The sequence below is a fragment of the Chloroflexota bacterium genome, assembly GCA_026710945.1.
In the GTDB taxonomy this organism is placed as follows: Bacteria; Chloroflexota; UBA11872; order VXOZ01; family VXOZ01; genus VXOZ01.
In genome coordinates this window covers 1-57,671 of the sequence record JAPOQA010000050.1, presented here as the reverse complement: position 1 = coordinate 57,671, position 57,671 = coordinate 1, and the positions used below count along the sequence as shown (strand labels likewise).

Sequence of the window (57,671 nt, the reverse complement as noted above, 5' to 3'; positions counted from 1 at the left end):
AGACATAACCACGGTAGATGCTCCCTGAGCGGCGAGCCGGCGAATTTCGTCGATGCACTCTTCGAGTTGAAACTTTGTGTCCGTTTGTTCCATACGGGAGTAAGCGTCTTCCAAACCCATCATTAGGACTAACATGCTTATCCGAAACTGTTCGGTGACGACTTTCTTGTTTAGTTCGTCGCGTTCACTGTCAAGGAATCGGTGGAAATGGGCATTGTCATAGTTGATGAGATAGGTTCTCTGATCCTCGCCCAAGTCCTCAACTTTGCCGCCGTCCTGATCAGTGAAGTCATCGGGCCAACGTTCAGTCTCATCCCCGCCGATTGAGCGCCCGTCTTTAGTAAGCCACCTCATCGGCGGCAATGTCCGTCCTTCCGTGGACTCTTCCTCGTCCCCCGGTTCCCAAGGGCCATCTCGTTTCCGGTTACTGGGTTTCCCTGGTGGATCGACTCGACGGGATTCAACCACTATCAGCTTCAGTTCCTCGGTAACTGACTGCGGCATAGCATCATCGAGAAGCTCTACCGAGAACTCAAATTCATCACCGGGATCAACTTTGTCCGATAAAGATTGAAACGTGATAGTAAGTTGACCATTGCGAAGGGCGGTAGAGTAAGAAAACTTGTCATCTACGCCCGCAGTAACAGACACTCTCCCCCTATTGTCGGGCCGGGTTAGGTAGTCGTTGTCCACGTCTGTCTTGAATGTCAATCTTCGCAAGCCGTCAAAGGCAATTTCTGCACCTTCTTGCCTTACTGATCTACCTATCAACTCCAGGAACGTCGGGCTGTATTTGCCTTCCCATTCCTCATCCTCTTTCCTGGCCCTGCCAACATCCCCCTGCAACTTTACCAATTCACCACCAGGCAACAATTGCGCGATGCTTGGATCAGTATCCACTAAGTCCTGAAAAAGCGCTACTTGTCCTTCCTGGGCTACCTTTTCCGTCTCTTCCCGCGCAATTCGGCGCTGAAGCTCCTTCAAGTAATCCGATTTCCTTATCAACTCAGTGACTCTGTCTCTATAGCTCTGACCAATTTCGGTCACCCGGATGTTTTCCCGGTCACTCTTCCACACATCGTTGTGCGCGGCCTCAGACAAGTTGCTGGCATCCACGATAACGACAATCCGGTCCTTGAGCCCCGGTAACCTGCAAGTCTGTGACAGATAGCCGCGACTATCCTTGAACTGTACTTGCCCATTAACCGCGTGAAACACCCTGGAATTATTGCGTGGGGCCTTCAGCCAACCCGGTAGATCCCGCTCTAGCACGATCGCGCTAACGGATATGTGTCCCAGATCCGGGTGAGTATCGTCTCCAATGTGCTGAGCGTGTCTAGGTTCATACACTTGGCCTTGTGATTCAAACTCGGCCACATCTTCAGGTTCTTTGCGCAATAACAGAAATTCCATTCCATAGAATGGCCGCTCGTCAACACCTTCTTTTCTTCGTCCTGTTCGCTGCGGAGCCCATCGGTAATCCATCAATCGAAATGGCAAAATTGTCGAGACTAAGTTCTCGTTAATCGACTCTCTGATGTTTCTAAAGCTCGCCGCAGACTCCATGTAGTAATCGAACAGCTTAATGATGGTTCCAGAAGAAAGATGAACCTTATAATCAGGCTCACCACTTTGAAGCTTTAGGGGGTGCAGCACCGAGCCTAGAAAAGACGGTATGCCCTCAACAGGCCTAAAGTACTCGGCTATAGGCGTGCTTGCTTCAGAACGACGGCGTACCAAAGTCCATCCCCAATTACCACTCTCATCATAGCGGCGCGAAATTATCAACTTGTACCATCGCCTTCCGCAGTAGTTCAGAACTCCAGAAGACCCCATGTTGTATTTACCCTGCACAAAGGGAATGTCTGATTTATTGCCCTTACTGAGGGACAAGAATGTATCTTCGAAGTCCTTAGCGTGCTGCCCTTCGCCATTGTCAACGAACGTAAAGCAAAGCGAATCTTCGCGACGAGTGCCGCCGGTCACACCGATAACTAGGTTTCTCTCCGCAAAATCTCTCAGATAGCTTTCGTCATCAACTTCGGCCAGAATGCCGCTATGAGCCCCTTTGAGTCGAACGAGATCCCGAACCCCGTCTATCACGGTTTTCGGTGCATCGGGGCCAGTGAGGTCAATACCTTTCTTATAGGCATATTTCATAAGAACGGCATCCACCATGTTTGTGCATAACTCAGTAAGAGCTTTGCTGCCGGTAGAAGCCTGGTTTGTAACTACATTGAAGTTTGTTTCCCTGCCATCTATCGGATGCCAGTTACTGGCATCCGATAGGATCGGTTCTGATTCAATGATGGCTGAGACTTCCTTCTCGGACTCGGCTCGAAGAATACGAAAGCATAGGTCTTTACTGTTGATCGCTATCCTCCTAAACTAAGCTTCAGGTCGCTCGCTGTGTCATTCCATAGCCCAAAAACCCACCCTGCCATAAAGGCGGATAGCTTTGGCGGAACAGCATTTCCGATCATCTTCGCGATGATATCCATGCCACTCCCAAAGAATTCATAATCATCGCTAAATGACTGCAGCGCAGCACCCTCACGAAGCGAAAGGGCTCGAACTTGGCTTACATCGTAGTGCCCAAAGCGCCCATTGGACACACTGTGGAATCTGGTGGTGATTGTTGGAGCGGGACGATCTGGATGCATTCGAGTATATACGTCTCCAAAGCCTGTCTTTCCTTCATCTCTTAGCCGACGGTGACATTCCAGCGATAGGTCCCCGAATTCGCTCTTCGCAAAGCCAAAATTTGGTTCCCCTGGTTTGACCGACATCAAGCGCCAACGGTTTATCTCCGTCAAGTTCCTACATACGTGGTTGGGTATTCCATCACGGCTTTCCCCAGCTTGAAGAGAAGGTAAGTGTCCTATGGCATCATGCGTGGAGATTTGCGACGCTTCCGGGTCACGATAGGGTATGGGCGGATTGAAAATGGGATTCAGTCCATGTTGACTCCTGTAGGCCAGTAGAATTGAACGACGACGGCGCTGCGCGACTCCGAATCGTGACGCGCAAACGGTGTCCTCTCCGACAACGTATCCCAAGCCACGCAGCGCAAGTTGAAAAGACTCCCAGACTCTCCGGTATCTGCCACGCCTGATGGTCGCCACATTCTCGGACACAATCATCTCTGGCTGAAAACGTTCGATGAACCCAAGAGTTTGCGCAAGCAGGTCTTGCTCACGGTCACGGCCACTGATTCTGCCCTCGGTTAGTCGCCGCTGAACGAACTTGTTAAAGGACTGACATGGAGCACAAATGGCGAACATTAAGGGTACGTTCTTTGCCGCTTCGCGATAGCGTGGGATCAGTTCTCCCAGCTTAGCCATCACCTCATGCTGTTGCCCCTGAGGATACTCAACAGACGAGGGAAACATGTCGTTGGCTAGGAAGGCGGGGACAGCAGCATCCAATGTCGAATTGATGTTATTGTGCTGATAGGTCTCTTGACAGTCGACATCGTTGTCGATTCCGGCAATAACATAGCCGTCGGCATTGAGTAAGCCACGGGTGGTTCCGCCAGCGCCGCAATAGAAGTCAACAGCGAGAAACTTGGGCATAACAGAAAGACTACTCATGGCCGCTATTTTACACTAGTCTAAGGAGCTTAAACACCTACGACGAGTTTCCAGGTGTAGGTGTTCGCGCCGTTGGCGTTTTGCACGCGGCAGGTGACGTATTGTGTCCCTGGAATCTGCGGGCGGTATTGAAGAGTAGCCGTCCGATGTGAGACAAACGACTTGCCGTCAACCGACCATTCGAATCGGAGCGTGGGATCGGTGTGCTCAGCAACGTCGAGCGTCGCGTAGCCGATGTGGCGGTAGGCGAAACCCCGGCCGGGGCCTGGGGTGCCGTCGGCCTGCACCCAGCCCTCCAGCATGTCGCGGGCGGAGTAGTAGAGCACGTAGCGGCCGGGCAGTTTGAGCACGTGGGGCGTCGAGGTATAGCGGGCGTCGAATGCATGCTTGTCCGCGCTAGGTGGGAACACGGGATACCCGGGGCGATCCGTCCACTCCCTGCCGTCCGCCGAACGGGCAATGGTGAGGTCGAACCAGTCACCATAGGCGTCGTCGAGTTTACCCCGCGCAAACGCTACGTCATCCCGCAGACTCTCGCGGTGGCCGCCATGCCACATGACGAATCCCGGACCGTCGCGTATGACGTGCGGATAGACGCACGACTTGTAGATGCCTTCCGGTTGAATGACGTCGGCAATCTCCTCCCAGTGAATGCCGTCGGATGAGCGCAAGAGCATGATGTGACCGTAGATCGAACTGGGATCGGGATCGCCCAGCGGCCGGGCGTTCGCCCACATGGTGAAGGTGCCGTCGGCTTCCTGGATAACGGAGGCGCAGCGTCCGCTGCGCGTGACCGGCTCCGGGTGGATGTCCCACGCAATGCCGTCGGGGCTCTCGGCATAGCCCACCTGCTGCGTCATCTCGACGAGCTCGCCGTCGTCGGTCTGCTCCCAGTGGGTGAGCGCGGAGAACCACATGCGGTACTTCCGCTCTTCCAGGTCGTAGAGCACAAAGGGACTCTGAAAGCACCAGCCCCAGCCGCCGGCCTTCTGCAAGTCTTCATCGGTTACGATGGGGTTGCCGGGATACTCTTCCCAATGGATGCCGTCAAGCGAGGTGGCGTAGCCTAAACTGCAGTTGGCGGGCCGCGGCGGGCCGGACGTGGCAACGTACCACATCTTGTAAAGGCCGTCGGCGCGAATGACCCGCGGCATGTAGAGCATCACCCGTGACCAGTCCTGCCTGGTGTTCGTGGTGGAAAGCACCGGCTGCCCCCGCCGCTGCCACGCCTGCTCCGCAGGCACCGTCTGCCAAGGCTCGATCTCCACACTCAACTCGACCGTTTCGCCCACCGCCAACGCAATCTCCGGGCCGGTGGGGTTTATCGCACTAATGCGGGGTACGTACCACTCTGGAGGGGAACTTGAAGGCATGTCTTGAAGTAGAGTACTCCCGCAATAGTCCCAGACTGATTATAACCAAGTTTTCTCAACCGTCATCGGACTGCAATATCGTGGCTAATAGCGCTATAGACTTCCGCTGAGGAATTCCGCGACGCATACGCCAATAATAGCTATCAATCGGAATTCGACGAGAAGAACTCCATAGCCATCTTCTCTGCCTCATCGGCGCTTCTTGTAATTGCAAGCCTATTTGCCAATTCACGGCCAGGATGAAGCGTGTCCCACCAACTCCTTTGGCTGCCACGTCTACCCTTACCCGGATCGTGAACGCCAAATCCTTCTATGCACAAATTCCAAACTGGCGTGTAATACTGAATCAAGAACCGTTCTGCCAAAGTTATCCAAACCGGAACAACTGCCAAGTAGCGGCACTTGAATTCAGAGGCGTCAAGGTTTTCTGCCTCATCAATGGACTTTGCGTGCTGTCTGATCCTGCTACGCAGCGCGGGACTATTCACGTCAACACTAATCCCTTTCCGTGATCCTGGAGGAACGGCTTTGCCAACATAAATGGGATTCATGGACCCTGATATCGACCTATAGATTGACAGCTGCCCGGAGTAAAACAGCGAGTAAATCCCTGGCCCGTTGGCGTCTCCTATGGCATCCATGTCCACCATTGTCTGCTTCTCAAAGTGCGAAACCATCCCGATCATTAGATTGTCAAAGGTAAGTGGGTCGTAGAGTTGTACCGTCATAACCGGCGCATCTCAACAACTGCTTCGTAGAGTCCGTGGCCATTGCTCGATCCTGCACGTACGCTGGAATCAATGATACTGTTACCCACCCTTGTTTCTCGCGGAATGTGGATAGCGACGATTCTGAATCCGCTAGTTTCGGCGATGCTTGCTAGGAATCGGTCCGTCGGAATGGGAACGCCCTGCAAAATGCTGTTCCCGATGACTACCAAAGCAGTTGCACCAGACCGGAGGCACCACCTTGCGCCGTTCACGAAACGTAGACAGTCGTTGAAATAGCGCGCTGCATAGTTGGCCCAACCACTCCCGCCATAGATGCCTTTCTCCGGATTCTTCTGGCGAACCAAATCGAGCGTTTGGCGAATTTCTGGGTCCTCAATCAATGGATCGAGATCAATATGTGCTTGGTCTCGGGCATTCTGCCAGTAGGTGCCGAAGTTCATTTTCTCCAAGCGCTTAAAGTCCTGCGGAGAGCTACAGTACCCCAACCAATAAAGATGGGGGCGTGTGTTTCGGTTGTAATGATAGTTGTTGAGATAGGGAGGCGAAGTGATCAGCAAGTCCACGCTTTGCTCTTCAATCTGCTGGTACCCATCAAAGAAAGACTGTTCGAAAACGCGACCATCTCGTCGCCTTCCCGGTACCCTTGCGTGACGATACCAAGCAACATCATTTGCCATCAGTGTAACTTTCTTGGCGAGTACTTCCGAAACTGGAAAGTCTTCTACTTCGGGACGACCAACGGTCACCTTGCGGCCCAGACTCGGTTCGTAAGAATAGTTGGAAAAGTCAACCATTGAAGCAGCAAACGCAAGCCGGTAAACGTCGGCAACTGGCCTATCTTGCTCGCTAATGAAGTCCAGTGCCAACAGCACTTTGTGCTGAACTTTAGGACTATAGAACGGGGAGCGCGTACGAAAACCTTGAGGGGGTCTCGTGCGTGGCGCAGTTCCCTCCGAGAGCGCACTGCCCATGAACACACTGAACTCTTGTACAGCTCTACGTAGGCGTTCTGGGCTTACGCGATGCGCATTCAGCTTGGTCTGTGAAGCGAAAGCGGCATAGGGGTTTATCTCAAATCCAACGGCTTCATGCCCAGCGAGATCCGCTTCCACGAGCGTTGTCCCAACTCCCGCAAATGGATCGAGGACGATACCATGCCCATTTGCATAGCGAGCGATTGCGTCTGCAACGAAGTGCTTTGAGTATCCTGCGATCCAGGGAACCCATCGGTGGACCGGCGCATCACGATTTGACGTGAATGCAGGATCGCGAAAGGACCTTTCATTAAACTCCAAGGTGCCCTGGACACTCATTTGACCAAGTCCCATTCAGAGAGAAGCTTCCCAAAGGGAGGCAAGCTAGATATCTACCGCGAGTAGTTGGGCGCTTCCTTGGTCAGGATCACGTCGTGGGGGTGGGCTTCGCGGAGGCCGGAGGAGGTCATGCGGACGAAGCGCGCGTGCTCCTTCATTTCCCGGATGCTCGCGTTGCCGCAGTAGCCCATCGCTTGGCGGAGGCCGCCGACCAGTTGGATCACCAGCGCCGAAAGCGGGCCTTTGTATTGCACGCGGCCCTCGATGCCTTCCGGTACGAGCTTCGCTTCCTCGCCAATGTAATCCTGGAAGTAGCGGTCGCGGCTGGCGGTGCGGGCCTTCATAGCGCCCAGCGAACCCATGCCGCGATACTCTTTGAATTGCTCGCCCTGGTAGAGCACCACCTCGCCGGGACTCTCCTCCACACCGGCGAAGAGCGAGCCGATCATCACGGTGTCGGCTCCGGCGGCGATGGCTTTGGCCACGTCACCGGCATACTGGATGCCGCCGTCGGCGATCACGGGGACGCCGTACTGCGTGGCAACGGCAGCTACATCGGAAATCGCGGTAATCTGCGGCACGCCGGTACCGGTGACGACCCGTGTGGTGCAAATGGAAGCGGGCCCCACGCCGACCTTCAGCGCGTCCGCGCCGGCCTTGATGAGGTCTTCTGCGGCGGCAGCCGTGGCGATGTTGCCGGCAATCACCGGCACGTCGAAGAGCGTCTTGAACTTGCGTAACGTCTCGATGACGCCCGCCGAGTGGCCGTGGGCGCTATCCAGCACCAGCACGTCAACACCGGCTGCCACCGCCTCTTGCGCGCGCTTGATGCCTTCGACACTCGTGCCAACGGCCGCGCCCACGCGTAGGCGGCCTTTTTCGTCTTTCGTCGCCAGCGGAAACTGGATCTTCTTCGCAATATCCTTGACTGTTATGAGACCCTTCAGCATGAAGTTGCCGTCTACCACCGGGACTTTTTCGATGCGGTGGCGGCGCAGAACGTCTTTGGCCTCTTCCAGCGTGGTGCCGACGGGAACCGTGATGAGGCCCTCTTTGGTCATCACGTTGTTCACCGGCTGGTCGAGATTCTCCTCGAAGCGAATGTCGCGGTTGGTGAGAATACCCACCAGCTTGCCGTTCTCGGTGATGGGTACGCCGGAGATGTGGTAGCGTTCCATCAGGTCAACGGCCTGGCGCACGGTGGCATTGGGCCCCAAAGTGATGGGGTCCACGATCATGCCGGCTTCCGAGCGCTTGACTTTATCGACCTCGGCAGCCTGGACGTCGATTTCCAGGTTACGGTGGATAACGCCAAGGCCGCCTTCTCGCGCCAGGGCAATGGCAAGCCGCGCTTCGGTCACGGTATCCATGGCGGCGGAAATGAGGGGGATATTGAGGGCAATGGACGGAGTCAGCCACGTGCGGGTGTCGGCATCTTTGGGCAGAACTGCGGAATAATCGGGAATGAGTACAACGTCGTCGAAGGTCAGGCCTTGCTTCAGCAACTTGTCGGCGGACATGGGGTCGCTGGTCGGAGCTAAGGGCTCAAGAGTGGTGGATATGCCCTCGCTCCCGGCGGTATCATTCCGTATCACCGGCAGTCCCTCCTCTGCTACACGTAACGCTCACGCTCGCTGAGTTCTCTTGCCCCCTATTATACGGCACGACAGTTGACTGCGGAACCGGATTTGCACGCATGAGACCACTTTTCCTCTAGACTTTTTGTGGTTCCCACGTAGCCTACAAAACGGCTCTTCGCAACCAGGTTCAGTCTCTATGTCGTAGTCTCAGCCTCTACGCATCATCATGATTTGGGAGTTCTCCGCCCCGATCGCCCTGAGACTGCCTGTCCTGAGCACTTCGACAAGCTCAGCACAGGCCTGTCGAAGGTTCGAAGGGTTAATGGGGCGACATCAGTGGTTAATTGACACTATAAGGTGCGTAAGATCCACAAATTGGTCTTGCTTTTCTGTCACTACCTAGATATTCTATATACATGTTACGCGAATTACGCAAGGGCACAGCCAGCCTGCTTCTGCTCGATCTGCTGGCGACGCGGCCCATGTACGGGTTCGAACTCGCCGAGGCGCTGCGGGAGCGCACCAACGGTGTGCTCGCCTTCAAGGAAGGCACGCTCTATCCCGCGCTGCACCGCTTGGAAGCCGAGGGGCTGGTGAAGCCCTTTTGGCAGGACAGCCCGCGCGGCCCGCGCCGACGGTACTACTGTCTGACAGCGAAGGGCCGCAAAGCGCTGGCCGAACGCCGCGAGCACTGGCACACATTGGTGGAGGCTATCAATGGCGCGCTTGACGCCGGAAACGGAACGCTTTCTCCGCAAGGCCGTAGCAGGTCTACCGTCGCGGAAGCGTAAAGAAGCCAGGGACGAATTGCGCGCGCACCTGAAAGATTCCATTGCGCAAGGGATAGCGCAAGGCAGCGAACGCGCGCGAGCGGAGCAAAAAGCCGTGGCGGCGCTTGGCGATGTAGCGGAACTCAACCGTGGGCTGTTGCGTTCGCATTACGGCAAGAAGTGGCTGCTTCACCACATCCTCCACAAACTCGGCTGGTGGCTCCCTGAATTGCCACACATCCAATTGCGCCCGAAGTTCATAATTTGGAAGCATACGAGCAAGTACCCCCATCAATATGCCGAGGGCCGATATGACGAAATCATCCCCCGCTTGGAACGAGAACTTGCTTCCCGTGGACCGAATGACGACATTCACCACGAACTTGGTTTGGCCTACAACGCCGGTGGCGACTACGAGCGCGCGCTAACGCACTTACAGGCAGCGGTGGATTTGCGTAAAGCGCACTCGCAGCCGAAAACGTCGCCAGAAGAACGCCACATGGGGCTTGCAATAGCCTATGGCAATTTAGCAGGGGTCTTGGAGACATTGGGCAGACATGACAAGGCCGAGTCGGCGATACGCGCCGGTCTCACCGCCGACGGCAGGAGCTTCATGTTGAATTATCAACAGGCGAAATACCTGGTAGGGCGCGGCGACGTTAGCGAAGCTTTGGAACATCTCGAAGTTTCCCTGAGAGATCCTACGACAGTCGTCGGCAACTTCGATTTTGGTGAAACCCTCCTGCTCATCTTGGCTACAGATAGATTTGACCCTCTGCGCAGAGATCCACGTTTCAGTGTGCTTGTGCAACGCGCATACGGAGACCTGGCGGGCACACTCGAGCCCATGGCCGGTGACGCCGAGGTCGAGCAAACGCTGCAAGACAGTCTTGGCGAGCACGGTGAAGACCTCCTGTTGAATTACCAGAAGGCCAAAGTCTGTTTGGAAAAGGGCGATCTAGACGGTGCGTTTCAACATTTGGAGGCTTCCTTGAGCGACAAAGCTTCAAGCGGCAACTTTGGAAAGACCCTCCTCTTCCTCTTGACCTCTCAAGTCTTCGACCCCTTGCGAGACGATCCTCGATTCGATCACCTTTTGATGCAGGCCAGTCACTGGCCGTAGTGCCATCCTCTCAACCTGTCTTCTCGCTCTAGGCTGCATCGCTCTCGCTTGTTGCAGTCGCAAGACTATGTAGAATGTATCGGGACTCTATGCATTCTTGCGCAAACTGGGCGCACTTGCTGAATTTGCCAGTATGAGTCTGCAAGCAGTTAGATTCGCCACTGATTCATGTTGAGCCCTCTTAATTCCCCTGCACAACTGGGCTTGGAATCCGCGAGCACTCCGGACAGAATTAGGCAGTGTCGCTTTTCGTTCACCCTTCGACAGGTTCAGGGTGAACGGGTTATCCTCTTCGTAGGTGCCTCCAGGATGCTATAGTCCCTTATGGTGCGCTCTGCCGTGTCCTGTTCGTCTTGACAATGTCTGAACCTCACAGTCCAACCTCTTCTAACCGCTTGGCGTGGCTGCGGGCTGGTGGCAGCACCGTCGCTGGTGGCGCGACCATCCTCATGGTGAGCTACGTGCTTTCGCGCGTGTTGGGGTTGGCGCGGGAAGTCGCCATTAGCGCGCGGTTTGGGACGTCCAGCGAACTTGACGCCTACGTGGCGGCGTTTCGGCTGCCGGATTTGGCGTTCCTGCTCTTTGCCGGCGGCGCGTTGAGCTCCGCCTACATCCCGCTCTACCGCGAGGTGCTGGCGCGCAACGACCGCGCCGCCGCGCGCGCCTTTACGAGTGCGGCCCTCAACGCCGTCATCCTGGCCGTGGGGTTCTTTGTCGCCGTCATCATCCTGCTTGCCCCGTGGATCGTGCCGCTCTTTACCCATGGCTTCAATAGCGAGACCCGGACACTCACTGTCGCGCTGCTTGGCATTGTCGCGTTCTCGCCTTTGTTGCTCGCGGCGAGCGAAGTGTTTACGGCCACGCTCCACACGCGGCAACACTTCCTGCTACCCGCGCTGGCGCCGCTGCTCTACAACGCAGCCATCCTCGTCGGCGCCGTGGTGCTGGCGCTGCAGTGGGGCATCTACGGCGTGGCGGCCGGGGTCGTCATTGGCGCGGGCTTGCACCTGCTCGTGCAGATACCGGCCTTTCGCGCCTTGGGCCCGGGCTACCGCCTAACCCTTGACCCGCACCTGCCGGAGCTGAAGCTTCTCATCCAACGCACCGCACCGCGGATGGCCGGTCTGGTTACCGTCCACCTCTCCTTATTGTTCATCATGGTCACGCTCGCCTCCGGGTTGGGCGAGGGGGTGGTTGCGTCGCTCCACTATGCGTGGACTCTGATGATGCTGCCGTTGGGCGTTTTCGGCATGTCCGTGGCGCGGGCGTGGTTTCCGCAATTCGCAACTGCCGCCGTGGACGGCCCCACGCCTGAGTTAGCTCGGCAGCTTACGGCGGCCATGCGCACGGTGCTCTTTTTCCTGCTGCCGTCGACAGCGGGACTAGTCCTCTTCGCACCGCTCATCGTCGCCACGATATTCGAGCGCGGCGCATTCGACGTTGCCTCCACCGAACTCACCGCCTGGGCGCTGCTCTTCTTTGGGGTCGGCCTGGCCGGGCACGGCGCGGTGGAAGTGCTGAACCGGGGCTTCTTTGCGCTCAAGGACACGTGGACGCCAGTCCTGATCGGCATCGTGAGCATGGGGCTGGGCATCGCTTTGGCGTACTTTCTCATGGGTCCCCTGGCGCAGGGCGGCCTGGCCCTGGGCATCTCACTGGCGGTATTGCTCGAGGCTGTTTGGCTGTGGGTGCTGCTGGCGCGGCGGGTGCCGGACTTTCGGTTTCTCACCGGCCTGCCGCCCTTGTTGCTGTGCGCACTTCTCGGCGCAGGAGTGAGCGGCGGGCTGCAGTGGCTGGCGCCGCTCGGCACCGCGCCGCCCATCCTCCTGCTGGTGCTCTATGGAGCGGTCTTCCTTGCCGTCTACATCGCCTCCGCGCTGCTGCTCGGCGTGCCGGAGGCGCGGACCGTGTGGCAGCGGCTACCCCTGCTGCGCCGGTAGCGCGCGGACGGGACCAGTGTGCCTATCCTGCAGCGGGTGTCAAGAAACGAGAGGCGACCTCACGTATACTTATAGCCAGCAATTGAAGCGATAGCCGGCATCTCTGCTGGCTGGCAGCATCGCTTGTACATCATCTCCATTAGGGAAGCCGATAGCTCCCAAAGCGCTGCGGAAAGGGTAGATTCTCGTGGCGGCAGCAGGCCCAACCACCGAAACAGGCCCCGTGAGCGAGCAAGCGCGCATTGCCAGCCTCGACCTGACACGCGGCATCGCCGTGTTGGGCATTCTGCTGATGAACGCGGTGTCATTCCGGTTTGTTGAAGCCGCGTATTACAACCTCAGCGCCGCCGGTTCCGAGACGTGGTTGGATTGGGCCGTGGGGATCTTTGGCGAGGTATTCGTCGACCAGAAGTTCATGGGCATGTTCTCACTGCTCTTTGGCGCGGGGGTGATGCTATTCATAGACCGCGCCGCGCAACGAGGAAGGCCCGCCGTTTTGCTCCATCTGTGGCGCAGCGTCTTGTTATTGGCGATGGGCATCGCTCACTTCCAACTGTGGTACGGCGACGTTCTGTGGATTTACGCAGTGTCAGCCTTCATTCTGATTGCTTTGCGAAAACTGCCGGACAAAGCGCTGCTGACGCTCGGTGTGGCGGTGTTTATGCTGTCCGTAACCAGCGACCTCTACGCACAGGCGCTCGCAAACGCCGGCGCGCCGCTTGGCGGCACTTGGCATCCCACGGAGGTGGAGGACTTTACCATCGGGTACCTTTCGTGGGCCTCGTACATCGTTCGTGGGCCCGGCATGGTGCTCATTGGCGCTGCGCTCTTTCGCATGGGCTTCATGGCGGGCGGCAAGCCGGCACAGACGTACCGCATTACTGCAATTCTGGGGCTTGGCATCGGGCTGCCGCTCGCTGCGTTGGGGGTGGTGATTACAGCTCTAGGAGACTTCGCGAATGACGTCGCGCTCATAAGCCAGGTGCCGAACAACCTGGGCACAATCCCCGCGTCGTTGGGATATGTGAGCCTCATCATCCTTTGGAGCAACGGCGCCGAGAATTGGCTGAAGCGGCGGCTGCGCGCCGTGGGCAGGATGGCGCTGACAAACTATCTTACGCAGAGCATCCTAGGCGTGCTCGTTCTGACAATCTTGCTCGGCGATGTCGATTTCGTTAACCGGAGCGCTGTGGTGGTGTTTGTGTTCGCGGTGTGGGCGCTGCAGATGTGGTGGTCGCACGCATGGTTGAGCCGCTACCAGTTCGGACCTGTAGAATGGCTCTGGCGTACCGCAACCTATCGCAGCGTGCAACCGCTGCGCCGCCCAAACTAAGCACACGGGCCGGCGGAGAAAGGCGTCCACTGCCGCTGAGCACCGGGTGAGATAGCCAGGCGGCTACGAAGCTGGCGGACCAGTGCGACCGCAAGAGAAGGCACATTTTTCGATTGACACGCGCCCACGACTGGTTTAGATTCCAGTAGAGAATGGAGTAGGTGGCTATCTGGATTGAGGTAAGGAGAAGGCAAAGTGGTTACACGACGTAAGTTCCTACAGTTTAGCGGTATCGCGGCCACTGCGCTGGTTGCTGCCGCGTGCGGCACGGTGCAGACCGCCCCGGCGGCTGAAGAGCCCGCCATGGAGGAGAAAGAAGCCCCCAAGGAAGCCGCCCAGGAGGCTCCCGCCAAAGAGGTGCAGAAGCTATCCATCCATAGCTACGGCAACGCCGCGGTGCTCGAGCGTTATGTGCGCGTCTTAGGCGTGTTCAACGAGACGTTTGCCGGTGAGTATGAGGCGGAAGCGACTATCACGCCGTTCGCCGAGTACAACCCCAAGCTCATTTCTCAGATTACGGCGGGCGTGCCCCCGGACGTCTGGAACCTGTGGGCGCAATTCAAGTCCAATTACGTGGAGCGCGGCATTGTGCTCGACATTACCGATCGCGTCAAAGCGAGCGCGACTGCCAGCCTGGACCACTACGTCCAGCCGATGCATGAGGCCATGTCGTATCAGGGCCGCATCTGGGGCACGGCACAGGACTTCAACGGCACCCTGATCTATCTCAACCTGACCATCTTCCAGAACGCGGGCTTGGAATTGCCGGCCGAAGGCTGGACGATGGACGATCTTCGCGACATTGCGAAGCGCACCGTCAATCCGGAGGAGAACATCTGGGGCGGCAAGAATCTTGCAAACAACACCGGCTCTGACAACTTCGCGGTGATGTGGAACTACGGCCAACACTTCTGGGTGGACGACGACCAGGCCAAATCGTTGGTCAATAGTCCGGCCGCCGTTGCTATGTATAACATCTACCAAGAGATGGCGTTTGCCGACCGCAGCATGCCGTCGGCGGCCAATCCCCAGGCTCAGGGCTTGGGGTCGCATCAAGGGTACTATGCCACGTGGGACGCCTGGGGCAACGAGCCCTGGTGGATCAATTTCCGTAACGAGGGCAACGTGCCGTTCGAATGGCAGGCCCATACGTATCCCGCGGGCCCCATGGACCAGAAGCACTTTTCCCAAGGCCATCTGTGGTCGATTGCGGAATCGCATCCGGACCACGATACCGCCTGGTTCCTTGCCGAGTGGATCGGCGGCATCGAGGGCTGGAAACAGTGGGTAGCCTTGGGCCAGGGTCAGCCGCTGCCGGTTTCCGACCGCGCGCTGTGGGAGCAGTATTATAGCTTCCTGGAGCCGGATAAGGCGCAGATACAGACCGACTTCATGCTGGAACGCATGTACAACGGCCTGGCGTTCAACTTCCAGTACTGGCCGACGTACGGCGACTGCAGCGGCATCATGCGCGAGGCACATCAGGTCATCTTTGGCGAGTCGCCCGGCGAGGTGAAGTCCAACCTTGACGAAGCCGCCAAGCGCATGACGGCGGTTCTGGAGGAGTACAAGAGCAAGACGTAGGCGCTCCTGTTGGCGGCTGCGAGCATCGTGAAAGAGCTGCCTTGAGCATCGACTTGGAAAGGGGGGCACGGCATGCCGTGCCCCCCTTTCTTCTCCATAGGCATAGGCGAACTTCGCAAGAACTTAGCACTCTGCCAACTAGCTCCCTCTCCCCAAGGAGAGGGAGAAATATCCTTCCCATGAGACCATAGTTCGCTAAGGTCTCCTCTGGGAGAGGGGGAAATGTGCTTCTCTCGAGACCAAGTTACGCGAAGGTCTGCTTAGGTGCAGCGAGCTAGAGTCCGGCGCTAGCCACAATTTCGTCGATTTCCCGCATCTGCTGGGGTGAGAGTTCCCAGTCGCCTGCGCCGAGCCAGCCTTCCACCTGCGCGGGACTTTTGGCGCCCACCAGCGCTGTCGTCATGGCGGGGTGCGCCAGTACCCACGCGATATCGAGCTCGATGAGCGTGTGACCGTGGTCGGCGGCATAGGCGGCGAGTTGCTTTGCCATGCGGATCGTCCGCTTGAATTTCTCGCCTGCAAACCGCTCGTTCTGGCTGCGGATGTCGTCTGCGCCAAAGACGTGGTCTTCTTCGTAGCTGCCGGTGAGCAGGCCCTGCCCCAAAGGGGCGTACGCCAGCACACCAATGCCCTGCTCTTGGCAGAACGGCAAGACATCCGCCTCGATCTCGCGGTCGAGCAGGTTGTAGCGGGGTTGGTCTGAATCAACATGCCGCACCTGCAAGCACGCCTGCATCTGCTCGGCGGAGAAATTGGATACCCCCGCGTAACGTACCTTGCCTTGTTGAATCAGGTCGTCGATGGCCTGCATGCTTTCGGCAAAGTCCATCTCGTCGCTGGGCCAGTGAATCTGATAGAGGTCGATGTAGTCGGTATGCAGGTGCTGCAAACTGCGTTCGGCGGCAGTGAGCAGGTCGTCGCGGCGCCAGTTCTCCGGCAAGACTTTCGTCGCGATGAAGACCTCGTCGCGCCGGTTGCCCACGGCCTTGGCCACAAGCTCCTCGGAGATGCCGAAACCGTACGCCTCCGCCGTGTCGATAAGGGTCACGCCGCCGTCCACCGCCCGTTGAATCGCCGTCACGGCGTCGTGCTCTTCCACCGGCCCCAGCTTGCCCGCAATCGGCCAGGCCCCAAAGCCGAGCACTGAAACTTCCGGGCCGTTCTTGCCAAGTCTTCGTGTCCGCACGCCGTTACCTCCAGCCTTTAGGTTGTTTTTCCTAGCTTACCGTAAATCGCGTGCTGCAATGCCGACCGGCATTTTGTTGCCCGTCTAGGCAATCCCAGGAGAGCGAAGGGAAAGACTGGGTGACGCATTGTTATACAAGTGGAAGCTCTCACCCTTGGGCTGCCGTGGCGACGATTTGCTCGCAGAGGGCGATGTCTGCCAAGCCTTCTGCCGCGTTGGGGGTGGGGGTAACGCCCTGCTGGATACAGCGGAGAAAGTAGCGGATTTCCTCGGTAAAGGCTTCACGCACAGGTTCGTCCAGCCGCGTGGTGCCCGCCGGGGTGTGCAGGATGACGGCGGACGGCTGGCGGAAGAGCAGCGGCGGCGCGTGGACAAGCTCGATGCGCCCGGTGGTGCCGTAGATGGTGGCTGCTTGGTCCCAGGGAGCATTCGCATACGCCAATTTTCCAACTTCGAGAACTGTTTCATGCGTCGCGTAGTCGAGCACGGCCAAACGCGGCGGTCCCAGGGAGGCGTAGCGGACGCCGGTGGGATCGCCGAGCAAGTGCCGCATCAAATTAACGTCATGCACCCACAATTCGAACCACTCGACCAGCGTGCGTTGGAGGGACTCCTCTGGAGAAGGGCGCGCGGTTGAGGCCGGGGCGGTCACGTCCGGTTGCGGTTCGATGGGCAGGGCATGGAGCGTCGCCGCGCCCATCTGCGAGTTTCCGCCAAAGTCGCGAAATTGGGCGAAACGCACGTCGCCGATTTGCTGTTCCGCAAGCAGTTTCTTGGCAAGCTGCACGGCGGGATCGAATTGCCGCATATACCCCACCATGACTGGGGTGCCGGTGCGCATGCTTGCCGCACGGATCTGTTCCGCGTCTTCGCGCGAGCCTGCCAGGGGCTTCTCGGTAAAGACCGGCACGCCGGCTTCCAGCAGCGGGATGATAGCAGCGGCATGATGCTCCTTGAGTGTCACAACCACTGCGCAGTCTAACTCGCCGGCGTATTCTGCGAGTTCACCGGCACTGCCGCAGATGTGCGGTATGCGATAGGCTGCGGTCAGCTTCTCCGCGCGTTTGCGATCAAGTTCGGCGATGGCAACTAGCTCGACATCGGATATCTGCAGCAAAGACGGCAGATGCGTGATCTGCATCATGTTTCCTGCGCCGACAAGACCGACCCGCATGTTCGTCTCCTTAGCGACTCACCTACGTCTCCTACGAACGGACACTATCATTACAAGCATTGTGCACCAGGCAGGTACATCGTGGGCCATTGAGATTGCTCAAAGCGAGATCGCGCTGCTTCAATCCCAAACCACTCCATGGCTGGGTGTGGCTGTGCCTTAGTGGCCTGCGCGGAAGGCGTCGATGCCTGCGAGCAAGCGGTCGATGTCCGTGCGGTCGTTGAACACGTGCGGGTCTACGCGGAAGAGATTGCGGAGGAAGTAGGTGTCCACACCATGCGCGGTCAGGTAGGCCTGCAGGTCGCCCGCGTCGTCTATTTCGGCGGCAATCACGCCTCCGCGGCGGGTGGAATCTCGCGGTGTCCGCACGGTGATCCCTCGTTCTTGCAGCCCCTCAATACAGTACTCTGTCAGATCGAGCACGTGGGCCTCCACAGCTGCCATGCCGGTCTCCAGCAGGATTGCGATGCCGGGAAGGGTTGCGGCGACGCCCATGAGGTTCGGCATGCCCAGCTGAAAGCGCTCGGCGCTGGGCTGGAGTTGAAGTTCCTCAAGGTCGGTCTGGGTCGTGCTCACCCAACCTGCCGTCGATGGCTGTCGGTCGAGATGGCGTTCGGCAACGTAGAGAAAGCCGACACCGGCAGGGCCGAGTAGCCATTTCATCGCGGTAGTGCTAAAGAAATCAACGCCGGTTGCGTGGAGATCGATGTTGAGCGCGCCGGCCGATTGCGCGCCGTCCACGAGCAGCAAGGCCCCGTGCGCATGCGCTAGTTTCGCCAGGGCGCCAATGTCGTGACGAAAGCCCTGCGCGGGCGTGACGTGGGAGACGCTCACAGCAACGGTATTGTCGTCAATAGCCCGTTCCATGTCCTCCATGTGGATTAACCCGTCGCGGGGCGGGACGAAGCGGCGCTCAAGCGTATCACGCGGCGGCAGCATCCAAGGATACACGCTGGAAGGATAGGGGAAGCCGTCAAACACGACATTACCGCCCGGTTTGGGGGAAATCAAGCTTACGGCAAGACTTGATCCCGCTGACGTGCTGTCATTGACGGCAATCTCATCTGTGTCTGCGCCCATGAGTTCTGCGTATGATTCGCGCAGCGCACGGGTTTCATCCATGAAGTTTGGATAGAGATCGCCGGTCTTGTGGGTAAGCGCGGCGAGATGGTGCTTGAGCGCTGTCAGCATAGGCGTGGATGCCGGCGCAATGCCGCCGCTGAAGAGATACGCGCGCTCTTCAAGTATGGGAAAGAGGTTGCGCACGTCTGCCGGTGTCATGTAATACTTCCAGGCGTCGTGGAGCGAGAGAGCATGGTATTGTCACTATTCTTTGACGCATCTGCACACCGGCGACCGCAGTCATTCATGCTTGATACGGTAGCACAGGTTTGTAACCTGTGCCCACCGGTATTGTGCAATGGTCGCCATGGTCTACGCAGGGTCTTGCAATTGTCGCCCTGAACAACGTGAAGGGTCTAAGATATCTCCGGCCACGCAACGGTGCTTCTAAGCGGGGACCTTAGAATCCTCGAACCCTGTACAAAGAACCCGGTTCGACGCTCCACTCGGAATTGTAAGTGTCAGGTGATTCGTTGACTGACTTGAGTACAAATGCAACTTGACGCAGGACAAAACATGAAAGGTACACTTGCCATTCCGAACGAAGCGCAGCGGAGCGAGGAATCTAGGGCCCATGCTTCATGACACGCAAAAGGCTCAGTATCTTAGATTCCGCGAACAGGGTTCGACGCTCCACTCGGAATGACATGAACTGTCAACACCGCCAATTGGAAAGAGGATTCTGTCAACGAATTACTCAACACTTACAGGAATGACAGCAACAGTCAGTGTTTCCAGAGGCACAATCGAAAGACCCCGACGGTTTATGTGCCTCCCATTACTCCGGCGTCGAGGCGGATTTCGGCTCGGTGAATACAACACCTGCTTCTTGCACCTCTTGGTAGGGCAGCAGCCATACCAAGGACTCGTCATGCAGGTCTACCACCTGGATGCGGTTGCCCCAGGGATCGCGAAAGTCGCAGCGAATGTAGTCGTTGGACATGACGTCGAGATTGTACTTCGTGCGCAGTTTGTCGCGAACGCTTGCAAGCTGCTCCTCATCGCGCACCATGATGCCAAAGTGGCGGGAGCGCTCCGGTTGCAGTGCATCTACTTCGAAGATCGCCAGAAACTGGTGATGCCCCAGTTGGCACCAGGCCGCTCCTTCACCGCCGCGCAACATCTCTAGATTGAACACATCCTCGTAAAAGGCTACCGCCTTCTCAACATCGTCTACCTCGATGCCAACGTGATTAACACCGTACACCTGGACATCCATATATGAGGCTCTCCTTGACCGTGAAACTTGCAGGAACTTCCTGATTCTCACTATATACCAGCCCGGCACGTAGAATCTTTACTCTCATGCGAAAGCACGTTTGCGGGCGTGCTGCGGGACGATCACTTACGCTGGTCCCATAGCTGTGCAAGAATGTCAGCCGCAAGAAAGGAGTGAACTCACTCGTGCTTCGATCCTTCGACAGGCCTGTGCTGAGCTTGTCGAAGTGCTCAGGACAGGCAGGCTCAGCACGAACGGTTCCGGAGTTCTTAAGTTACCTAGGGTCTGGGGTTTCTAAGTCACCTACTAAAGGAGTGTTTCCAACTCGCTTGCCCACGACTGTACGGATTCCTGGTCGTCGCCGCGTATAGTGATGTGTCCCAGTTTGCGGCCGGGGCGCGCCTCTTTGGCGTAGAGGTGCAGATGGGCATTGGGCACGGCGGCGACAGCAGCGGGAGCGGGAGTCTCGCCGATGAGGTTGAGCATTGTGGAGTGACCCCGCGGGACGGTAGCGCCGAGCGGGAGGCCGAGCACGGCGCGCAGGTGGTTCTCGAACTGGCTGGTTTCCGCCCCTTCGATGGTCCAGTGCCCGGAGTTGTGCACGCGGGGCGCCATCTCATTGGCGAGCAATTGACTGCCCTGCTGGAAGAACTCGATGGCCAGTACGCCCACGTAGTCCAGCGCCTCGAGCACCCGCCTGCCGTAGTCCTCCGCTTGCGCTTGCAGCGCCGGCGGGGTAGCCGGAGCGGGCGCGATGGAGCGGCGCAAGATGCCTTTGTAATGGTAGTTCTCGATCAGAGGATAGAAGGCCGTAGCCCCGTCTCGTCCGCGTACGGAGAGCAACGAGACCTCCCGGTCGAATGGCACGAACGCCTCAAGGATGAGGGGCGTCCCTTGGAGGGTGTCCCAGGCCCCCTGGACGTCGGCTGCTTGGCGGACGATACGCTGGCCTTTGCCGTCGTAGCCCAGCCGCCGGGTCTTGAGCACGGCGAGAGTCCCCAGCTTGGTTAAGGCGTCATCAAGAGATTCGCGAGATTCAACCGCACTGAAGGCAGGCGTTGGGATGTCGAGTTCTCGGAAGAAGGTCTTTTCAGTCAGGCGGTCCTGCGAAGCTTCCAGGGCTGCGGGCGGTGGGTAGACTGGCACGTGGTCGGCGAGGAAGCGCGCTGCGTCCACCGGCACGTTCTCGAATTCATACGTGACCAACTCAAGGTCGGATGCAAAGCGCGCGAGCGCCTCTCGATCGTCGAAACTCGCTCCGACCACGAGTTCCGCCAGTTCTCCGGCCGGTGCATCGGCGTACGTGTCGAGCACACGGAAGCGCACACCCAGCGGATATCCCGCCAGGGCCAACATGCGGCCGAGCTGGCCGCCTCCCAGAATGCCGACGGTCATGCTGACTCTCGCGGATCGGGGTGTGCGAGCACGTCGCCCGTCTGCTGCTCGCGAAATTTCTCATAGGTCGAACGAAATTGCGGGTACTTGGTGCCAAGTATTGCGGTAGCAAGCAGCGCGGCGTTCACCGCGCCGGCGCGTCCGATGGCCAATGTACCGACGGGCACGCCCGCGGGCATCTGCGCGATGGAGAGGAGCGAGTCCATGCCGTTGAGCGCGCGCGATTGCACGGGCACGCCGAGCACGGGCAGGCTGGTCTTGGCCGCGGTCATGCCGGGCAGGTGCGCCGCGCCTCCGGCTCCGGCGATGATGACTTCAATGCCGCGCTCCGCCGCCGTCTCCGCATAGGCAAACATCCGGTCGGGAGTCCGATGCGCGGAGACGACGCGTACCTCGTGCGGCACACCCAGTTCCTCCAGGGTCTCCACCGCGTGGCGCATCGTCTCCCAGTCCGACTTCGATCCCATGATAATGCCGACCAGGGGTTGCGGATTCTCATTCACTTCAATCGCCTAATTTCCCTTAATTGTGCAGCTAATCTGGGGCTACGCCGACAAGGATAAGTGGAACAGCAGGCACTCCGCGTCCCTCACGAATTAGATTGTAGAGTTCGCGTTCAAAGTATGAAGGCCCTGATGACATATTAGATTGCAGTTCTTTCATCGGGAGTATTTCGACTCCCACGTCTATTATGTCTCCCACAAAGAATGCCATATGCTTTACGAAGAGATCATAGGCGACAAAGGAGTACTTTCCAAACTGCACCTCTACAGCAACTCGCTCTTTGACGAAGTCGGTCTGATTGTAAGAACGAAAAGGCGTTTGATTTGCCTCTTCAATAACTCTCTTTTGTTCGTCTGGCGTCATGTGCATCGTCTTTCGAATAAGACGAGCGTCCTCTGTAACCCAGTAGTTCGTTCTTCTTTCTTTCCAGTTAGCCATCTCGAACTGATTCTTCATTTTCTTATTCATTTCGATCGGCGCGTACAACACCTTTCCCCGCATTGGTTTCTCGGCAGACACTTTTGTTCGACATCCCTCAGCATCAACGGCAGCGATTGCCGCAATTATCTCATTCCAGAGGTGAGGTTTGTGGACGAGCAGAAACTCAAGCCCATTGAGGTGAGAGTAATGGGTGACGATTCTCACTCGCTGTTCTCCATGAAAGGCCTGGGCTAGACTTGCGACATGGAAAGCCGACTAAACTAGTCATCTGGCGTGGGGTGTAAGTCAGAAGGATCGTAGTTAGGTGGCCTTTGAAAGAGCCTGTCTTGGGTGGACATGCCATTAATGTGAACACTTTGCGGGGGAACTTGGATATCAGGATTATCTGGATCGTAGACGGGTCGTTCCAGTGGGCGAATACGCAGTTTTCCTTGTTCTGCTTCCCGAATGCGGCTTCTTGCAATGTCTATGTATTCGGCTTGGGTTTCTGCGCAGATTGCTTTGCGTCCGTGCATGAGGGCTGCAATTGCAGAAGTGCCAACACCCATGAAGGGGTCAAGCACCCAGTCTCTCTCGTCCGTCATAGAAAGCACCAGCCTCTCTATGAGTTCAACCGGGAACTGGCAAGGGTGAGAGGTCTTTTCAACATGATTGGCCTTTACGTTCGGAATGTTCCAGAGGTCACCGGGATTCTTTCCCAGAGGATTGCCAGAGTACTGACCCTTCTTTGGCCCTTTAAAGTACTTCTTCATCGGATACTTTTGCGGTACACGAACTGCATCTAGGTTGAATGTATACTCATCACCCTTGGTGAACCACAAGATCACCTCATAGCGCCCTGAGAACCTCTTGGAGGAGTGGAGACCATGTTCAAAATGCCACACGACTCGATTTCGCAACGATAGTCCCAGCGAGTCAAAAATTGGAAAAAGAGCTACATCCAGTGGAATAATCTTTCCTCTGTCCACATAGTTTCCAACCTGCCAGCAGAGACTTCCTCGCTCGTGGAGAATACGTACACACTGTTCGATTACTCTGCGCTGCTGCTCCACGTAGGTATCCAATTCCAGGCGCTTCTCATAAGACTTCCCCAAGTTATATGGGGGTGACGTAACAATCAGCTTTGCCAAACCCGAGGGAAGCTTCTGAAGTAGATCGAGGCAATCACCCTCGTGAAGAACAAAGTCTGCATTGGGATCAAACTCTGTGGAAACGTTGACAGCGCCCACAAGGGGTCCTTTCCAGACCTGAGGGTTGGGAAGACTATCCAAGCACCTATGTTTGGTATTGTACCTGACATACCGCCACATGCCACTTTGTAGTGTTCTCTCGCAGGTGTGAGGTCGCAATGCGCTGTGAAAGACCATCATCCTCCCGAGTAATGGCCAGCAACAGCGCTTGCACTTGGCGTGGGTCTGCCAAGCGTGTAAAGTAGGTAGTTGGCGCGCTTTTTGGAATATGGATTTGCAATACAAACAGCGTGCCTTTCTTTATTGGAAACAAACGGTGAGCAACAAGCGGTAGGTCGCGCAAGGCGACTCAGGAGTTTAGTGGGCGCATGGCCAGAAAACATGAGCAGTTACAAGCAGATAGGCGAGAAACCTTCGGCAAGAAAGTGAAGCGGCTCCGCCGGAACGGTATGGTGCCGGGAAACGTCTACGGTCTCTCCTTGGATTCAATTCCCCTAACGCTGGACGGACTCGAATTCATCGCTGTCCATCAACGCGTGGGAGCCACCGGCGTCATTGACTTGGCGGTGAACGGCGGGGAAACGGTGCCGGTGCTGGTGCAAGAGGTTCAGCACGATCCGCCGACCAGTCGCGTGCTGCACGTGAGTTTCGTGCAGGTTGACTTGACGAAGCCCGTAAGCGCGTTGGTGCCGGTTTATCTCACTGGCGAAGCGCCGGCTGTGGAGCTCGGCGCCATCGTTATCCAGCACATCAATGAGGTGTCGGTTTCAGCGTTGCCGGATGACATACCCGAGAACTTCGAAGTTGACGTCAGCGTGCTCGCCGACATCGATTACTCGCAGCTCGTCAGCGACCTCAAGGCACCGGATGGTGTCACGATAGAAGCCGACCCCGATGATCTCGTGGTGCGCGCGGAACGGCCGCGCGTGATTGAGGAAGAGACGCCGGATGAGGACGAAGAGCTGGAGGGCGAAGAGGGCGCCGAAGAAGGCGAAGATGGCGCCGAGGGAGAAGAGAGCGAAGAATAAAAGCTTCGCGCCGGCTCGTCGAGCTGCGTAGAGGCAGTGCCCTCAACTGCGATCAGTTCCTTCCGCGCAACCAGAAACAAGACACCGTAATTGGATGCGTGCTCTTTGGCTGGGCAAATTGGAACAATCTAAACCCACGTACCCAGTACCGGGCAGGTTCCGGTCTCCTCCTCCCAAGTAAGACCCTTGTATGTCGCTCGATGTGGCGAGTAGTTCCCGTTAACATTGGAGACTCTCACTTTGGACCATTGCGTTTGCCCTGGGTATCTCAGCCAATTGACTGAATTCAAGCGGGATCCGCGCCTATTCCCCTTCACCCCCGTACCGTGTCGATACGCTGTATCGAGTATATGGCAGGCTCTAACCCTCTCCCGGCGGACAACTTAGCGTAATCCCGCCCGGAGGTACAAGACCTACTCCCTCTCCTCGGGGAGAGGGCTGGGGTGAGGGGACTTCTGCTTACCCCGTCCTCTTTACCGGCAAGACCGATACGCAAGCGTGCAAGAACGGGAAGATAGCCCCCAGATTGCGGGAAAGCCCCCCTCACCCGCGTATCGTGTCGATACACTGTATCGAGTATGTGGCAGGCTCTAACCTTCTCCCGCCGAAGACCATTGCGAAACCAAAGCGGAAGCGAGAGCGTTCCCTCTCCCTCGAGGGAGACCTTTGCATAACCCTCGCCACAGCGCAGATGTCCCCTCTCCCTCGACGGGAGAGGGCTAGGGTGAGGGTGAATCTCCTGAATTCTCTCCATAGCATACCGACATTTGCTCGGCTACATCTTGACACTGCCCAGCGTAAAGGGCCATTGCAGCATAAAGACCCCCTCACCCCAACCCTCTCCCCCAGGAGGGGGAGTGCCTTTGCTTGAAAGTGGGGCTATGTGAAGGCCTCCCAGGTAAACAAAGAATGCTTCCCCCTCCGGCCGAAGCTTTGCACAGGTCTCCCAAGTAGAGCGAGTCTCTTGCACATCCGGCCAATGTTCTACAAGGTACCCTTTGCCCTGCGGTAGGCAATTGCACGCTTTCGGCGCGGAGCCTAGAAGAGTCTTCATCTTCAATTGTCTCCCGTCTAGAGTCGAGAATTCACCCTTTCGCTACCCGGCCCCCGCCCCGAGCGTAGTGACGAGCGACCGCGCTGCGATGCATCCGATTGCGGCCGGCACGACACACCGCCAACGCCGGTTTTGTCCCTGCACTAGTGCGAGACCCTTGGCGCGGCGCCAATCAAATGCACGGTATAACCTCAATGCAAATCACCTGGCGCCGGAGCAGGGCAGATCGGAACTTTCTTGGTGTACGTTATAATGTAAGAAAGGCTAACTAAAGCCGCTCAGCTTGCGACATAGGAGCCCTGCCCGTGGCGAGTGCCTTGATAGTAGACGGTGTCAAGAAGGTCTTCGGTCGCACCACGGTGGTCGATGGCGTCTCCTTTACGGTGGAGCCGCAGGAGATACTGGGTCTGGTGGGGCCCAACGGGGCCGGTAAGACCACTACCATCCGCATGGCGCTAGACATCATCCATCCGGATTCCGGCACGGTTGCGTTGTTCGGCAGTGCGCCGACGCGGCAGGCCTTGCAGCGGATCGGCTACCTGCCCGAGGAACGCGGACTGTATCAGAAGGCGGTCCTCAGCGACGTGCTGCGCTACCTGGGGCGCCTCAAGGGTTTGAGCGCCAAGGAAGCGCAAGCACGGACCGATGCCATGCTGGATCGCGTCGGCCTCTACGAACACCGTGCCAAGAAGGTGCAGGCGCTCTCACGCGGCATGAACCAGCTTGCCCAGTTTGCCAGCGCGCTGCTGCACCAACCCGATCTTGTCATCCTCGACGAGCCGTTCTCCGGGCTTGACCCTCTCAATGTGCAAGTGATGAAAGAGATCATCACCGAGCAACAGCAGCGGGGCGCTTCCATCATCTTCAGCTCACACAACATGGAAGACGTAGAAGAGATGTGCGAGCGTGTTGTGCTCGTCAGCGGCGGCAACGTGTTACTCTACGGCGCGCTCGATGAGTTGAAGCGGGCGCGCGGCATACAGAATATTCGCGTAGCCGCGCCGCAACAACCGCCGGACGTGCCCGGAGTTGGCCATGCCAAGGTCGAGGACGGACAGTTCGAGTACCTCTTGAACGAAGGGTCGGACCCCAACGCCGTGCTCCGTTCCTTCCTGGATGCCGGCATTCCGGTGGAGCGATTTGAAGTCGCCTTGCCCTCCCTGCGTGACATGTTCATCGAAGAGGTGAGTCGTGCCCGCAGCGCTTGACGGCACCCGCATCGTGTTTGCGCACGAGTTTCGCAAGCAGATCGGCGGCAAGGGGTTTCTCATTGCAACGCTGGCAATACCGGTTTTGCTCGTCCTCATCTGGATCGCGATACCGGTGGTCAGAGGCATCGTGGCAGACGATAGCACAGACTCCGGCGCCGGAAACGCCGCCAGCTCTACCGCGAGTGAGTCAGGCCAAGTTGGCCCCGACACGCCCGTTGGCATTGTTCTGCAGGCGACGGACCTCGCCGTAGACTTCAGCCAATTCCCGGAATTTCGAGAATACGCCGAGACAGCGGCAGGATTGGACGATTTAAAGACCGGGGAAATCAACGAACTCTTCGTCATCCTGCCGGACTACACCGCCACCGGCGATGTTGAATACTATTACAGCGACGATGAGACCGCGAGCCGGGGTCAACTGCGCCTCATTCTGACCGACGCACTCTTGGGTGAGACCGAGTCTCCCGCGCATAGGCAACGGGCGCTGGCGCGTCCGCAATTCCAGCGCTTCACGGTAGCGGATGATGGCGCGCTGAATGAGGATAGGGGCGCAGCGGTTGCAGTTTCATTCATAGTGGGGCAAGGTTTCGCCATCGCGCTGATCTTCACCCTGATTGCCTACGGCACAATCTTGCTCCAAACCGTTACCGAAGAGAAAGAGAACCGTATGGTGGAGGTCTTGCTCACCTCCGCCTCACCGCTGGCAATCATGACGGGCAAAGTGCTGGCGCTGGGTCTGGCCGGCCTGATACAGATGTCGGTATGGGTTGCAGCGGTCATTTTGATCGTGCCCCGCTTCGCGGGAGTACTACCGGATCTAGGTGGCATTCCCATCGACATCGGCTTCTTGCTCCTTGTGCTGGCGTTCTTTCTCGCCGGCTACGCTATCGCGGCCGCGCTCATGGCAGGGATTGGCGCTGCCACTACCTCGACATCGGAAGCAGGACCGCTCACCGCTTTGGTCATCATTCCCCTTGCTGTGCCGTTCTATGCCATGCCGCTCTTTCTGACTTCAGCAGACCACTGGTTGCCGCGCTTCCTCTCGTTCCTGCCGATCACGGCAGCGACGTCGATGATGCTGCGCCTTGCGTCCAGCCACGTGGCGCCAGCCGAGGTTGCAATCAGTCTGGTTTTGATGATTGTGTCGGCGGCACTCTTGCTCTGGCTGGCAAGCCGCATCTTCCGCGCGGGCCTATTGTTGTACGGCCAACGGATGAGCCTGCGTGCGGCATGGGCGGCGCTGCGGTATGGCGGTTGAGAGACTGGTCCCCAATGGCACATTGAAAAACAAAACCGGTACAATACGAATCGGTGGGAATTGAGCTCGCGTGAAGCGAGGGAGCAGTATTAATGGCGGTGTTCGATACGCACAAGGCGTTTACGTCGCTGGTTGAGGCAGGATTCACGGAGCGTCAAGCTCAAGCCCTGCTGGACGTGGGGCGCGAGGGATTCGGGGCGTTAGTAACCAAGGATCATTTGGATGCGCGCCTGCGGGAATTAGAGTTGCGACTTACGCTGCGCCTCGGGGCTATGGTCGCGGCCGGTGTGGCGATTCTCGCTGCGCTCGAGCTGCTGTCGCGTTGAAGTTCATTCGCGCTTGTCTTTATGCAGAGCGCACCTTTTACCATTACTAGAGTAGTAGGAAGAATGCCGAGGAGTTCCTCTCGGATCGTCTTCCTATCTACGCCACACCATTTGGAGCGAAGAGTCTCGTTTCACCGGTCGGCCACTGCTTAATCACATGATTGGCGAATAGATAAGCACGTGCAAAGACTCTGGTCCGAAATAGGCATCGTCCTGTCGGAAGAGGTGCGACGCGGTATTCGCCGCAAGCAGTACCTCATCATCACGTTTACGCCGGTGGTAATTGTGCTTGTGCTGGCGCTTGCGGCGCCGCTGGTGCGCGGTTTCTTCGGGAGTGACAGTGAGAGCGCCGACCGCGCCGGCGACGGACGCGTCGTTGCCGTCGTCAACCGTTCCCCAGACCTCACGTTCGCGAATTTGGAGTCCTCGGCAGTTTTAGCATTTGCCGACCGCCAAGCCGGTATTGCCGCCTTGCAGGCGGGAGACGTGGACGACCTCTTCATAGTTCCTGAGGAATTCATCCAAACCGGCCGCATTGAGTGGCTGCACACGGATAAGGGCATTAGCAGCATCATCGCGGGCGATGACAGTGAAGACCGCATGCGCGATCTTGTACTACAAGCCCTCACGTTTGCGGATCTTTCCGCAGAACAAATCGGGCGCCTGCGCAATCCCCTGGACCTCACACGTTACGAGGTGACACGCGGTGGCGACGTGGCCGCGGCAGAAGAAGGGCAGATACTCACGTTCTTCACGGTGCCTTTCTTGTCGGCGTGGATCATGATCATGGTCATCTTCATGGTAAGCGGAACATTGTTGCAAAGTGTCTCCGAAGAGAAAGAGAATCGCGTCGTCGAAGTGCTTATCACGTCGGTTTCGCCTTTAGCGTTGATGTCCGGCAAGGTGCTCGGCCTCGGTGCGACCGGCCTCCTGCAGGTAGGCATCTGGCTGGTCTCATTGGCGGTGTTGGGCCCGCGCATCGTGGGTGCTTTTCCGGAGATCGGCGACATGGCCCTGGCGCCGGCGCTGGCACTGGCTATCGTCGTGTTTTTTCTCGCCGGGTATTTCGTCTTTGCCGTAGTGATGACGGCAATCAGCGCTGCCACGGTTTCGGCGCGTGAGGCGTCTTCACTGTCCACTATCATCCTCCTGCCTGCGTTGACACCGCTTGTCCTTGCCACACTCATTTCACTCGCTCCCAACGGCGCATTCGCGCGGATACTCACCTTCATCCCCTTCACTGCTCCCGCCACCATGATGATTCGGCTCGGAGTGACCGACGTTGCGCTCTGGGAGGTCGCGCTCAGTCTGGGTGTAACCATTGTGAGCGGCCTGGCGCTCCTCTGGCTTTCGGCGCGGGTATTCCGAGCCGGCATCCTCATCTACGGGCAGCGGATGACCCTGCGACGGCTCTGGCTGGCGTTGCGCCACGCCAACTAGCAGAGTCTTGAATAGACCCGCGATACCGCATCTGGTTCCGGCGTGAGGGTGAGTCACCTTAATTCAGCCAACCATCGCCAAATTGCCACAGCTATACGCAGACCCTCAATGGATGTTGGAACCGGCTTAGCAAGAGTGTCCTCGCGTTACCCCTCGCCCAGGGCAAAGGGAGCAGCTTGGCAAATCCGGCCGGAGTCATACTGAGCTCTTCTCCCAGGGCAATGCAAAGCATGCCCCCACAGTGAGCGAAGCTGCAGCTCCAACTCAGGATTCGCCCAGGCATCCGGTAGCTGGCGCCGTGAGACTCGGGAAACCACTGGTGCTCCATGGCGAGGAGGCTGCTTTATAGCTCGGGTTGGCAGGGCTGTGTCAATGTCTCGCGAGCCGCACCCGCAATGGCGCAACCAGGAGTGCTTTGGGAGCGTGGGCGGGGCTGCGATTGTAACGATTTGCCCTTGCTGCTGTCGAGAGTTCTGTGTGAACGGACTAGATATGCGCACACTGCGAGCTTCCATTGGGAGTTTGACACTTGGAGCGATAGTGTGGTTTACTTGGTGCCGTAGCCGAAGACTGGAACCTCGCCGGTACGAAATGTGCTGCGACGAGGCAGTGGACGGCTCGATGAAATGAATGGGAGACAAGAGTGCGAGCGACCATCCTTGGTCGCCGTGTGAAAGTGGTTTAGAACTCCAGTTCGTACGCAGTAGCGGTCGTAACGCTGCGTGTACGCCCTTCCACTGGTAGACTTCGGCACAGTGCCGGAAGATGTCGGCACAGTGCCGGAAGATGTCGGCACAGTGCCGGAAGATGTCGGCAAGGTGCCGAAAAACGCCGGCAGGATGCCGCAAGATGCCGGCAGGACGCTCGAATACTGTTTCACGCTGGGCAGACTGCGGCAGTCCAATTGCGGTCGGCGCGGCCAGGGGGCGAGCAACCTTCGCAGGCCGAATTGCTCGCATGAAAATGCGTCTGAGAGACTGCATTTCGGTTTGGCACAACCGACGAATAACGCGTGCATGAAGAGTGCTGCGAGCGTTTGACACGTGAAACGGGACTGTGGTTAACTTGGAACCGAAAATTGGAGGCTGAGCTCCTGGGTCGGGTCGGCGTCGCAGGGTGGTACCTTAAGTTTGCGGACGAAGGCTGGTGAAACCTAAGGAGGCGTTAGGGTAAGTGTACAGGGATAGTGCCCTAGTGGCTGCGGAGAGTTTGGGCGGTAAACATACTGGGTGGATTTGATCGCATTTCCTGCCGGCAACGACACAGCAAGGCGCGGATTTGCGTGCATGTGCTCCGTCAGAACTAGCACAGCGTTTCGTACGATATCCTCACAAAACTGCTCCTTTGACACACATTGCCACCGCACGTAGGCATGGGCAGAGCGGGCTCCAACCGGCGCACGAAGAGCGGTTGACACGTGAAGCGGCGGTATGGTTAACTAGGTACTCGCAACTTGATACTGAACCATTGCGGTACGGTCATTGCCGCAAGGTGACCAGGTAGCATAAGGAGAAGTGTACAGAGGCGTGCTCTTCTTCGACAGGGAACGTCAGACTGGTTTAACTTTTGCTTTTTGTGCTTGATGTGAGAACGGCGTTGGAGGGGCGGCACAGGTTTCACTCGTGTTGCAAAGTCGCCTCCGCTCCTGAGTGCAGCGAAGATCTTGGCGTATGCAGTCTTCTCGAGACGGAGTCTCATGTGCCTCTTGTCGTCTCAAGCGGCCTGCAAGAGTTGCCAGGCTTGAGCACGTAGGAATTGCAGAGTGTTAGCGCCGTCGTAAGTCGCAATGGGCCCACCGAGGGTCGGGACTGTTTGGTTTCTGCCGGGCACTGACGTAAACGCCTATCTCGGCAGTACCTTTGCTGTAGAGCGTGAGCCAAGGCTTGCGCTCGTTTCATTTAACTCGGCGACACCTGTGCATTTGTGCCCGCCAGGTACGCGGAGCCGGGTCCGATCAGTTCCAATTCCAGGGGCACAGCGGAACCTCTTGACTTCTCCTTGGGGTCTTGCCCCGCACGAAGGGCGTACTCTCGCCCAGGAGACTTTTGCATTACTCGTGCCGCGACGTATACATGACGGTCGGCCAACGCCTTAAGCTCCGCGTACAACGCTGTGCAGTCCGCTTGCAGGTCTCTCCGTTCATGCTTCGACAGGCTCAGCGCGAACGGATTGCTATCTCCCGGTTTTTGCCCTCGCAGTTGTTATGCACCAGCACGCCGCCGACTACAAGATAGTGCACGTGACGCTCAATTGGAATTGGCGTCTTGCGCACTCCCCACGGCACCTACGTCGCTACGTGCCAGCCGGAAGTGGACTGCACGCTATGGTACGGCGGGTGCGGCGTGTCCACAGACGGGATGTGTTCATTGCACTGAATCGGCGCCGGTGTACCGGGAAGACTGCGGAGGACGCCGCTGCGCTAGGCCGCACGGCCAATGAGCTAGAGCAAGAGAATCACGCCCGTGAAAAAGACTATCGCGTGGACGTGCTGCCATACGGGGTTGCGGGCGCGGTTGCGGGCTTGAGCGGCTTACTGCTCGCGGCGGCGTGTGCGTTTGGTGGGTTGGCCGCTCACCGCGCCGTTGCCTTGGCCGCATGCCGGTGTACGTGCACCATGAGCACGGCAATATCCGCCGGGGTGACTCCGGCAATGCGGGCGGCCTGGCCGATCGTGCGCGGCTGAAATTGCCCCAGCTTTTGTCGCGCTTCCACCCGCAAGGAGGGAAGCTGGTCGTAGTCGAAGTCCTGCGGCAGTGCCATCGCCTCCATGCGCGCCATCTTTTTCACCTGCGACTGCTGGCGCTCCACATAGCCCGCATAGCGCGCTTCAAGCTCGATTTGCGCAACGACCTCGGGATCGAGCTCGTCCGCCTGCTCGCCCATAAGCGCGGCAACGACTGCGTAGCGCCCGCGCGGGCGCTGCAGGAGGCTCAGCGCATTCGCCTGGCTACTGAGCGGCTGCACGCCGGCTCTTGCCAGTGCGCCATTTGTACTGAGCGATGGCGTAATCCAGTGGTTACGAAGACGCTCCAAGGCGCGTCCAATCTGATCGCCCTTTGCCATGACAGCCGCATGGCGCTCTCCGTCGATCAGGCCGACCTCATATCCAAGCGGTGTGAGGCGCAGGTCGGCGTTATCGTGGCGCAGCAGCAACCGGTATTCTGCGCGGGAGGTGAACAGGCGATAGGGTTCTCGATGCTCCTGGCTTACGAGATCATCCAGCATCACGCCGATGTACGCTTGGTCGCGCCCTAACACGACGGCCGGTTTGCCCTGCACGAGACGGGCGGCGTTGATGCCGGCGATGAGTCCCTGCGCCGCTGCTTCTTCGTAGCCGGAGGTGCCGTTGATCTGACCGGCAAAGAAGAGGCCGGAGACCGACTTGGCCTCCAACGTGACGTTCGTCTGGTCCGTTACCACGTGATCGTACTCGACGGCGTAGCCATGCCGCACAATCTCCGCGCTGCGCAGCGCCGGAACGGTGCGCAGCATCGCCGCCTGCACGTCTTCCGGCAAGCTGGTATTCGCTCCCTGCACATAGACCTCATGCGTGGTATATCCCTCCGGCTCGAGGAAGAGTTGGTGGGAGTCTTTGTGCGCGAACCGCACGATCTTGTCCTCGATAGAGGGACAATAGCGGGGTCCTGTTCCGCTGATGCTCCCGTTGAACATGGGCGCCCGGTGGAGGTTGTCGCGGATGATGTCGTGCGTAGCCGGGTTGGTGTGCGTCAAGTAGCAGACCATCTGCCGCCGCCAGGGCGTTTCGATCTGGAAGGGGTACACCGGGTCCGGCTCCTCCCGCCGGATTTCTTCTTCCCTTAGGGGTGTGAATGAGAATCGCAGCGGCTGTTGCGAGCCGGGCTGCGGCGTGGTAAGCGCAAAGTCGATGCTCTCTGCGAGGACGCGCGGTGGGGTGCCGGTTTTCAGGCGGCGTAGTTGAAAGCCCAGCCCGCGCAATGCGTGTGAAAGACCCTGGGCCGGCGCTTCGCCAGCGCGTCCACCCTCAACACGCTTCTCGCCCGTAATCAGCATGCCTTGCAGGAAAGTGCCGGTGGTCAGAACGACAGTCGGTGCACGGAACGAGTGGCCGGCCTTGGTCTTTACGCCGGTGACGCGGCGGCGCTCCTCAGGCGTATTGGTCGTGATGAGATCTTCAACCAGGCCGTCGTGGATGGTCAAGTTTGCCTGGTTTTCCAGCACTTGGCGCATTGCTTGGGCGTAGAGGTGCTTGTCGCACTGGGCGCGCAGCGCCTGCACTGCGGGTCCCTTGCTGCTGTTGAGCAAGCGAATCTGGATAAAAGTACGGTCGGTGATCTTGCCCATTTCGCCGCCAAGGGCGTCAATCTCTCGCACAAGATGCCCCTTGGCCGGTCCCCCAATCGAGGGATTGCAGGGCATGAAGGCGATGCGCTCGCGGTCGCCGGTGACGACCAGCGTGCTGCACCCCATGCGCGCCGCCGCGAGCGCCGCCTCACAGCCGGCATGGCCCGCGCCAACGACTATTACATCATAGTGCGCTGGTTGACATTGGTTCATGGAGGTTTCTGTGACCTGTTGCTACTTCAATCGCATGAAGGCGAGGAGGAACGCGCAAACATTGGCCGGACACTCTCTATCGAGCATATACGACGCGCTGTCTACGAAACAAGCAATTCTCACCCGAAAACACTGTGTGAGTGTGACGAGGGCGCGAAGAGGGCGCGAAGAGGGCGCGAAGAGGGGAGCACATGGTTAAGCTCCCCTCGCCCAGGCCCTCTCCCTGTGGAGACCTTGGCGTAACCTTAGCGGAAGTGAGAGAGTGCCCTCTTCCTCGACGGAGACCTTTGCGTAACGAGATCCTGAGGAAAGTATGGTACTCCCTCTCCCTGGGAAGACCTTTGCACAACCCTCGCCACAGCGCAGATGTCCCCTCTCCCTCGACGGGAGAGGGCGAGAGCCTGCCCCGCACTCGATTCAGCGTATCGAGTGCGGGGCGGGTTCCGAGCACTACGGCAAGCTCAGCGCAGGCCTGTCGATGGGCAAGACTACAGGGAGCGATGCACTTGTCAGACAAGCTCACAGGGAGAGGGGGGACAATTTCTTTCGCGGGCTTGGGTTTCGCAGTGGTCCGCATCGGGAGACGAGGTTCGGGTGCGCCCAGCTCAAGTTGCGGAGATGCCTTCGCAGGAGTTTGGGGAAGATTGTTGACATCGGCACTAGAGAGTGCGCAGGGCCCGCGTTGCGGCTTCGACGTCCTGTGCGCCCACCACAGCCGAAACGACGGCGATGCCGTCTGCGCCTGCCGCTACCACGGCTGCGGCGTTCTCTGCCGTAATGCCGCCAATGCCCACAAGAGGAATGGCAGGCGCAGCCTCCCGCAGCGCGCGGACCATGGCGGGGCCGACCGGAGCACCGGCATCGTCTTTCGTGCGCGTCGCGTACATGGGGCCCACGCCGAGATAGTCGGGACGGGCGGGCAGCACCGCCGCCAACTCAGCGAGATTGCCGGCCGACATGCCGATGATGGCATCGTCGCCCAGCAGCTTGCGGGCGACCGCAGGCGGCAGGTCGTCGTGACCGAGGTGCACGCCGTCCGCGCCGCACGCATAGGCAATATCCACACGGTCATTCACGATAAAGGGGATGCATGCAGTCCTGCAGAGTTGGGATACGGCCGTCGCCGCAGCCAGAACGTCACGGTCGGGAGAGCGCTTGTCGCGCAATTGGAGCATGGTCGCCCCACCGACAATTGCCTGGCGGGCAATTGCCACTACGGAGCGCCCTCCGGCTACTGCCGGATCGAGCACAATGTAGAGGCGCAGATCCAGTGTTCGTTTAGGGCTCATTGGCAAGAACAGACGTTCAGAGTCTCACGTAAGCGCGCAACAGCTTGGAGGAGTTGCGTATAATCTTGTGCTCCCCGTCTCGAACGCCAAGTCGGAGAAGAATTGTCCTACGGCCCGCAGTCAAGCGTCAAATCTCTTTCGTCCGGCAGATGGAAATTTGATGGCTCCCGGCGAGGGATTGGCCTGATGTGCGAACCAAGCGCACGGTCGAGTCTCGCCGCCCTTGCTATTGCGTTATGGGGCGATTCAAGGTCATAGGGGATAGTGCAAGAGATCCTCGGCCAATCGCCGATCATGGATCGGCAAGGGCTTCGCGACGCCTACTCACCACGAATGGCAGTGACAAGCGTACCCCGAACGGCAAAAGTGAAGACTAATCGAATGAACGGATTGCGAGCTCGTCGGAAGAGCCAGATTCCACTCGTCCTGAGCCTGTCGAAGTGCTGAGCACAGGCTTGTCAAAGAGTCAAGAGCGAACGGAAACGCTTTCAACACAACTTTGTAGAGTACAGTACTGACAGCGCCTATCCCGGGTCCCACCGGGAATTCATACAACAAGGATTGCCAGTCAATCGGTTAGTTGTGGGCGCATACACCTTATGTTACACTACGGGGATAGATTGGAGTGCTTGGCCGCACGAAGCAACAGAGCAAGGGGTATGGCGCTCATAATTGCCTGTGCCAACCAAAAAGGTGGTGTTGGCAAGACGACGACAACTGCTAATCTAGGTGCTACTCTCTCGTTGATGGGTAAGCGCATTTTGGCGGTAGACATGGATGCTCAGGCCAATTTGACCGCTCACTTTGGTCTGGAGCGGGAGTTACAGACCTCTGTAGCGAACGCGTTGCGCGATCGTAAGGTGGAATTGCCCATTTACCGCGTTGAAGACGACGCGGGCATGTCGATTGACATCGTGCCTGCATCGTTGGAACTCGCGAGTGTAGAGTTTCAACTGGCAGCGGTCATAGGTCGCGAATTGCGCCTGCGCGAGCACTTGGACAAATTTCGGGATCAATACGACTTCATCCTGATCGACACGCCTCCCTCACTTGGTTTGCTCACGATAAACGCGCTGGTAGCCGCAGACTGCGTGATTATACCTACCGAAGCGCGTTTCTTTTCCTTGCAAGGCCTGTATATGTTACAAGACACCATTGGAGAGGCGGCAGCGCTCAATCCGAGAATTGAAATACTGGGTGTGTTACTTAGCAAGTACGACCGCCGGCTGCGCGAAGAAAAGGCGGTTTGGCAGTACCTGCACGAACGTTGGGGCGACCGCGTGTTTACTACCGAGATTGGGATAAACAGCAAGATTTTGGAGGCCGCGTCGGCGGGAGTCCCGGTCAATGCATACGCAGGCGGTAAGAAAGCAACCCATGCATATCAGCTACTAGCCAGAGAGGTGTTAGACCGTGTCGAAGCGTCCCGGCTTTGATCCCGAGCGGTTGGAGAACGTGAAAGATAGCACGCGTCCCCGCCCGGTGGTGCCTGACATGGTTGTTCCCGGCTCCCATGCGCGCGAGGCGCGTGGGATCATACAGATTCGCATCGTCGGCGTGGGCGGCTGCGGTAGCAACGCGGTGAACCGCATGATCGAATCCAACGTGGTTGGTGCTGCATACGCGGTCATTAATACGGATGCGCAAGCGCTCCAGGTCTCACGCGCGGAAGACAAACTCGCCATTGGAGATCGCATCACCCGTCTTCGCGGCACGGGCGGACAACCGGAATTAGGCCAACGGGCGGCTGAAGAGAGTGTCCAAGACATTGAGCAACTCGTCAGTGGCGCGGATATGGTCTTTGTGACTGCGGGCATGGGCGGCGGCACCGGCACCGGCGCGGCGCCTATTGTCGCCGAACTAGCCAGGCGCCACGGCGCGCTTACGGTGGGAGTCGTCACGCTGCCCTTCATGTTCGAGGGTCGCCCACGGCAGCGCAATGCGACTGCCGGCCTGCAAGCGCTCCAACAGCACGTGGATACACTCATCGTCATTCACAACGACCGCCTCCTGGCTGCAGTGCCGGCTTCGGCGCCGATGACGGAAGCGTTTGCTCTGGCTGATGAGATGCTCGTAAACGGTGTCAAGTCCATTACCGAGCTTGTGACCACGACAGGGATCATCAACGTAGACTTTGCCGACGTGCGTTCGGTGATGCAGGATGCGGGAACTGCCATGATGGGGATGGGCATCGGGTCCGGCGAGAATCGCATGCTGCTGGCAGTGGAAGAAGCGATGAAAGATCCCCTCTCCGATAAGGCCGTTAAGGGCGCTCGGGGCGTGCTGTTGAACTTCCGCGGCGGACCCGACATGAGTATTCAGGAAATCAGCGCCGCCGCTGAAATGGTTAGCACCACGGTAGACCGCGAAGCCAATATCATCTTCGGCGCGTCTATCGATCCGGCGAACCAGGAAGAAGTGCAAGTTACGCTGATTGCCACCGGCCTCCCCGGCGAACAGCCGCAGCGCTCCGGTAGGCGCGGCCCGACACGCGACGACGAGCCCGCCGTCCGGCCGGAAGTCGAGATGGAAGAGGCGGAGGTAAAAGACCTGGACTTGCCGGCGTTTCTGCGCCGTCGCCGCCCCAGTCGGTGACTTCCGCTCCTAGCCCCGCCTGCTTTGCACCGACTCTCTTGGAATCAAGATAGGATTCCCTGGCTTGGCTTGCCTACGGCGGCATGGCTGGTGTAAGTCTGCGCCTCATTCTTGTTTCCTCAGTCCGAGAGAACATGCAGCGAAGTTCCGCAGGCGTGTGTCGCCTCTAACCATTCTTCGTAGAGGCAAGAATCTGGTTTCTAGAGAGATGTTTGCGAAACCCGGTCTCCCAGCCGGTTAAGCCCCTTCTCCCCAGGTAGAGGAAATCGGTACCGATCCAACCCGTTTTCAACCGATTGGCACAGCTCCGCAGAGCTTGCCCCGTACCAGGATACAGGGGTTCCCCCATGCGGGCGGGGAACTCTACTGGAAGCTATGAGTTATGGGCAAGGTTTGGTCGCCCGTATGGAGAACATCTGCGGGATAGATTCGTTTTTCTCCGGGAACCGCCACCAGCCGTCATCCCCCTGCACCATGTTGGGCAGCGCTTGATAGTGGCAGAAGGGAAACTCATGGAGGAACTCGATCCTGAGTCCGGAGCCAACTAAGGCCGTGACAATCTCACCGAGGCTGTGCTGCCACTCATAGTTGGGACTCGCGATGGTTTCGCTACCGGCATAGGACGGCCCATCGCCCGGAAGGTACAACTCTTGGCAGAAGTAGCTGTAAGACGGCAGAGCCTCACCACTCGCGGAGGGCTCAAGCGTTTGCAGGACCGGGTGGAATTCCACCATGTAGAACGTCCCGCCCGGTTTGAGGTAACGGAACGCCACCTCGGCCCAGCGGTCAAGGTCCGGCAACCAGCACAAGATGCCGTATGACGTGAACACTATGTCGAATTCTTCTGTGAGCACGTTCGGCAGATCGTAAAGGTTAGAACAGAAAAAGCGCGCGTCCGTGCCGACTTCAGCATTCAACGCGCGCGCGAGTTCAACTGCGTCGTCGGAGAAGTCCACGCCGGTCGCCTGTGCGCCCAGCCGCGCCCACGACACGGTGTCCAGACCAAAGTGGCACTGCAGGTGAAGCAACGACTTACCGGCTATGGGGCCGATCTCTGCCCGCTCGATGTCTTTAAGGGTTAACTGGCCCGCCTTGAAGCCGTCCACGTCGTAGAAGTCGGAAGCGGCGTGAACAGCAGTTCTTTCGTTCCAGTTGATACGGTTCGTTTCGAGGCGTTTATCCACAGCAATGCTCCAAGGGGATTACAGTTTCAATTAGGTGGAAGTAGACTCTTTACGCCCAACCAACGCGCCAGACCTGGTGACCGGCGATCGCCTTGTGCGCGCATTGCCTGGGATGACTAGCCCCTTGGCGGTTCCGTGAATGCCGTTACTATCACAAGGGAGCGGGGACCGTTCATTTCTGTCATTCCTGTAAGTGTTGAGTAATTCGTTGACAGAATCCGCTTTCCATTCTGAGGAGTTGACAGGCATGTCATTCCGAGCGGAGCGTCGAACGATGTTCGCGGAATCTAGAATCAATGTCGAACATGGCCCATACGGCACAGTACTCTAGATTCCTCACTCCGCTGCGCTTCGTTCGGAATGACATTTGTACGAGTCATGTCTAGCACTGCGGAAGGTTGCTTTTGTTCTCAAATCTGTCAACGAATTACCTGACATTTACAATTCCGGCGAAAGCCGAAATCCGTCTTTACGTCACCGCTGGACTCCGGCTTTCCCCGGAGTGACGGATTCGGGATGAACGCGGACCTTCTACGTGACGATGTTCTGCGGACGGCCTTCCAGGAAGGCGATGGTGTTCGAGACAGCGCCCTCGTTCAGCAACTCGATGCCTTCCGGAGTCTGGTCGGCCAGGTGCGGTGTGAGAACCACCTGATCGCAGGTCAAGATTGGGTGATCGGGCGGCAGGGGCTCCTGATCGAAGACATCAAGAGCGGCGCCGGCCAGGTGCTCGGATTGCAGCGCAGCAACCAGAGCGGCGGTATCCACCAAGTCACCTCTACCGGCGTTTATGAGGAGCGCGCCCGGCTTCATCAAGCCGAGTTCCCGCGCACCGATGAGGTGATGACTTTCATCACTGAGCCGCACGTGCAAGCTCACAACGTCGGATTCCCGCAGCAGTTGCTCGAGTTCAACAAACTCAACCCCGAGTTCGCGTGCCCGTTCCGGCGACGAATTGAAGGTCCACGCCAGGCAGCGCATGCCGAGTAGATTGGCAACGCGGGCGACTTCACGGCCCACGTTGCCCGTGCCGACGACGCCGAGCGTCTTGCCGCTGAGCATGACGTTCTGCTTGAGTGTCCACCGACCGGCCTTGAGTTCGCCGGTCTGGAACGCCGTGCGTTTGGCGACGGCAAACATGAGCGCGATGATGTGTTCGGCAACCACGGGGGCCGTCCGCCCCGGCTGGTTGGCCACGGCTACGCCGCACGCCCGCGCCGCCTCAACGTCAATCGAGTCGACGCCAATGGAGCACGTGGCAATGAGGCGCAGGTCGGGCAGGGCCTGCAGCGCCGGCGCAAACCACTTGATCGCCCCGCGCGTGTTCAAGATGACGTGTGCGCCTTCCACGCGCTTGAGCTGATCCTCCATGCTCTGTGGTCGGTCGAGATAGAGGTCAACGTCGCCGTACGGCTTGAGCCGCTCCAGATGTGGCGAGCCCTGAATCTGGGGCGGAGAATCACCGGGTACGACGAATTTCAAACGTTTGTCTGCCATAGTCACATCCTTAGTTGGGTCGTAGCATTGACCTAGAACTCTACAATCTGCATAGCAAATAGGAGGCGTGCACGCACGCCGTTGGCAGTTGATATCACGGGAACGCGGTTGTCGCCAAAGGCGAGGCAACTGAACAAGTGCAGTTAGGTTTGCTGGGCCTCAGACGTCCGCCGCGGCGGATCGGCGAAGGTGGCTTGCTTTGCCTATCTTAACTACATGTGCTGTATATCGTCTAGTCTATGCCCAGTGAGCGAGATAATCTCCCGCAGCATACGAATTGTCAGGAATCTCCAGATCACGCGCTAACTGGCAGCATCTATGGGTAAAACAAGTGTCAGTGGTACGGCCCGAACACGTGTATAATTACTGATGCGAAGGGCAATGCGGTGAGCCCGCCGCACGGCAGACGACCGTTATTCCCGCGAAAGCGGACTCCTATTTCTACACGTGAAGTTGAGGTTAGCTGGACCCATGCGTGCGATTCTGAGCGTATTCGACAAGACCGGCATCGTCGAGTTTGCGGCAGGGCTAGCCAAGTTGGGATGTGAAATCGTCTCTACCGGCGGGACCCAGGGTGCGATAGAAGCAGCGGGCATCCCCGTCGTCGGCATCAGTGACGTTACCGGCTTTCCCGAGATTCTGGATGGGCGTGTAAAGACACTCCACCCGGCGGTACACGCCGGCATTCTGGCGCGGCAGGACGACCCCGAGCACGTGCAAACACTGCGCGACCACGCCATCGCGCCCGTGGACGTGGTGGCCGGGAACCTCTATCCCTTTGTGGAAACTCTGAACAGCGGGGCCGGACACGAAGTGATCGTTGAGAATATCGACATCGGCGGCCCCACGCTCATCCGCGCCGCAGCCAAGAACGCCGATTCCGTGCTGGTAGTGGTTGATCCGAGTGACTACGCGCCGGTGCTCGACGCGCTCGCCAATGGCCAGGTGGATGCCGCTCTCCGCACGCGACTTGCCGCCAAGGCCTTCCGGCACACCGCAGACTACGATAGGCACATTGCAGGGTATTTCAAAGCGATCACCTGACACTTGCTGCGCCCCAGACCGGGTCAACGGCCGGAGAGAGCAATGAGAGTACGTCTGATGCTTGCAATAGCGGGAGGGCGTTGTGCCGCACCCGGTCATTAACGAACGGGCCGCCGATTTGGAACGGCTCTGCCGCCGCTACCAAGTCCGGCGGCTTGCCCTGTTTGGCTCAGCCGCGACCGGCCGGAGCTTCTCGGAGGCAAGCGACCTCGACTTTGTGGTGGAATTTAAGACCCTGCCACCAGGCGTCTACGCCAACACGTACTTTGGTCTGCTTGAAGCCCTGCAGCGGCTTTTCAAGAGGCCGGTGGACCTGGTAGTCGAGTCGGCCATCAAGAACCCGTACTTCTTGGAAGCAGTTGAGGCTACAAGGACGCCCCTCTATGAGACTTGAGGCTAAGAAGTACCTCTATGACATCCAACATGCTGTAAACTTGCTTACTGACTTTACGCATGGCAGGACGTTTGCAGATTATGGACGTGACGCCATGCTGCGTTCCGCGGTAGAGCGGCAGTGCGAAATTATCGGAGAGGCAATGAATCGGCTGGTCAAAGTCGACGCGTTGGTGGCGGAACGAATAAGCGATAACCAACGCATCATCGCTTTCCGCAACATCTTGATCCACCAATACACCGACGTGGACGACCGCCTGGTGTGGGACGTAGTTGAAACGAAACTCCCAACTCTCGCCCGAGAAGTTCGCTCCCTCTTAGTAGAAGGGTGTGCTTAATCGTATCGAACTGAACGGGGCCAACGCCTCGTGCTGCATGCGGACTAGTAGCACGGATTCTCTTCCTGCCGTCCCAGCCAGAAGACGTTTTCACCTTCATCTACAGACTGCATTACCCGTGTGTACATGATTGTGCCGTGCCGTGGCGCGGTGACGTTGCCGCACACGTTGCCCCAGAGATCGCGCACGCGGGCGAGCGTTTCGCCACTTGCGACTTCCTGACCGGGTTCGACGAGGACTTCCAGCAGGCCGCTGCACGGGGCGGTTAAATACTCTTGCGTCCACACCTTGGGCGGCAACGCGACCTCCAGCGGCGGCTCGAGCATGCCGAGGTGCCGCAAGCAGCGGATGACACCCGCCTTGTAAAGATCGATCTGCTCTCGCGTGGCCGTGCCGCGGCCGCCCACCTCGCAGCCCACCGCGGGGATGCCTTGTTGATTGGCCCAGGTGGAGAGCGTCCCCGGCGACCAGCGCATCATCCAGTCGTATTCCAGCCCAAAGGCAGCGGCTGCCCGCGCCGAGCGGCGGGCGCAGTCGTCGTGAGCCTCACGAAAGCCGCTTAGCGGCACCAGATCGCCTTCGCGACCGGCGCTGTGTAGGTCCATTACCATGTCAGCGTCACCGACGACCGACGTGGCGAGGCTGTGGGCAATGCGCTCTGTTGCCGAGCCGCCACTCTTGCCGGGGAAGATGCGGTTCAGGTCGAGATCGTCCTCCGGCGCTCTGCGCTGACCGGCAGCAAAGGCGAGCGGATTGGCGCTCGGCACCAGCACGACCGTGCCGCGCAACGCGCTAGGCGCAAGCTCTTGCGCCAGTTCGACCAAGGTGTGCGGTCCCACCAACTCGTCGCCATGCACGCCCGCGACGACAACGACTCTTGGCCTTGGCGTATGGCCGAAGATTCGCGTCAGGGGAATCTTCACGCTTGAACCGTCGGTTAGTAGAAAGCCGACAGTAGCCTGCTGTACGCTCGCTTGCGCGTATCTGTCAATGTCACTAGAGGTGCTATTCATTCTCGCCGTGAACTACACTCAATCCAATGAACGCTGCGGATTCCCTTCCTCTCCGATGTACGTTGCCTGGGACCGGGGTGAAGAGACTTCTCCGCACTGCTACTGCTCATCCCCAAAGCCAACTGGATTCCGACCCCGTATCGAGTACGGGGCAGGCTTTTCGCCGGAATGACGTACTTCTTCCCGGACCTAGATACCTACCGGATCGATCAAGGTAGCCAAGTTTTCGACTACAGCAGAGGAATTCGGGCAGTGTGACAACCCCATAGGTTTGTCAACGCATCGAATTCCTGTTGCTGACTTGTCTTGCAGGCATCCGCTCTATCCCTTCTCTACGCCGCACCAGCCGGCAAGCTGTAGGGCGCAGATCTCAATTGCGCGGTAGAAGTCGGCGAGCGACACATACTCATCCGGGCTATGCGCCTGGGCAATACCGCCGGGGCCGAAGAGGCAGCCGGGCAACTCCGCTTGGGCATACCAGGCGAGGTCGCTGGCAGCGGAAAACCCCTTGATGTCAGGCTGCAGGCCGGTCTGCCGGACACTCTGCGCAAGCAATTCGATGAAGGGATGATCGGGGGCGGTCTCGAAGGCCGGAAACGTCACGTCGCGGAGGCCCCACGTGAGCTTCGGTGGGTGCTCCTTCAGCCACTCGTCGGTCTGGCAGACGGCGTGCACATACGCTTCGAAGTCCGCCTTCACCTGTTCACACGGTTCGTCCGGGTAGTACCAGATGTTGTATTCGATAGCGCAGTAATTCGCCATGGTGCCGGGATTGTTCACCACGTTGAGTTGGCCGTCCTGCCCACCGCCGGGACCGCCAATGAAAATAGCGGGCAGTATGGAGTTGTACCCGGGCGGAAAGAGCGGGTGCGACTTGCGGTTCACCCACTGTCGTTCCAGGTCCTGGATGGCGGTGACAAGCTTCACGCCTTTTTCCACGGCATTGACGCCGGGGCCATTCTCGCCGGGCGCCAGGTTGCGCCAGCGGCTGCCGGCATGGGCCTCGCGGCCCTCGATCTCGATGCGCAGGTGCTCCAGTCCGCCCTCGGTGGGGATGATGGTCAAATCAGTGGGTTCGGCGTCGAGCACGGCGTCGGTGGCCGGAAACTTCGCGATGCAGTCCCGCGTGCCGTTGCCCACCAGCTCCTCGTCGCTCACCACGTGGAACCACACGTCACCCTTCGGACGATACCCGGCGTCCAGCACGGACTTGGCGGCATAGAGCATGCTCACGAGACCGGCCTTCATGTCCGCAGTGCCGCGCCCATAGAGCCTGCCGTCTTCAAGCTCACCCGCCCAGGGGTCACGGGACCACGCCGACGTATCACCGACCGGAACCACGTCGATGTGACCGGTGAAGGTCAGCGATCTGCCGCCGCCGCTGCCGGGCAACCGCGCCGCCAGGGTGGGGTACCCGTGCTGCGTCTCCCACTCGTGGATTTCACACCCGAGCCCGTGCAAGAAATCCGCTACCAGACTGCGGCACTTGCGCGTCTCGGCGAGGAATGCCGGGGTCACGGGACTCAGCACAGCGGTTTCGCACGCGACGAGTACCTTAAGGAACGTGGTGGCCTCGTCCTGTGCTGCGGCTGCCTGACAGACAATGTCTCTTAGCTCTGTAGCGGGCAAATCCTGGGAAGACACGGCTAGCGCTCCTGAATCTGCTAACTAAAGCGTGAGGAATCTGCGCCGTCAATAGCGGAGCACGAGATGGATTTCTACGCGGGTGCGAGGTTCTCAGTTACGGAAGCAGTTTCAGCGCTGCTACGATGAGTCCACCCACCATGACCTGAAGTATCGCAAGTTGGAGAATTAAGTTCGTAAGGCGCCGCTCAATACGCACCTCCAGCGCCTGAAAGTCGGCGCGCAATCCAACTACCGCAACTTCCAGACTGCTTACCCTCTCATCCAAACTATTCAGGTCGGCTTTTGTCGCTTGTGCCAACCTGTCTACGTCGTCTCTCGTCGCTTGTGCCAACCTGTCTACGTCGGCTTTTGTCGCCTGTGTCAACCCGTTTATGTCGGCTTTCGTCACCTGTGCCAACCTGTCTATGTCGTCCTTCGTCGCCAGGTCGCCACGCCCTTCGCCAACGGTTTCAATCAGGGTCTGGGCCTGAGTCTCCGTGAAGCCCACGGCCGTCAGTGCCTTGACCGCCCGGTACGTATCTAGCATCCTTGACCCTCTGTCTAGTGTGACCTGTGCACACTTCTACTATCCACGCCATAAACCCAAAAGTCAATTGCTCTGGGCTAAGACTTCTGCGGCGCAACCGTCACGCGCTGGCCGTCGGAAACGCTGTGGCTGTAGCGGATGGTCGTGTCATCGATTCGGTCAACAACCACCGGTTCATGTTCGTCCGCATCCGTAACCTGTACAGCAACATCCTGCCACTCTTGGGGTACCGCGCAGGTGAACGTCAGGGTGTGCCATTGGATGCGCTCCGGTATGGCTGGTGCTGCCAGGCGGTAGGTGATGGCTGTCGGCGAGCGTTGCTCGTCTGCGACCGTCGTCTCTCGCGCCATGATGAGGTAGTCCACCACCTCCTCCGGCACCGCCAGCCAGACTTCATCGCCGCCGACGCGCGTCACGGCTTCCAAACGGTTGCCGAGCTCGGCGGGTGTCAGTTCACGGTTGGGGATGACGAGTTCGTCCTGCACCGCGTGGGTGTAGTCCACAATCCACCCGCCCGTTTCGCGGGCGCGATAGACGAGCCGGTAGGGATCGTAACTCCGGTTGTAATCATCCAGCTTATGGTAGACCACCGGACGGCAGAGCTGCATGAGGTCCGTATCGGGATAGTTGAGCTGGTCGCGCACGCCAAACATGCTTAGATATCCGGCCTCCTCGGCCAGCGGCCACGCATACTGCAGGCAGTGATCGTTGCCGGGCGCGATGAATGTGGTAACCGGCGTGCCCAGCCGCTCCTCCAGCAGCTTCGCGGAATCCACCACCTCGATCCGCGCGTTCTCCGGCACGGCCATGCTGCCGGGCAGCTTGTTGTGGGTCATGGAGTGGGAGGACACCGACCAGCCATACCGCTGCGCCAGCTTGCACTCAGCCACCGAAACGTGCGTGTAGGTGGCGTCGTAGCCGCTGTTGGGTACGTCGCGGGGTTCGCCCATCTGCCCCACGACTACCGTCAGGTGCCCCGGCGCGCCAAATTGCTCGTGGATCGCGAGCCCGTTGTCCACGGTCGAGGTCACTACTTCGTCGTAGGTAGTGGAGTACACCCAGCGTTTACCGAACTTCCAGCGTGTGATGTTGACCATGTGTGTCTTCTCAATTTGCGTAATTCGTACACTTTGCGGCGATACGAATGCTATGTATTCTGGCGTAGGGGCACGATTTATCGTGCCCCTACGCCGCTCAGTTTGCTTGCACCATGCGTTGCTAAAGGAGCGGCGCAGTAGTCAGCTAGGCCAACGCCTGCTTGGCCGCGTGCAGGTTTGCCAGCCGCATCAGGCCGTAGTTGTACACGTTTACCCGGTCGATGCCGAGCGCGCGCACCTTTGCAATCTGCCCCGCCACGTCCGCCGACGTAATCACCTGCGGCGGAATGAGGCGCAACCCCTCACGGATGGGCACGCGATCATTCACGAGGCGCTGCAAGTCATGTACGGCGCGAGCCAGCACGAGGCCGTCAAGCGAGTACGCTGCGCAGTCAAGCAGTTCGTTGGGGATGTTCTCATCAAGGGCGCGGGCGATGTCCACGCCGTCCAGCGCCTGGATTATGGCGGCCTGCTCCGGCATGCCCACACCCATATTGACGATGGGCACAAAGTCCGACTTCCCGCCCAGCGCCTGTTTGCAGTCCGCCCACAACGACATGACGCTTTCGATGCGCATGCGCAGGTAGCCGTCGAGGGCCGCAAACGTCAGCGCGTGGCCGGCGATGTTGTCGCCTAAGCCGCCAAGGGCCGGCAACTGATCTCCTTCCAGGTAGTCGATGATGTGGTCCCGTGCCCAGTTGCGCACGGCGTCGCCGTCCACGCCTTCGTTTTGGGCACGGCTCAGGCAGTGCGGGCAGAAGCAGAGACCCAACAGGTATTCGGTGAAAGGGTCCAACTCCACGCTCGGAATGCCGTGGTGAACGTCGTGCTCGAACGTGCCGAAGTGGAGAAACTCCAGTTCGACCTGCGCGGGGGCGAGGTTGTCGGCAATGTCACCGACCAGTGCTGAAATATACGCGCGCACGTCGGGATTGCTGGGGCACAAGTAGTGCGGGATGCGGTCGCCCATTGCATTGAGCGTGTTGATGTCGGGATAGATCGTGCCGAGCGCACTGTTGTGCAGGGTAACGGTCCAGGCGTGATACGCCAGGCCGTGCCTCTCCACCGCATCCCGTATGCGACGCATGCCGTCATCTTCCTGCACAAGCGGCGCGACGATGGGCTTGACGGCGCCGTAACGTTTGAGATCGGGTTGAAAGTAGATTGCCGATGAGTTGGCGACAAAGAGCTTGCTTGTTGGGTTATGGGGCCGCAGATGCTTGACGTTGTGGTAGCTATGGCTCAGGGAAACCGCCTGCATACCGCCTTCATTGGCGATGCGCGCCAACGCCGTGTCAATCCCTGCGTCCAGCACGTCCCAGGGATACGTCCAGATTACACCGTACATGGTTGCACCGATTCCTTCCGGCAACGCTCCGCCAAGTCGTTATGAACTCTCCGCGCCACTACCACTATAAATGGTATACTCCCGCCTGGTAAGCGGGTTTGTCGGACACATCACATCCTACCACGCAGGTTTTTTCCAAATAGGCTTTAGAGATGCTATGACGACTCACGACGGTCGAAGCCCTGGGCTGACTGGGGCCTTGGAAGAGCTGCAGGACGACTTGGGAGACCTCGACCAACTCTTCATCCTCCAGGATGAAACCGCTCGCCGGTCCTTGCGGCGCTTGGAGGAGGACGGAGAGGATCTGGCGCGGTTGGCGGCCATCGCTCCAAGGTGGCAAAAGAAGGTGGACGTCTTCAGGACCTTGCGATTGGATGGTTCCGAGAGTTTTCATTCCGATTTCCTCGCCTGGCTGTTGCGCCCTGGAGACAATCACGGCCTCGACGACTATTTCCTCAGGGAGTTTCTTGTCGAAATCGGTGCTGCTCGCGCAGTTCGCTCCAGTGCCCGGATGGGCACGACGGTGCGCCGGGAGCACTACCTCGAACTTGACGGGGGAAACGGCCGGTTGGACATCTGCATTCGCAACGAGCAGGCTAAATTCCTGTGCGCAGTGGAAAACAAAGTATGGGCATCGGAGGGCGAGAATCAACTGGCCTTCTATCGGAAGGCGCTCAAAGAGAATTACCCAGACTACACGATTCTCCTGGTGTTTCTCACGCGGATGGGGGATAGCCCCGAAGACGCAATGGAAAGAGACCATTGGACGACGCTTGACTACTCTCGCATTTCGCAGATTATTCATCGAATCATTGAGGAAAAGGGTGCCTCTGTTCACCAAGACGTTGCCGCCATACTGCGTCAATACGGGATCACATTGAGGAGAAAAATCGTGCCTGAAGTCAGCGATGAGGTTCACAATCTGGCCCGCAAGATCTACCGGAAGCATAAGAAGGCTATCGATCTGATTATCGAACACCGGGACCGGTACGAGCCCAACTACGTGAGCGAGGGATACCACATGGTGGACGAGGCGGTCGGCGCGCACGAAGAATGGGAGAAAGCCAAATGCAATCTTCCATACTATCGTTTTGTCTCTGCAGAATGGAGCAAGTACGAGGTGCTCAAGACTGACACTTGGCCTTTCAGCCTACTGCTCTTTCAAGTTCGCGTCACGAACAACGCGGTGGACCTATTCCTTGTCATTGCCAAGAGAGCCAATGAGGACCTGAGGAGGAGGATATACGATCGTGTCGCGACGAAGCCCTGGGTGTTCAAGGATCCGCTGCCGGAATATTCGGAAGACTACATCGAACTGCCCTTTGGGGTGAGCATACTGGAGAGATCGGACTACGAGCACTGGTGGGACGAGGAGAGGATTCGCCAGACCATTAAGGAGAGACTCGAGGCCTTTGCCCGAGACCAGTTCCCTGAGATCAACAGCATCGTCCTTGATTGCTTGGAGGAGAACCGGAGCGGAATGGCTCAGCCAGAGGTTGGAGAAGAAGCGAACACCTCTGCTTGACGTCAAACAAACGACGCGCACTGCCGACTCAGCAGTGGTCGCAGCCACATGGTTCTCACCAAGCCGGACACCTCGCCCGTGGATTGCTACAGCTACTTGCTGATCCTTGTGCGTATTGACTCCGATGATCGCTTTAGTTCCGGCATGACAGCGGCAAAGAGGCGGGAGGTGAGACCTCCCGCCTCTGTGTGTGCCATCTTCAGTACGACTGCTCATTCTCCTGCGTTGGGAACGAACAGTTTCGCCACCGCTACTCAGGAATGATGATCGCGTTCAGCAGATCGGTAGCCGCGCGGCCGTATTCCTCGGCGGTCATGTTGCCCGTGTTGAACTCTTCGTAGACTGGGCCGATGGCTGCGCGCCATTCGCCCCAGGTCGTGTAGCGCAGCAAGCCCCAACCGGCCGGGCCGCTGTACGCCGACTGGTTGGCGTGGGCAACCGAATCGTAGCCCGTCTCTTCCTTCAGCCGCTCCGCGGGCAGCGTGGAAACCGCCGCCACCGGGCTGATGGTGTGGTTTACGGCCAGCGTGTAGCCCACGCTGTTTTCGCCCGACATCATCCACTTCATCACGTTCCAGGCGTGGTCGACTTTTTCACCGACGCCCATCAGGATGGCCGGATACCAGGCGCGGCCGGACTTATTCGGCGCTTCGCCGGTGTAAGGCAGAGCCGCGCCGATCACCTCGAACTCCACCGCCGGCTTGTAGCCATTGGTAATGTGGAAACCGACCTTGCCGGTCTGCCAGATATGCTGCTCGCCGCTGAGTTCGGCGGACTGGTCCGCGTTGGGAACTACATTATGCTTCTCGCGCAGGTCGTACCAGTACTGCAGCGCGTCGATGAAGACGGGGCTATCCATGTTCCCGCGCTTCTCTTCCTCGTTCCAGCAGAACTCGCCGAAGTAGGTGCCGGTGGCGATGCCGGAAACGTTGAACGCGGAGACGCCGCCCGTGTGCCCGAATTGCTCCTCGCCTTGGGTCATTGCCTGGGCGTAGTCGAGAAACTTATCCATCGTCCAGGAAGCATCTGCCGGGTCAGTAGACGGTGCATCCAGACCAGCCGTGTCGAGCAATTGCTTATTCATGAGCAAGGCATCGCAATTGCCGGACGCCGGCATACCCCACAGCACCCCTTTGTCGAGCCACTGCGTCAACGTGGCAGGCAGGAAGATCTCCGTGGCTACCAGCCCATCGCGCTTGAAGAACTCATCCAACTGCGAGAGCACTTCAGCTTCCGCCAGGTCGAGATACGAGCCCCAACTGCAACGCAAGAAGTCGATGGGCACGCCAGCCGCCGCGGCCACCCTGAGCTTTGTCTCGGCCTCAGCTACGCTGGGCAGATTCTGCAGGTCGATCGTGACATTGGGGGTCTCGGCCTCATAGGTGTCAAAGTACGCGCGCACCTTCTCCGTGGTTGAGGCTGAGTCGCGCGAGAGGTAGATGAGCTGCACCGGCTCCATTTCGGGAGCCATCTCGGCTTTGGCCTCTTCTGCTTTTTCAGCCGGCATCTCTTCCGCCGGCATGGCGCCGGTCTGGGCGCCGCAGGCGGCCAGGAACGCCGCGCCGCCTACCACTGTGGCGGCGCCTAGAAAAGCTCGCCGTGAATAACGCTTAGCCAACATGAGAATTTGCTCCTCTCATAGATGTTGATCTTGAGTATGCGCCAACTAACTAGCCCGCGTGTCTTAAGTGCGCACACTACACATACCTACACAGGATGTTGCCATATAGGTTGCAGTGAAATGCGGCGGGAGTCAAGTGAACAAGATGCGGGATACAATCGCTTCCAGACACGGATGAACTCTAGGCAGCCGCTGTGACTGCCACAGGCCGGCAGGTTCGTTGAGGGAGCGTGCTAGCGCTGATCCAGCGGCACCCAGCGACGGTCGGTGGGACCCGTGTAGACCGAGGAAGGACGTATGAGGCGGTTGTGCGAAAGTTGCTCCAGGCAATGCGCAGACCACCCGCCCACGCGACCCACTGCGAATGTGGGCGTGAAGAGCTCGGCGGACATGCCGACACCGTGCAGCACGAGCGCCGTGTAGTATTCCAGATTTGTCTGCAGGTTGCGGCCCGGTTTGTACTCTTCAAGGAGGCGCAGGGCAGTTTCCTCAACCGCACGGGCCAGGTCGTAGAGCGTGCGGTCGCCGGCCTGTTCGTAGAGCCGTTCCGCCGCTTGCGAGAGCACGTCGGCCCGGGGATCGCGCACTTTGTAAACGCGGTGGCCGAAGCCCATCAAACGCTCGCCGCGTTCCAGGCGTTCGCGGATGTTCGCATCGGCGCGGTCCGCCGTGCCGATTTCAAAGACCATGTCGAGCGCCGGCCCGGGTGCGCCGCCGTGGGCAGGCCCTTTGAGAGCGCCGATGGAACCGGTAATGGCGGAGTAGAGGTCAGACTCCGTAGAGACGATGACGCGACCCGTAAACGTAGAGGCGTTCATGCCGTGGTCCATGGCCGTAACGAGGTAGGTATCCACGGCGCGCACGAAATCGGCGTGCGGCTCGTCGCCCGTTAGCATGTATAGGTAATTGGCGGCGTGACCGAAATCATCCCGGGGCGCGACGACATCCTTGCCTTCTCTCACACGGACGTAATTGGCCACGATAACGGGAAACGCCGCGCAGATCTTTTCCGCACGGCGAAGCTGACCTTCCGGGCTCGTATCATCGGGGTTTGTGTCGCCAAGGGAAAGGGTGGCACAGGCCATACGCAGCGCGTCGATCACCGGAGCATTCCTGGCAGCGGCGGCTTCGAGCACGTGCTGGGTAGTGGGTGGCAGGTGCTGACCGCCTTGGAACCGGGACTTTAGGGCCGCGAGTTCCTGTGCATCCGGGAGTCGGTCATGCCACAAGAGAAACGCGGCCTCTTCGAAGGTCGCGTTGGGAGCAAGCTCCATGAGCGGATGCCCGCCGATGAAAAGTTCACCGGCGAGACCGTCAACAAAGCTCAACCGGGTCTCTGCCGCAGCAACACCTTCCAGGCCGGGAATTACTTTTGTAGCCATGACGAGGCCGCTCTCCCTTCACTTTGATGGGTGACGTTACCGCCACCCGCAAATGCGCTCCAATTCCGGCAACCGGAAGCACTATCGCCGGCGAGTCTATGCACGCCCGCGCTCCGGCTGGAATGGAGGCCCCCCATTGCTGGTCTTCGTAACCTTGCGGATAAGACGCGGACATCCTTCCTTAGTATAGCAAGGTGAGGGGGAAACTTCCGCCTACTGCGAACTCTCTGAATCGGGTTCGCTCTCTTGCGCAGTTTCGGTATTCTTGATCGCGAATGTTACCGTCTGCGATCGTATCTTGCCTGCAGAGTCCTGCGCAGTCAGACGTACCATATAGACACCGTCGGGGTTCTGGATTGTGTCCCACCCCGCCAGCACTTCATTGGCTTTCGGCTCCGTAGAGTACGTAATCCGCACCCACAGGTCCGGATTTTCCTTGCCGGCATAGGATACTTCGTAAGACTGAAAGCCGGGGAAGAACGCATTGCCGCGAATCCGCAAGAGACTGCGCACAACGTCACCATCACGCGGATAGAGGATGATCACGGGATCGTCCGGCGGTATAGAGTATTCCTCCGTAGGCGCAGTAGCCACTGCCTCCGCTCTTGCCCATTCGTTTGCCTCTTCCGGTACCACCATGAAGACTCTGACTTCCGTCTGTGATGCCGGTACATTCGGGCCGGCGCGCAAGCCGGATTCCTTGTGTATTCGGAATGGAATGAAGATGTTATCCACGAGGCGCGGCGTATTCTCATCGAGGAAGATTTCACTGTGGGTCTGGCCGCAGTAGGGCGTAGGGAGCAGACCGGTCTGGGTGCAAACTTCCACTTCCACCATGCCTCGGGGTTTGGTGAAGTCCACCACACGTGTATCCGCAAGCGCGGCTTCCATGAATGCGTTCCAAATCGGCGTTGCGCCGCGCATCCCAGTGAGATTCCACGTTGGTGAACCGTCGGAATTCCCCACCCAAACACCAGTAACGAGCTGAGGGGTGTATCCAATCGTCCAGCCGTCACGGTTGTCATCGGTGGTCCCCGTCTTTGCCGCGGCGGGACGGGAGAGCTCGAGCGGCGTATATGGCCCAAACTCGGCTGCACGGGTCTTGCTGTCGGAGAGGATATTGGTGATCTGGTAGGCAATGCGGGGATCGAATACTTCCTGCACGTCCGGCAGTTCATAGCGCTCCAACACATTGCCCTGGGTATCTTCCACGCGGAGAATCGCAGAAACCGGAATGTAGCTGCCGCCGCGCGCCAGCACCGAGTAGGCGTTTGTCAACTCCAGCAGCTTTACTTCACCCCCGCCGAGCACAATGCTGGGGCCGAAGCGGCTGCGGTTGTCGAAGGTGGTCATTCCCAAGCTTTGCATGGTATCGATGGCCGTTTCCAAACCGAGAAAGAGACCCATGCGCACTGCGGCAACATTGAAGGAGTTGGCAAGGGCGTGCCGCACGGTGACGGGGCCTTTGAACCTGCCGCTGAAGTTGCGGGGCGCATAGTTGGGTTCGTTGGGAATCTCCAGCGAAAGCGGCACGTCCCAGATCGTCGTGGCCGGCGTCCAGCCCTTCTCGAATGCGGCCGCGTAGAAGAGCGGCTTGAGGGCGGAGCCAGGCTGACGCGGCGCCAACGCGACGTTCACCTGACCGTCGATGTCTTCATCATGAAAGTCCAGGCTACCGACCAGGGTGAGTATCTCACCGCTCTTCGGTCTGATTGACACGACGGCGGCATTGGAGACGTTGAACCCTTCCAGTGACGCGATGTGTTCTCGCGCGACTTCCTCGGCGATGTTTTGCAGATTGAGATCAAGCGTTGTGTATACGTGCAGCCCCCCCTGGCGCACGCGCTCAGCCCCGTAAAGTTCCGCCAGTTGATCGCGGACGAATTGCACAAAGTGCGGCGCCAGTACCGCGCCTTCCGCTGCTTCGCTCTCTGCGTCTTCTCCATCTTCGGCCGCTACCGGGGCTTGCTGCAGTCGTTTGTACGCCAGTGGCTGCGCCAGCGCTTCCTCCATCTCAGCTTGTGTAATGTAGCCGGCCACCACCATCTGTGCGAGCACATATTGCTGCCGGGCTTTTGCTCGATCCGAATTGACGTAAGGGTTGTCGTTCGAGGGCGACTGGGTTAGCCCGGCAAGCACCGCTGCTTCGGCAAGCGAGAGGTCCATTGCCTTCTTGCCAAAGAACACGTTGGCCGCCGCCTCGATCCCATAGGCCTGGCTGCCGTAGTACACCTTGTTAAGGTAGAAGGTGAGGATGGACTCTCTGCTGAACTGCTCGGTCAGGCGAGCGGCGAGATTGATCTCTCTCAGTTTGCGTTCATAGGTCTGCTCAGGCGTGAGACAGATATTCTTGACGAGTTGCTGCGTGATTGTGCTGGCGCCGGAAACGACCTCGCCGGCTTGCTGATTCTGGACGAAAGCACGGGTAATGGCCCGCATGTCGTAGCCGGGGTGCGAATAGAAGAAGCGGTCTTCGGAAGCCACCGTCGCTTGCTTGACGACGAGCGGAATCTCATCATTGGTAAGGACGATGCGCAGGCCTTCGTCGGGATCGGTTATGGTTGCGAGCAAGACGCCATGACGGTCGTAGATGAAGGTAGCTGCCGGTAGTGCCTGAGTCCGGATGTTGTCGAGACACGCGGCGTAGTCGGCGTCAGTTACGAGGTCGTTTCCGGGAGCAATCTGCGCTCCGCAAGCGGTCAGAAGGACGCCTGCACATAGGACGAGAACCATTTGCGCTCTACGCCGCAGGCCTTGATATACGCAGCGTATTGCAGCGCCTTGTCGGATTATCCCCAGCATGTAACCGCATTCACCTGGAGGGAGGAGCGCGGCAGATCAATCCCTTCGTCGCGGCACAACCCTCATTTGAGCTTCATTGTGTCAATCATACATTAGACAAGCTGGAATGACTCAGTTTGCCGGCAGAGTACACAATTCTTACCCAGAAAGTCCGGTGGAGCGCTCGCCAAATGTCCTGCACGTGTCGACCGCATGTGCCTGAACCACCCAATTGGATAGAGCTAAGAGGAGACGGAGCGGGGTAGATTCTGACTTGGGCCGTGAAGAAACGGGAGGCATCGCGCGCACCTACACCCAAAGCGCTCCCAACTATGTCATTCTGAGGAGTACAGCGACGAAGAATCTAGAGTGCCGGGATTTTAGATTCCTCGCTGCGCTCGGAATGACATGAAATGCAGTCCGCAAAGCTATCAAATCCATATCTACTAATTGAGATACCGAAAAGGGGGTGCATTTTGCGTAAGAGAGTAGTATGGTGAAATTGAGCAGAGGCGATTCGGTTAGCAACTGCCGGTAGAAGCGAATGGTGCGATGGGACTGGGAAAAGTGGTCGAGCGCAAAGGCAGTGACAGCACGCGTCGGGAGGTACTGCGTCAGTTCTTGGGAGCTGCCGCCGCCGTGCCATTGGTGGGGCTTCCCGCAGCGCCGTTTGCTTCTGAATTGAGCGATAGCGGCCCTGATTTGGGCTTGAACCGGGGGCAGCAGGCGGTGCCCACGGAAAACCCTGTGGCTGCTCCAGCAGCCGAGCCGGTATACTGGCAGCCCCCTTATCGAAACGAACCGGCCATACCGGAAAATTCAGTCGTCTTGCCGATCCTCATGTACCACCGGGCGACGGTGTCGCATGTCTTTGAGGCACAACTGGTCGGCATGCTCGCTGCCGGGTACCGGCCGCTCTCTCTTCACAGTGCGCTGAAGGGACTTATGGGCGAGGCAGAGCTTCCCGATATGCCGATCGTGCTCACGTTCGACGATGGCTGGAGAATCCAGTACGACGTGGTGTTTCCCGTGCTCAAGCAGTACAAGGTTCCGGCAACCTTTTTCGTGATGCCGGGATTTCATGAGCGCCAAGATGGGTATATGGACTGGGATCAGCTCACCGACATTGCGGACTTTGGCATGGAAGTGGAATCGCACACCCTCAATCACGCAGACTTGCCCCGTCTTGCGGTGAAAGACTGGGGCGCGGTGCTGGCGGAAGTCGTGATTTCGAAGCAGCTCTTGGAGGAACGGGTTGGAGGGACCCCGCGCTACTTCGACTATCCGCTTGGCTACCAAAACGAGCAGATCCGGCAGGTAGTGCAGGCTGCGGGATACGAGGCCGCGGTCATTATCGGACCCGGCGTGCACCAGTCGGTCGACGCGTTGTACACGCTGCGCCGCATCCGCGTGGAGGCCTGGGACCCGTGGTGGAGCGTAGCGCGCAAGCTTAACTGGTATGGCGCGGGAACGAGCAGCTCACCTTAGGAGACTGCTCGTCTATGCAGCCCGTTGTGCAGAGGTTTCTCCTTCTATTGAGGGAAGACTCTTGCGCAGCCCGCACGGGCAGACGTGAGAACATCCTTCTCCCAATTGTGACCTGTGCGTAACCCCGGGCCGGAGGCAAAAGATCTACTCCCTCTCCCTGGGAGACCCCCCGTATCATGTCGATACAGCGTATCGAGTACGGGGCAGGTTTGGCGTAAATTCGGCCGGAGGCACAAGATCTACACCCTCTCCCTGGGGGGACCTTTGCGTAACTCACCTGTAGGCGAGAAAACCTCCCTCTCCTCGGGGAGAGGGTCGGGGTGAGGGGGTCTTTATGTTGCAGTGGCCCCTTGCGCTGGTGCAGTGTCAAGTTGTAGCCGAGCAATTATCGGTATGCTATGGAGAGAATTCAGGAGATTCACCCTCACCCCCGTATCGAGAACGGGGCAGGCTCTAGCCCTCTCCCGTCGAGGGAGAGG

At 58.5% G+C, this 57,671-nt stretch carries 44 protein-coding genes (1 of these 44 running past the window's edge); 18 read left to right on the top strand and 26 right to left on the bottom strand.

Annotated elements, in window-relative coordinates; translation table 11 throughout:
- The 6 genes from OXE05_10200 to guaB form a co-directional block, all read right to left on the bottom strand.
- Positions 1-2,160, bottom strand: partial view of a hypothetical protein gene (locus tag OXE05_10200; protein ID MCY4437690.1) — the 5' portion only. It extends 60 nt beyond the left edge of the window; 2,160 of the gene's 2,220 nt are visible here — the first part of the coding sequence; the start codon lies at positions 2,158-2,160; its stop codon lies beyond the left edge, outside the window.
- A 215-nt stretch (positions 2,161-2,375) separates the two neighbouring features.
- On the bottom strand, positions 2,376-3,575 hold the full coding sequence (locus OXE05_10195; GenBank protein MCY4437689.1) for a DNA cytosine methyltransferase: 1,200 nt from the start codon (positions 3,573-3,575) through the stop codon (positions 2,376-2,378).
- Between the two features lie 47 nt (positions 3,576-3,622).
- On the bottom strand, positions 3,623-4,966 hold the full coding sequence (locus OXE05_10190) for a hypothetical protein (protein ID MCY4437688.1): 1,344 nt from the start codon (positions 4,964-4,966) through the stop codon (positions 3,623-3,625).
- 143 nt (positions 4,967-5,109) lie between these two features.
- Positions 5,110-5,694, bottom strand: a complete 585-nt coding sequence (locus OXE05_10185) for an Eco29kI family restriction endonuclease (protein ID MCY4437687.1) — start codon at positions 5,692-5,694, stop codon at positions 5,110-5,112.
- Positions 5,691-7,025: a DNA methyltransferase gene (locus tag OXE05_10180; GenBank protein ID MCY4437686.1), complete on the bottom strand. Its 1,335-nt coding sequence runs from the start codon at positions 7,023-7,025 to the stop codon at positions 5,691-5,693. The genes OXE05_10185 and OXE05_10180 overlap by 4 nt, the downstream gene beginning before the upstream one ends.
- A 38-nt stretch (positions 7,026-7,063) precedes the next feature.
- Positions 7,064-8,530 (bottom strand): IMP dehydrogenase, encoded by a 1,467-nt coding sequence (gene guaB / locus OXE05_10175; protein MCY4437685.1) that lies wholly within the window; start codon positions 8,528-8,530, stop codon positions 7,064-7,066.
- 476 nt (positions 8,531-9,006) lie between these two features.
- Here guaB and OXE05_10170 point away from each other — a divergent pair, with 476 nt between their 5' ends.
- The 5 genes from OXE05_10170 to OXE05_10150 all read left to right on the top strand — a co-directional run bounded on the left by OXE05_10170 (position 9,007) and on the right by OXE05_10150 (position 15,340).
- On the top strand, positions 9,007-9,381 hold the full coding sequence (locus OXE05_10170) for a PadR family transcriptional regulator (protein ID MCY4437684.1): 375 nt from the start codon (positions 9,007-9,009) through the stop codon (positions 9,379-9,381).
- Positions 9,308-10,483 carry a permease prefix domain 1-containing protein gene (locus OXE05_10165; protein MCY4437683.1) on the top strand — a complete coding sequence of 392 codons (1,176 nt, stop codon included), beginning with the start codon at positions 9,308-9,310 and terminating at the stop codon, positions 10,481-10,483. Before OXE05_10170 ends, OXE05_10165 begins: the two co-directional genes overlap by 74 nt.
- 359 nt (positions 10,484-10,842) lie before the next feature.
- Positions 10,843-12,423: a murein biosynthesis integral membrane protein MurJ gene (gene murJ, locus OXE05_10160; GenBank protein MCY4437682.1), complete on the top strand. Its 1,581-nt coding sequence runs from the start codon at positions 10,843-10,845 to the stop codon at positions 12,421-12,423.
- A gap of 187 nt (positions 12,424-12,610) precedes the next feature.
- Positions 12,611-13,756: a DUF418 domain-containing protein gene (locus tag OXE05_10155; GenBank protein MCY4437681.1), complete on the top strand. Its 1,146-nt coding sequence runs from the start codon at positions 12,611-12,613 to the stop codon at positions 13,754-13,756.
- 195 nt (positions 13,757-13,951) lie between these two features.
- On the top strand, positions 13,952-15,340 hold the full coding sequence (locus OXE05_10150) for a twin-arginine translocation signal domain-containing protein (protein MCY4437680.1): 1,389 nt from the start codon (positions 13,952-13,954) through the stop codon (positions 15,338-15,340).
- A 274-nt stretch (positions 15,341-15,614) separates the two neighbouring features.
- Here OXE05_10150 and OXE05_10145 read toward each other — a convergent pair whose 3' ends face one another.
- From OXE05_10145 to OXE05_10110, 8 genes are all read right to left on the bottom strand, one after another.
- Positions 15,615-16,526: an aldo/keto reductase gene (locus OXE05_10145; protein ID MCY4437679.1), complete on the bottom strand. Its 912-nt coding sequence runs from the start codon at positions 16,524-16,526 to the stop codon at positions 15,615-15,617.
- Positions 16,527-16,674: 148 nt separating this feature from the next.
- Positions 16,675-17,700 (bottom strand): Gfo/Idh/MocA family oxidoreductase, encoded by a 1,026-nt coding sequence (locus OXE05_10140; protein ID MCY4437678.1) that lies wholly within the window; start codon positions 17,698-17,700, stop codon positions 16,675-16,677.
- Positions 17,701-17,859: 159 nt separating this feature from the next.
- The gene (locus tag OXE05_10135; protein ID MCY4437677.1) at positions 17,860-18,981 is read right to left on the bottom strand and encodes an aminotransferase class V-fold PLP-dependent enzyme; all 1,122 of its coding nucleotides are present in this window, start codon (positions 18,979-18,981) and stop codon (positions 17,860-17,862) included.
- 619 nt (positions 18,982-19,600) lie between these two features.
- Positions 19,601-20,041, bottom strand: a complete 441-nt coding sequence (locus OXE05_10130; GenBank protein MCY4437676.1) for a VOC family protein — start codon at positions 20,039-20,041, stop codon at positions 19,601-19,603.
- A gap of 306 nt (positions 20,042-20,347) precedes the next feature.
- Positions 20,348-21,436: a 5-(carboxyamino)imidazole ribonucleotide synthase gene (locus tag OXE05_10125; protein ID MCY4437675.1), complete on the bottom strand. Its 1,089-nt coding sequence runs from the start codon at positions 21,434-21,436 to the stop codon at positions 20,348-20,350.
- The gene (gene purE / locus OXE05_10120) at positions 21,433-21,903 is read right to left on the bottom strand and encodes a 5-(carboxyamino)imidazole ribonucleotide mutase (GenBank protein MCY4437674.1); all 471 of its coding nucleotides are present in this window, start codon (positions 21,901-21,903) and stop codon (positions 21,433-21,435) included. The genes OXE05_10125 and purE overlap by 4 nt, the downstream gene beginning before the upstream one ends.
- A 67-nt stretch (positions 21,904-21,970) precedes the next feature.
- Positions 21,971-22,585 carry a BglII/BstYI family type II restriction endonuclease gene (locus OXE05_10115; GenBank protein ID MCY4437673.1) on the bottom strand — a complete coding sequence of 205 codons (615 nt, stop codon included), beginning with the start codon at positions 22,583-22,585 and terminating at the stop codon, positions 21,971-21,973.
- Positions 22,586-22,641: 56 nt separating this feature from the next.
- Entirely contained in the window at positions 22,642-23,610 is a 969-nt protein-coding gene (locus tag OXE05_10110) for a site-specific DNA-methyltransferase (protein MCY4437672.1), read from the bottom strand.
- Positions 23,611-23,939: 329 nt separating this feature from the next.
- Between OXE05_10110 and OXE05_10105 the strand changes: the two genes are divergently transcribed.
- The 6 genes from OXE05_10105 (at position 23,940) to OXE05_10080 (ending at position 30,928) form a co-directional block, all read left to right on the top strand.
- Positions 23,940-24,599 (top strand): 50S ribosomal protein L25, encoded by a 660-nt coding sequence (locus OXE05_10105; GenBank protein MCY4437671.1) that lies wholly within the window; start codon positions 23,940-23,942, stop codon positions 24,597-24,599.
- Positions 24,600-25,958: 1,359 nt separating this feature from the next.
- Positions 25,959-26,861 (top strand): ATP-binding cassette domain-containing protein, encoded by a 903-nt coding sequence (locus OXE05_10100; GenBank protein MCY4437670.1) that lies wholly within the window; start codon positions 25,959-25,961, stop codon positions 26,859-26,861.
- The gene (locus OXE05_10095; protein ID MCY4437669.1) at positions 26,845-28,122 is read left to right on the top strand and encodes an ABC transporter permease; all 1,278 of its coding nucleotides are present in this window, start codon (positions 26,845-26,847) and stop codon (positions 28,120-28,122) included. The genes OXE05_10100 and OXE05_10095 overlap by 17 nt, the downstream gene beginning before the upstream one ends.
- A gap of 92 nt (positions 28,123-28,214) precedes the next feature.
- Positions 28,215-28,448 carry a DUF1640 domain-containing protein gene (locus OXE05_10090; GenBank protein MCY4437668.1) on the top strand — a complete coding sequence of 78 codons (234 nt, stop codon included), beginning with the start codon at positions 28,215-28,217 and terminating at the stop codon, positions 28,446-28,448.
- Between the two features lie 180 nt (positions 28,449-28,628).
- Positions 28,629-29,888 carry an ABC transporter permease gene (locus OXE05_10085; protein ID MCY4437667.1) on the top strand — a complete coding sequence of 420 codons (1,260 nt, stop codon included), beginning with the start codon at positions 28,629-28,631 and terminating at the stop codon, positions 29,886-29,888.
- A gap of 722 nt (positions 29,889-30,610) precedes the next feature.
- The gene (locus OXE05_10080; protein MCY4437666.1) at positions 30,611-30,928 is read left to right on the top strand and encodes a hypothetical protein; all 318 of its coding nucleotides are present in this window, start codon (positions 30,611-30,613) and stop codon (positions 30,926-30,928) included.
- A gap of 1,531 nt (positions 30,929-32,459) precedes the next feature.
- Here the strand turns inward: OXE05_10080 and mnmG are convergent.
- Complete coding sequence (gene mnmG, locus OXE05_10075; GenBank protein ID MCY4437665.1) at positions 32,460-34,424, bottom strand: tRNA uridine-5-carboxymethylaminomethyl(34) synthesis enzyme MnmG; 1,965 nt, start codon at positions 34,422-34,424, stop codon at positions 32,460-32,462.
- Positions 34,425-35,083: 659 nt separating this feature from the next.
- Positions 35,084-35,713 carry a thiamine phosphate synthase gene (gene thiE, locus OXE05_10070; protein MCY4437664.1) on the bottom strand — a complete coding sequence of 210 codons (630 nt, stop codon included), beginning with the start codon at positions 35,711-35,713 and terminating at the stop codon, positions 35,084-35,086.
- A 659-nt stretch (positions 35,714-36,372) separates the two neighbouring features.
- Here thiE and OXE05_10065 point away from each other — a divergent pair.
- Positions 36,373-37,149 (top strand): ParA family protein, encoded by a 777-nt coding sequence (locus OXE05_10065; protein ID MCY4437663.1) that lies wholly within the window; start codon positions 36,373-36,375, stop codon positions 37,147-37,149.
- Positions 37,127-38,308: a cell division protein FtsZ gene (ftsZ, locus tag OXE05_10060; GenBank protein MCY4437662.1), complete on the top strand. Its 1,182-nt coding sequence runs from the start codon at positions 37,127-37,129 to the stop codon at positions 38,306-38,308. The genes OXE05_10065 and ftsZ overlap by 23 nt, the downstream gene beginning before the upstream one ends.
- Before the next feature lie 380 nt (positions 38,309-38,688).
- On the opposite strand, the gene OXE05_10055 is transcribed toward ftsZ, so the two are convergent.
- Both OXE05_10055 and OXE05_10050 read right to left on the bottom strand, forming a co-directional pair.
- Positions 38,689-39,492 (bottom strand): class I SAM-dependent methyltransferase, encoded by an 804-nt coding sequence (locus tag OXE05_10055; GenBank protein MCY4437661.1) that lies wholly within the window; start codon positions 39,490-39,492, stop codon positions 38,689-38,691.
- A 531-nt stretch (positions 39,493-40,023) separates the two neighbouring features.
- Positions 40,024-40,989 carry a 3-phosphoglycerate dehydrogenase gene (locus OXE05_10050; protein ID MCY4437660.1) on the bottom strand — a complete coding sequence of 322 codons (966 nt, stop codon included), beginning with the start codon at positions 40,987-40,989 and terminating at the stop codon, positions 40,024-40,026.
- A 471-nt stretch (positions 40,990-41,460) separates the two neighbouring features.
- Here OXE05_10050 and OXE05_10045 point away from each other — a divergent pair, with 471 nt between their 5' ends.
- The 3 genes from OXE05_10045 to OXE05_10035 all read left to right on the top strand — a co-directional run bounded on the left by OXE05_10045 (position 41,461) and on the right by OXE05_10035 (position 42,764).
- On the top strand, positions 41,461-42,033 hold the full coding sequence (locus tag OXE05_10045; protein MCY4437659.1) for a hypothetical protein: 573 nt from the start codon (positions 41,461-41,463) through the stop codon (positions 42,031-42,033).
- Positions 42,034-42,115: 82 nt separating this feature from the next.
- Complete coding sequence (locus OXE05_10040; GenBank protein ID MCY4437658.1) at positions 42,116-42,427, top strand: nucleotidyltransferase domain-containing protein; 312 nt, start codon at positions 42,116-42,118, stop codon at positions 42,425-42,427.
- A complete protein-coding gene (locus OXE05_10035) occupies positions 42,417-42,764 on the top strand; it encodes a DUF86 domain-containing protein (protein ID MCY4437657.1) in 348 nt (115 codons plus the stop codon). The genes OXE05_10040 and OXE05_10035 overlap by 11 nt, the downstream gene beginning before the upstream one ends.
- Before the next feature lie 44 nt (positions 42,765-42,808).
- On the opposite strand, the gene OXE05_10030 is transcribed toward OXE05_10035, so the two are convergent.
- From OXE05_10030 to OXE05_10010, 5 genes are all read right to left on the bottom strand, one after another.
- On the bottom strand, positions 42,809-43,777 hold the full coding sequence (locus OXE05_10030; GenBank protein MCY4437656.1) for a DUF2817 domain-containing protein: 969 nt from the start codon (positions 43,775-43,777) through the stop codon (positions 42,809-42,811).
- Positions 43,778-44,098: 321 nt separating this feature from the next.
- Positions 44,099-45,421 (bottom strand): ArgE/DapE family deacylase, encoded by a 1,323-nt coding sequence (locus OXE05_10025; GenBank protein ID MCY4437655.1) that lies wholly within the window; start codon positions 45,419-45,421, stop codon positions 44,099-44,101.
- Between the two features lie 97 nt (positions 45,422-45,518).
- Positions 45,519-45,950, bottom strand: coding sequence for a hypothetical protein (locus OXE05_10020; GenBank protein MCY4437654.1), 432 nt, complete (start codon positions 45,948-45,950; stop codon positions 45,519-45,521).
- A gap of 77 nt (positions 45,951-46,027) precedes the next feature.
- On the bottom strand, positions 46,028-47,047 hold the full coding sequence (locus tag OXE05_10015) for a polysaccharide deacetylase family protein (protein ID MCY4437653.1): 1,020 nt from the start codon (positions 47,045-47,047) through the stop codon (positions 46,028-46,030).
- Positions 47,048-47,192: 145 nt separating this feature from the next.
- Positions 47,193-48,395 carry a hypothetical protein gene (locus OXE05_10010; GenBank protein ID MCY4437652.1) on the bottom strand — a complete coding sequence of 401 codons (1,203 nt, stop codon included), beginning with the start codon at positions 48,393-48,395 and terminating at the stop codon, positions 47,193-47,195.
- A 157-nt stretch (positions 48,396-48,552) separates the two neighbouring features.
- Here OXE05_10010 and OXE05_10005 point away from each other — a divergent pair, with 157 nt between their 5' ends.
- Positions 48,553-49,920: a PD-(D/E)XK nuclease family protein gene (locus OXE05_10005; GenBank protein MCY4437651.1), complete on the top strand. Its 1,368-nt coding sequence runs from the start codon at positions 48,553-48,555 to the stop codon at positions 49,918-49,920.
- Between the two features lie 250 nt (positions 49,921-50,170).
- Here the strand turns inward: OXE05_10005 and OXE05_10000 are convergent, their stop codons facing one another.
- From OXE05_10000 to OXE05_09990, 3 genes are all read right to left on the bottom strand, one after another.
- Positions 50,171-51,541, bottom strand: a complete 1,371-nt coding sequence (locus OXE05_10000) for an extracellular solute-binding protein (protein MCY4437650.1) — start codon at positions 51,539-51,541, stop codon at positions 50,171-50,173.
- A 233-nt stretch (positions 51,542-51,774) separates the two neighbouring features.
- Entirely contained in the window at positions 51,775-52,923 is a 1,149-nt protein-coding gene (locus OXE05_09995) for a citrate synthase/methylcitrate synthase (GenBank protein ID MCY4437649.1), read from the bottom strand.
- Positions 52,924-53,136: 213 nt separating this feature from the next.
- Entirely contained in the window at positions 53,137-55,656 is a 2,520-nt protein-coding gene (locus OXE05_09990; protein MCY4437648.1) for a PBP1A family penicillin-binding protein, read from the bottom strand.
- A 600-nt stretch (positions 55,657-56,256) separates the two neighbouring features.
- Here OXE05_09990 and OXE05_09985 point away from each other — a divergent pair.
- Positions 56,257-57,192, top strand: a complete 936-nt coding sequence (locus tag OXE05_09985) for a polysaccharide deacetylase family protein (protein MCY4437647.1) — start codon at positions 56,257-56,259, stop codon at positions 57,190-57,192.
- Positions 57,193-57,671 lie beyond the last annotated feature (479 nt).

Coding starts and splice junctions, on each gene's coding strand:
- OXE05_10195 (MCY4437689.1), bottom strand. CDS start 3,575: ATGCCCAAGTTTCTCGCTGTTGACTTCTATTGCGGCGCTGGCGGAACC.
- OXE05_10190 (MCY4437688.1), bottom strand. CDS start 4,966: ATGCCTTCAAGTTCCCCTCCAGAGTGGTACGTACCCCGCATTAGTGCG.
- OXE05_10185 (MCY4437687.1), bottom strand. CDS start 5,694: ATGACGGTACAACTCTACGACCCACTTACCTTTGACAATCTAATGATC.
- OXE05_10180 (MCY4437686.1), bottom strand. CDS start 7,025: ATGGGACTTGGTCAAATGAGTGTCCAGGGCACCTTGGAGTTTAATGAA.
- guaB (MCY4437685.1), bottom strand. CDS start 8,530: ATGTCCGCCGACAAGTTGCTGAAGCAAGGCCTGACCTTCGACGACGTT.
- OXE05_10170 (MCY4437684.1), top strand. CDS start 9,007: ATGTTACGCGAATTACGCAAGGGCACAGCCAGCCTGCTTCTGCTCGAT.
- OXE05_10165 (MCY4437683.1), top strand. CDS start 9,308: ATGGCGCGCTTGACGCCGGAAACGGAACGCTTTCTCCGCAAGGCCGTA.
- murJ (MCY4437682.1), top strand. CDS start 10,843: ATGTCTGAACCTCACAGTCCAACCTCTTCTAACCGCTTGGCGTGGCTG.
- OXE05_10140 (MCY4437678.1), bottom strand. CDS start 17,700: ATGCGGGTCGGTCTTGTCGGCGCAGGAAACATGATGCAGATCACGCAT.
- OXE05_10135 (MCY4437677.1), bottom strand. CDS start 18,981: ATGACACCGGCAGACGTGCGCAACCTCTTTCCCATACTTGAAGAGCGC.
- OXE05_10130 (MCY4437676.1), bottom strand. CDS start 20,041: ATGGATGTCCAGGTGTACGGTGTTAATCACGTTGGCATCGAGGTAGAC.
- OXE05_10125 (MCY4437675.1), bottom strand. CDS start 21,436: ATGACCGTCGGCATTCTGGGAGGCGGCCAGCTCGGCCGCATGTTGGCC.
- purE (MCY4437674.1), bottom strand. CDS start 21,903: ATGGGATCGAAGTCGGACTGGGAGACGATGCGCCACGCGGTGGAGACC.
- OXE05_10105 (MCY4437671.1), top strand. CDS start 23,940: ATGGCCAGAAAACATGAGCAGTTACAAGCAGATAGGCGAGAAACCTTC.
- OXE05_10090 (MCY4437668.1), top strand. CDS start 28,215: ATGGCGGTGTTCGATACGCACAAGGCGTTTACGTCGCTGGTTGAGGCA.
- mnmG (MCY4437665.1), bottom strand. CDS start 34,424: ATGAACCAATGTCAACCAGCGCACTATGATGTAATAGTCGTTGGCGCG.
- thiE (MCY4437664.1), bottom strand. CDS start 35,713: ATGAGCCCTAAACGAACACTGGATCTGCGCCTCTACATTGTGCTCGAT.
- OXE05_10065 (MCY4437663.1), top strand. CDS start 36,373: ATGGCGCTCATAATTGCCTGTGCCAACCAAAAAGGTGGTGTTGGCAAG.
- OXE05_10050 (MCY4437660.1), bottom strand. CDS start 40,989: ATGGCAGACAAACGTTTGAAATTCGTCGTACCCGGTGATTCTCCGCCC.
- OXE05_10045 (MCY4437659.1), top strand. CDS start 41,461: ATGCGTGCGATTCTGAGCGTATTCGACAAGACCGGCATCGTCGAGTTT.
- OXE05_10035 (MCY4437657.1), top strand. CDS start 42,417: ATGAGACTTGAGGCTAAGAAGTACCTCTATGACATCCAACATGCTGTA.
- OXE05_10030 (MCY4437656.1), bottom strand. CDS start 43,777: ATGAATAGCACCTCTAGTGACATTGACAGATACGCGCAAGCGAGCGTA.
- OXE05_10020 (MCY4437654.1), bottom strand. CDS start 45,950: ATGCTAGATACGTACCGGGCGGTCAAGGCACTGACGGCCGTGGGCTTC.
- OXE05_10015 (MCY4437653.1), bottom strand. CDS start 47,047: ATGGTCAACATCACACGCTGGAAGTTCGGTAAACGCTGGGTGTACTCC.
- OXE05_10010 (MCY4437652.1), bottom strand. CDS start 48,395: ATGTACGGTGTAATCTGGACGTATCCCTGGGACGTGCTGGACGCAGGG.
- OXE05_10005 (MCY4437651.1), top strand. CDS start 48,553: ATGACGACTCACGACGGTCGAAGCCCTGGGCTGACTGGGGCCTTGGAA.
- OXE05_10000 (MCY4437650.1), bottom strand. CDS start 51,541: ATGTTGGCTAAGCGTTATTCACGGCGAGCTTTTCTAGGCGCCGCCACA.
- OXE05_09995 (MCY4437649.1), bottom strand. CDS start 52,923: ATGGCTACAAAAGTAATTCCCGGCCTGGAAGGTGTTGCTGCGGCAGAG.
- OXE05_09990 (MCY4437648.1), bottom strand. CDS start 55,656: ATGGTTCTCGTCCTATGTGCAGGCGTCCTTCTGACCGCTTGCGGAGCG.
- OXE05_09985 (MCY4437647.1), top strand. CDS start 56,257: ATGGGACTGGGAAAAGTGGTCGAGCGCAAAGGCAGTGACAGCACGCGT.